This is a genomic window from Calothrix sp. NIES-2100, from assembly GCF_963875285.1.
In the GTDB taxonomy this organism is placed as follows: Bacteria; Cyanobacteriota; Cyanobacteriia; order Cyanobacteriales; family Nostocaceae; genus Aulosira.
The window spans coordinates 6145903-6203573 of the sequence record NZ_CAWNLA010000001.1 but is presented as its reverse complement, the minus strand read 5'-3'; the positions used below and the strand labels follow the sequence as shown (position 1 = coordinate 6203573).

Annotated in this window: 41 protein-coding genes, 1 tRNA gene and 1 CRISPR repeat array (1 of these 43 running past the window's edge); of the genes, 21 read left to right on the top strand and 21 right to left on the bottom strand. The window is 41.6% G+C overall.

The features are described from left to right. Nucleotides 1-743: 743 nt before the first annotated feature. Entirely contained in the window at nt 744-3917 is a 3174-nt protein-coding gene (locus AACU32_RS25155; RefSeq protein ID WP_339378263.1) for a calcium-binding protein, read from the top strand. Nucleotides 3918-4158: 241 nt separating this feature from the next. Further along, nucleotides 4159-4527 carry a calcium-binding protein gene (locus AACU32_RS25150; protein ID WP_096603914.1) on the top strand — a complete coding sequence of 123 codons (369 nt, stop codon included), beginning with the start codon at nt 4159-4161 and terminating at the stop codon, nt 4525-4527. A gap of 51 nt (nt 4528-4578) precedes the next feature. On the opposite strand, the gene AACU32_RS25145 is transcribed toward AACU32_RS25150, so the two are convergent. Together AACU32_RS25145 and AACU32_RS25140 are read right to left on the bottom strand one after the other, a co-directional pair. Continuing rightward, complete coding sequence (locus tag AACU32_RS25145; protein WP_096603913.1) at nt 4579-5787, bottom strand: 4-hydroxy-3-methylbut-2-enyl diphosphate reductase; 1209 nt, start codon at nt 5785-5787, stop codon at nt 4579-4581. Between the two features lie 145 nt (nt 5788-5932). Then, nucleotides 5933-6769, bottom strand: a complete 837-nt coding sequence (locus AACU32_RS25140; protein WP_096603912.1) for a GDSL-type esterase/lipase family protein — start codon at nt 6767-6769, stop codon at nt 5933-5935. 589 nt (nt 6770-7358) lie between these two features. On the opposite strand from AACU32_RS25140, the gene AACU32_RS25135 reads away from it, so the two are divergent. The 5 genes from AACU32_RS25135 (at nt 7359) to AACU32_RS25115 (ending at nt 14106) form a co-directional block, all read left to right on the top strand. Continuing rightward, entirely contained in the window at nt 7359-8003 is a 645-nt protein-coding gene (locus AACU32_RS25135; protein WP_096603911.1) for a DUF4178 domain-containing protein, read from the top strand. Nucleotides 8004-8010: 7 nt separating this feature from the next. Continuing rightward, complete coding sequence (locus tag AACU32_RS25130; RefSeq protein ID WP_096603910.1) at nt 8011-9468, top strand: spermine synthase; 1458 nt, start codon at nt 8011-8013, stop codon at nt 9466-9468. Nucleotides 9469-9806: 338 nt separating this feature from the next. Continuing rightward, nucleotides 9807-10862, top strand: coding sequence for a lipid II:glycine glycyltransferase FemX (locus tag AACU32_RS25125; RefSeq protein ID WP_096603909.1), 1056 nt, complete (start codon nt 9807-9809; stop codon nt 10860-10862). Further along, entirely contained in the window at nt 10859-11728 is an 870-nt protein-coding gene (locus AACU32_RS25120; RefSeq protein ID WP_096603908.1) for a DUF350 domain-containing protein, read from the top strand. The genes AACU32_RS25125 and AACU32_RS25120 overlap by 4 nt, the downstream gene beginning before the upstream one ends. Nucleotides 11729-11895: 167 nt before the next feature. Further along, nucleotides 11896-14106, top strand: a complete 2211-nt coding sequence (locus tag AACU32_RS25115) for a CHASE2 domain-containing protein (RefSeq protein WP_096603907.1) — start codon at nt 11896-11898, stop codon at nt 14104-14106. Between the two features lie 12 nt (nt 14107-14118). Here the strand turns inward: AACU32_RS25115 and AACU32_RS25110 are convergent, their stop codons facing one another. From AACU32_RS25110 to AACU32_RS25080, 7 genes are all read right to left on the bottom strand, one after another. Beyond that, on the bottom strand, nt 14119-14583 hold the full coding sequence (locus AACU32_RS25110) for a hypothetical protein (RefSeq protein WP_096603906.1): 465 nt from the start codon (nt 14581-14583) through the stop codon (nt 14119-14121). Next, a complete protein-coding gene (locus tag AACU32_RS25105; protein ID WP_096603905.1) occupies nt 14580-14759 on the bottom strand; it encodes a hypothetical protein in 180 nt (59 codons plus the stop codon). Before AACU32_RS25105 ends, AACU32_RS25110 begins: the two co-directional genes overlap by 4 nt. A 94-nt stretch (nt 14760-14853) precedes the next feature. Further along, entirely contained in the window at nt 14854-14997 is a 144-nt protein-coding gene (locus AACU32_RS25100; protein WP_339378262.1) for a hypothetical protein, read from the bottom strand. A 306-nt stretch (nt 14998-15303) separates the two neighbouring features. Further along, the gene (locus AACU32_RS25095; protein ID WP_096603904.1) at nt 15304-16617 is read right to left on the bottom strand and encodes a TldD/PmbA family protein; all 1314 of its coding nucleotides are present in this window, start codon (nt 16615-16617) and stop codon (nt 15304-15306) included. Nucleotides 16618-16994: 377 nt separating this feature from the next. After that, complete coding sequence (locus tag AACU32_RS25090) at nt 16995-17858, bottom strand: Tab2/Atab2 family RNA-binding protein (RefSeq protein WP_096603903.1); 864 nt, start codon at nt 17856-17858, stop codon at nt 16995-16997. Nucleotides 17859-17997: 139 nt separating this feature from the next. Then, the gene (locus tag AACU32_RS25085; protein WP_339378261.1) at nt 17998-19149 is read right to left on the bottom strand and encodes an alkaline phosphatase family protein; all 1152 of its coding nucleotides are present in this window, start codon (nt 19147-19149) and stop codon (nt 17998-18000) included. Nucleotides 19150-19337: 188 nt separating this feature from the next. Next, a CRISPR array of direct repeats spans nt 19338-20258; the repeat unit is 37 nt; unit sequence GTTTCAATCCCTGATAGGGATTTTAGTTAATTGCAAT. Nucleotides 20259-20391: 133 nt separating this feature from the next. Beyond that, complete coding sequence (locus AACU32_RS25080; protein ID WP_096597853.1) at nt 20392-21903, bottom strand: reverse transcriptase domain-containing protein; 1512 nt, start codon at nt 21901-21903, stop codon at nt 20392-20394. A 1027-nt stretch (nt 21904-22930) separates the two neighbouring features. On the opposite strand from AACU32_RS25080, the gene AACU32_RS25075 reads away from it, so the two are divergent. After that, nucleotides 22931-23089, top strand: coding sequence for a hypothetical protein (locus AACU32_RS25075; protein ID WP_339378260.1), 159 nt, complete (start codon nt 22931-22933; stop codon nt 23087-23089). A 967-nt stretch (nt 23090-24056) separates the two neighbouring features. On the opposite strand, the gene AACU32_RS25070 is transcribed toward AACU32_RS25075, so the two are convergent. Together AACU32_RS25070 and AACU32_RS25065 are read right to left on the bottom strand one after the other, a co-directional pair. Then, nucleotides 24057-27458, bottom strand: coding sequence for an NB-ARC domain-containing protein (locus AACU32_RS25070; RefSeq protein ID WP_096603902.1), 3402 nt, complete (start codon nt 27456-27458; stop codon nt 24057-24059). Between the two features lie 37 nt (nt 27459-27495). Further along, nucleotides 27496-27636 (bottom strand): hypothetical protein, encoded by a 141-nt coding sequence (locus AACU32_RS25065; RefSeq protein ID WP_339378259.1) that lies wholly within the window; start codon nt 27634-27636, stop codon nt 27496-27498. 68 nt (nt 27637-27704) lie between these two features. Here AACU32_RS25065 and AACU32_RS25060 point away from each other — a divergent pair, with 68 nt between their 5' ends. From AACU32_RS25060 to AACU32_RS25005, 12 genes are all read left to right on the top strand, one after another. Continuing rightward, entirely contained in the window at nt 27705-27962 is a 258-nt protein-coding gene (locus AACU32_RS25060; protein WP_339378258.1) for a hypothetical protein, read from the top strand. 94 nt (nt 27963-28056) lie between these two features. Next, nucleotides 28057-30180 (top strand): RecQ family ATP-dependent DNA helicase, encoded by a 2124-nt coding sequence (locus AACU32_RS25055; protein WP_096603900.1) that lies wholly within the window; start codon nt 28057-28059, stop codon nt 30178-30180. A 6-nt stretch (nt 30181-30186) separates the two neighbouring features. Continuing rightward, nucleotides 30187-31416 carry a DNA-processing protein DprA gene (locus tag AACU32_RS25050; protein ID WP_096603899.1) on the top strand — a complete coding sequence of 410 codons (1230 nt, stop codon included), beginning with the start codon at nt 30187-30189 and terminating at the stop codon, nt 31414-31416. A 468-nt stretch (nt 31417-31884) separates the two neighbouring features. Then, nucleotides 31885-33927: an SUMF1/EgtB/PvdO family nonheme iron enzyme gene (locus tag AACU32_RS25045; RefSeq protein ID WP_096608166.1), complete on the top strand. Its 2043-nt coding sequence runs from the start codon at nt 31885-31887 to the stop codon at nt 33925-33927. A 3-nt stretch (nt 33928-33930) separates the two neighbouring features. Continuing rightward, on the top strand, nt 33931-34419 hold the full coding sequence (locus AACU32_RS25040) for a hypothetical protein (protein ID WP_339378257.1): 489 nt from the start codon (nt 33931-33933) through the stop codon (nt 34417-34419). Between the two features lie 133 nt (nt 34420-34552). Further along, a complete protein-coding gene (locus tag AACU32_RS25035; RefSeq protein WP_339378256.1) occupies nt 34553-34723 on the top strand; it encodes a hypothetical protein in 171 nt (56 codons plus the stop codon). 13 nt (nt 34724-34736) lie between these two features. Next, on the top strand, nt 34737-35402 hold the full coding sequence (locus tag AACU32_RS25030) for a hypothetical protein (RefSeq protein WP_096603897.1): 666 nt from the start codon (nt 34737-34739) through the stop codon (nt 35400-35402). 5 nt (nt 35403-35407) lie between these two features. Next, nucleotides 35408-36739: a four-carbon acid sugar kinase family protein gene (locus AACU32_RS25025; protein ID WP_096603896.1), complete on the top strand. Its 1332-nt coding sequence runs from the start codon at nt 35408-35410 to the stop codon at nt 36737-36739. A gap of 266 nt (nt 36740-37005) precedes the next feature. Then, nucleotides 37006-38148 (top strand): septum site-determining protein MinC, encoded by a 1143-nt coding sequence (gene minC, locus AACU32_RS25020; protein WP_096603894.1) that lies wholly within the window; start codon nt 37006-37008, stop codon nt 38146-38148. Between the two features lie 270 nt (nt 38149-38418). Next, nucleotides 38419-39225: a septum site-determining protein MinD gene (gene minD / locus AACU32_RS25015; RefSeq protein ID WP_096603893.1), complete on the top strand. Its 807-nt coding sequence runs from the start codon at nt 38419-38421 to the stop codon at nt 39223-39225. 32 nt (nt 39226-39257) lie between these two features. Continuing rightward, nucleotides 39258-39560 carry a cell division topological specificity factor MinE gene (minE, locus tag AACU32_RS25010; protein WP_096603892.1) on the top strand — a complete coding sequence of 101 codons (303 nt, stop codon included), beginning with the start codon at nt 39258-39260 and terminating at the stop codon, nt 39558-39560. Nucleotides 39561-40023: 463 nt separating this feature from the next. After that, complete coding sequence (locus tag AACU32_RS25005; protein WP_096603891.1) at nt 40024-44025, top strand: ATP-binding protein; 4002 nt, start codon at nt 40024-40026, stop codon at nt 44023-44025. 234 nt (nt 44026-44259) lie between these two features. Here AACU32_RS25005 and AACU32_RS25000 read toward each other — a convergent pair whose 3' ends face one another. Next, nucleotides 44260-45549, bottom strand: coding sequence for a hypothetical protein (locus AACU32_RS25000; RefSeq protein WP_096603890.1), 1290 nt, complete (start codon nt 45547-45549; stop codon nt 44260-44262). A gap of 200 nt (nt 45550-45749) precedes the next feature. Here AACU32_RS25000 and AACU32_RS24995 point away from each other — a divergent pair, with 200 nt between their 5' ends. After that, a complete protein-coding gene (locus AACU32_RS24995) occupies nt 45750-46229 on the top strand; it encodes a hypothetical protein (protein WP_096608165.1) in 480 nt (159 codons plus the stop codon). A 125-nt stretch (nt 46230-46354) separates the two neighbouring features. Here AACU32_RS24995 and AACU32_RS24990 read toward each other — a convergent pair whose 3' ends face one another. From AACU32_RS24990 to AACU32_RS24950, 9 genes are all read right to left on the bottom strand, one after another. After that, complete coding sequence (locus AACU32_RS24990; RefSeq protein WP_096603889.1) at nt 46355-48568, bottom strand: GumC family protein; 2214 nt, start codon at nt 48566-48568, stop codon at nt 46355-46357. An 835-nt stretch (nt 48569-49403) separates the two neighbouring features. Then, a tRNA-Gln gene (locus AACU32_RS24985) sits at nt 49404-49475 on the bottom strand. A gap of 256 nt (nt 49476-49731) precedes the next feature. Continuing rightward, a complete protein-coding gene (locus tag AACU32_RS24980; RefSeq protein WP_339378255.1) occupies nt 49732-51093 on the bottom strand; it encodes a hypothetical protein in 1362 nt (453 codons plus the stop codon). Nucleotides 51094-51297: 204 nt separating this feature from the next. Then, nucleotides 51298-52467, bottom strand: a complete 1170-nt coding sequence (locus AACU32_RS24975; RefSeq protein WP_096603887.1) for a glycosyltransferase family 4 protein — start codon at nt 52465-52467, stop codon at nt 51298-51300. Nucleotides 52468-52477: 10 nt separating this feature from the next. Continuing rightward, complete coding sequence (locus tag AACU32_RS24970; RefSeq protein ID WP_096603886.1) at nt 52478-53752, bottom strand: glycosyltransferase family 4 protein; 1275 nt, start codon at nt 53750-53752, stop codon at nt 52478-52480. A 31-nt stretch (nt 53753-53783) separates the two neighbouring features. Beyond that, on the bottom strand, nt 53784-55103 hold the full coding sequence (locus tag AACU32_RS24965; protein WP_339378254.1) for a glycosyltransferase: 1320 nt from the start codon (nt 55101-55103) through the stop codon (nt 53784-53786). Next, nucleotides 55036-56190, bottom strand: coding sequence for a glycosyltransferase family 4 protein (locus tag AACU32_RS24960; RefSeq protein WP_096603884.1), 1155 nt, complete (start codon nt 56188-56190; stop codon nt 55036-55038). Before AACU32_RS24960 ends, AACU32_RS24965 begins: the two co-directional genes overlap by 68 nt. A 389-nt stretch (nt 56191-56579) precedes the next feature. Next, the gene (locus AACU32_RS24955; protein ID WP_339378253.1) at nt 56580-57329 is read right to left on the bottom strand and encodes a class I SAM-dependent methyltransferase; all 750 of its coding nucleotides are present in this window, start codon (nt 57327-57329) and stop codon (nt 56580-56582) included. Nucleotides 57330-57472: 143 nt separating this feature from the next. Further along, nucleotides 57473-57671, bottom strand: the 3' portion of a protein-coding gene (locus AACU32_RS24950; RefSeq protein ID WP_096603882.1) for a glycosyltransferase family 2 protein. It continues 764 nt past the right edge of the window; the window shows 199 of its 963 coding nt (coding positions 765-963); the start codon falls outside the window, past its right edge; the stop codon is at nt 57473-57475.

Below are 57671 nucleotides of genomic sequence, written 5' to 3'. Positions count from 1 at the left end.
TCAAGAGAGTGGGTTGAAAATACTGTAAATTTATTGATGGTAGTACAAACTTAAAGCAGCGCCGGAGATAGGTTTACCGACTAGCCTGCGACTGCTATATCATTTTCAAAGACGTTTTATAATTAAATTTTTTGAACAAGCTATAAAATCAGACAAATTTTTCTTTTGTACTGATACAAACTAACTTTTGCAACCATATAACTATTTTTTGAGATTTTATGGCAAGGAATTTATATTAATTCATTGGCCAATTGCCGGGATTTTAAAGATTGGATAAAGTTCGTAAGTGTTTGGATAATTTATGGTAAAAAAATACTCAGTTTATAAATTAATTTTGAGGCTAAGACCAGCCAAAAATTATTTGTAAGTAATTGTGTAGCTAATGAAAGGTGCAATGAAAATACTGGCAAGGATTATCCTTTGTCATTGGTAAGGTTGCAAGCATGTTTGCGGTTTGTAACATAATTTGATGCATCGCCGACTTAGTTATGAGGTGAGCGATCGCTCTATCAGCCCATGCGCAAACTCTAAAATTGTTGCTTTGCATATAGGTAATTACTCATGGACAAATCGGAATTACTCAATCCCACACAGACTTACCATAAAAACACAATGCTACTTAAATCTGTAATAAATATTAACGAAAAGTTTAAAACTAAACTTTCCGCGCTTTGTGCAATTTAAATTCTGTATTCAGCACAGAGTTTTCAACTGGATAATTCATTCATAAATAGAATAAAACAATGGCAACAATTAAAGGTACTGCTGCTGATGACATCCTCAATGGAACTACTAGCAGCGATCGCATTTATGGTTATGAAGGTAATGACATCCTCAACGGGGATACAGGAAACGATCTGCTAGATGGTGGACAAGGCAACGACACCATGTCCGGGGCTGCTGGTAATGATACCCTCAAAGGATTTGCAGGGACAGACTCATTACAAGGAGGATTAGGTAACGACAAACTCTACGGCGGTGATGATGATGACTACCTGGACGACAATCAAGGTAACAACAGCCTCTACGGAGAACGCGGTAATGATTGGCTAATTGTATCATCTTCATCTCAAAGTAATCTTTTAGACGGTGGATCAGGTAGTGACTATTTAGAAGCTGATAATTCCAGCGGCAATAATACCCTTAAGGGGGGATCTGGGGATGATCGATTCTATATCAAAAATTCCTCAGGAAATAATATCCTCAATGGCGATGCGGGAAATGACATCTTTATTATTGATGGCTCTAGCGGCAAAAATACCCTGAATGGCGGAGTTGGGGATGATAGTTTTTATGCTGATGCAGTTAAGGGAGCTAATAAGTTTTCTGGGGGGGATGGTAATGACTCGTTCTTTTTATCCGCAGGTAATACAGCCTCTTTAGTTACTCAGACAGTAGATGGGGGTGCTGGTAACGATGTGTTGTCTGTTAATTACTATGATGCTAACAGTAGCATCACCATGAGTTTAGATGCAAGCACAACTAGTGGCTCAATTACTGCTGGTACAAACAAAATTAACTTCCAGAATATCGAAAGGTTTGATATCAGGGGTACGGCCTACAATGAAAATATTCAAGGCGGCAATGGTGATGATACCCTTGATCCTGGCTTTGGTGGCAATGATACGGTTAACGGTGGTGCGGGTAAAGATGTTTTGTCCGTTAATTACTATCTTGCTAAAGCTGGCATAACCATGAGTTTAAATGCCACGACTACTAGTGGCACAATTATCGCAGGTACAAGCAAAATTAGCTTTAAGAATATCGAAAGCTTTAATATTAGCGGTACAACCTACGATGACAATATTCAAGGAGGCAATGGTAATGATGTCCTGAGTGGAGGCGATGGTGGCAATGACACTTTCAAAGGACTCGCTGGGGCAGACACATTGTATGGTGGGGTAGGTAATGACAAAATCTACGGCGGCGATGGTAATGACTTCATCTCTGACGTTCAAGGTCTGAACAGCCTGTACGGAGAAGGCGGCAATGACCTCCTAAGTATTTACTATGCAAACACAAGTAATTATTTAGACGGTGGTTCGGGAAAAGACAACATATATGCTGATGATTCCACGGGGAATAATACCCTTAAGGGGGGATCTGGGGATGATAACTTAAATATTTCCGGTTCCTCAGGCAATAACAACCTCAGTGGTGATGGGGGAAATGACTACTTATCTGCTGGTAGTTCCAGCGGTAATAATACCCTAAACGGGGGGTCTGGGGATGATCGGTTGTCGATCGCATATTCCTCAGGTAATAACACCGTCAGTGGTAATGCGGGAAATGACATCTTTGATATTTTTGGCTCTAGTGGCAAAAATACTCTCTCTGGTGGGGCTGGGAATGATACATTTTATCATAGCTATGACTTCTCGGGTATAGCGGCTAGTGGGGCTAATAAGTTTTCCGGGGGGGATGGTAATGACTCCTTCTTTTTAGGCGCTGCTAATACAGCTTCCTTAGTAACTCAGACTGTAGACGGTGGTACTCTTAACGATTACTTGGATGTTGATTACGCTGATGCTAATGGTGGCATCACCATGACTTTGGATGCAACCACCACTAATGGCTCAATTACAGCGGGTACTAATAAGATTAGCTTCCAAAATATCGAAAGGTTGAATATTAAAGGTACAAGCCAAGATGAAAAGATTCAAGGAGGCAATGGCGACGATACCTTATCCGGGGGCAGAGGCAATGATACGATTAGCGGTGGCGCAGGTAAGGATGAGTTATCCTTTAGCGCTGGTGGTAGTAGTGGCATAACCATGACATTGGATACTACCACTACTAATGGCACAATTACGGCGGGCACAAACAAAGTTAGTTTCCAAAGTATCGAAAGATTTAATATTCAAGGTACAAGCTACGATGACAATATTTTAGGAGGCAATGGCAACGATACCTTCTCTAGCGGTGTTGGCAATGATACGATTAAGGGCGGTGCAGGTAACGATGAATTGTTTGTGTTGAACAATAATGCTAAAAGTGGCATCACCATGACATTGGATGCTACCACTACTAATGGCTCAATTACATCGGGTACTGACAAGATTACTTTCTTTAGTATCGAAAAGTTTTTTATCATTGGTACACGTTCCAGCGATTATCTTCAAGGCGGCAATGGTGACGATACACTAGCTGCTGGCTATGGTGGCAATGATACAATTAATGGCGGTGCAGGTAACGATTTGTTGTCCGCGAGTTACGATGAAAATGGCGGTTCATTCAACAACCGTCCGCTAGTCATGAGCTTCTCAGATGAAACCAAGACTAATGGCTCGATTATTGGTGATGAAACGATTAGTTTCTCAAGTATTGAAAGATTTTTTGTCAATGGTTCAGCCTACAGCGATTATCTTCAAGGAGGCGATGGCGACGACACCCTATATTCTGGCGATGGTGGTGGCGATACCTTGAATGGTGGTGGTGGTAATGACTTCTTGGCGCAATATAGCGAGGATGAACTTACCACAATTATCAATGGTGGCGATGGAGATGATACCCTGTATGGGGGCTATGGGAATGATATTATCACTGGTGGCAATGGCAATGATTATCTCTCTGGCAATATAAATAATGATACTTTTGTCTTCAATAATTACAATGAGGGGATTGATACCATTACTGCTTTTGAAACAACAGATGAAGCTTCTGATTTAATTCAGGTATCTGCTGCTGGTTTTGGTGGTGGGTTATCAGTCGGCGTACTCTCATCAAGTCAATTTACCATTGGTGCGGCGGCTAATAATAGCAATCAGCGATTTATCTACAACGATATTACAGGTGCTTTGTACTTTGACTCTGATGGAAGTGGAACTGGATTTGCTCAAGTACAATTTGCACAATTAGTGAATCCATATTTTGGCGATCGCACAATCAGCGCTGCGAATTTTCTAGTTGTTGCTTAATAGCGATCGCGCAATTACTCAATTAGGGGTTAAGCAATACTTAAACCCCTAATCATCTCTGTATGGCTATACATACATCGTTGATAGCCTGAGCCGTTGATAGCCTGAGCGATGTTGTTAGTGAGCGCTTTTTATATATGAGGAGAGCGATCGCTTGATCATCGTACTTTGTAGCATAGGAATTGTGCCCTAAGTACACAATTTTCTCGTGAAGAATTAAATAGTTAAAAGGAATAAAACAATGGCAACTATTAAAGGTACAGTAGCTGACGACATCCTCAATGGCACTACTAGCACCGATCGCCTTTACGGTTATGAGGGTAATGACATTCTCAATGCTGGTACAGGGAACGATAGCCTTGATGGTGGTAGTGGCAACGATATTATGTCTGGTGGTTCTGGTAATGATACATACATTGTTGATAGCGCTGATGATGTTGTTAGTGAAGATAATGGTGCAGGCGGCGATGCAGGTGGCAAAGATACAGTTAAGTCTGCGGTTGACTGGACATTGGGCAATTATATTGAAAGGTTGACTCTAACTGAGACGGCAGTTCGGGGGACGGGAAACTGTTGTTGTTTAATTACCGACATAGATGTAGGGGTTTAGCATTGCTAAACCCCCGATAATTCATCTGGTTAGGTGTAATGATTGCAAAATTTACAGCGCCAAAACTGTAGCTTTCAAAGCAAAAATTCTTTCAATGACATCTTCTACTACTTTATCGGGAGTAGAAGCGCCGGAAGTAATGCCTACAGCTATTTTACCATCAGGTAACCAGTTATCTGTGGTAACTATATCTCCGGTTAATTGTCGATGTTCAATTAACTTTTCTGATTTCAGGCGCTCAACAGAATCGATGTGATAAGAAGGAATTCCCCGTTCAAAAGCTATCTGTTGCAATTGGGTGGTATTTGATGAATTAAATCCGCCAATTACTATCATCAAGTCTAGGTTTTGTTCCACTAATTCCAACATTGCATCTTGGCGTTCTTGGGTAGCGTCACAAATAGTGTTGAAGCTTTGGAAATGTGCATTGATTTCGGTGGGGCCATATTTCTGCATCATTGTTCGCTCTAACAGCTTACCAATTTGTTCGGTTTCGCCTTTGAGCATGGTGGTTTGATTAGCAATTCCCACTCTTTCTAAATCTGTATCTGGGTCAAAGCCAGGTGAACAAGCTTTAGCAAATTTTTGCAGAAATTCTTCGCGATCGCCACCATTTAAAATATAGTTGCTGACATATTCTGCTTCCCGCATATTTAACACAATTAAATATTTGCCAGCAAAGGAACTAGTGGCAACTGTTTCTTCGTGCTTATACTTACCGTGGATAATTGAGGTATAATCGACTTTTTTGTGCTTTTCTACAGTATTCCAAACTTTCGATACCCAAGGACAAGTTGTATCAACAATTTTGCAGCCTTTGTCATGGAGAATTTGCATTTCTTGAACGCTGGCACCAAAGGCTGGTAAGATAACCACATCTTCATTCCCAACTACAGAAAAATCTTTTTGACCTGCAACCATCGGAATAAATTGTACTTCCATCTCCTGCATCCGTTGATTCACTGAGGGATTGTGTATAATCTCGTTGGTAATCCAGATGCGATCGCTTGGGAAGTGTTGACGGGTTTCATAAGCCATTGCTACTGCACGTTCTACACCCCAGCAGAAACCAAAGGCTTGGGCTAAATAAATTGTCACATCTCCTTGTTCCAGGGTGTAGTTGCGATCGCGAATTTGCTGAATCAAGTTACTTTGATATTCTGACTGTAACTGGGTAGCTACTTCTGCTTGATGACCAAAACCTTTGCGATTATAGTTTTCCGATTGTTGCAGGCTACGTTTAAAAGCTTTTGTATCCATTGGATTTTTCTAGTAAGTTCACCATTTCTCATTTTCTCTCTTCGAGACGCTAATGATGTGAGAATTTAGCAGATGAGGGGGATGAGATGGATGAAAGGACAAGGGGGACAAGGGAGATGTCACTACCTCATCTCCCCCATCTTCTTCATCTTCCCACTTTCGCCTGATGGTGTTCTAATGCTTGCTGAGTAGAAATCTGCAAAGCAGTACGCCAGACTAGATAGCCTTGGGGACTCAGATGTAAGCCATCGGTGGTGAATTCGCGGTGAAGATTACCTTGTTGATTGGTAAACAAGGTATATAAATCGAGATATTTAGCACCTTGGTTTGTGGCTATAGTTTGCAATTTCTGATTTAGCTGCTGAATACGATTGTTCTTAATCTTCAACAGTTCCTCTCGTCCTTCCCAAGTTGATTCTTCTGCGCCATGTGGCAAAATTGACTGGACAAATATTTGCGATCGCGGATGTACCTTTCGCAAGTAACGGATAATTTGTCTTTGATTCTCTAAAATTGTTTCATCGCTTAAGCCTCGAAGTAAGTCATTGATTCCCACCATGAGGTAAATCACCTCTGGCTGTGTACGGTCAAATAAATGCAATCTATTCAAAATTCCTTCGCTAGTTTCACCAGAAATTGCCTGATTTAGCCAATTTCTGTCTTCAGGTAACAACTCTGGAGGAAACCACAGACTTAAAGAATCTCCCACTAGTATGCTCAGATGCTGAGGAGGTTTTTCCACAGTCGCCTTGGCTTCTTTTTTGAGAATGTCTACCCATTGTTGGTAATTTAGCTGGTGACGGGGGCCTAACTCCGGTTTATCAGTCTGGGTGTCACTGACTGTTACCGCAGTTGTCTCATCAACATTATTGGTGAATCTCTGCTGTTGCCAAATTAGCAGTATAACCGCCAACATCAGCAGGCCATTGGTTACTAACGAGAAAAATCCCCAGATCGGAAATGTTTTTGCAGAAATGGACACGGCTAGCAAAATTTACCAAATTATAAAATCACATGTTTAGCTCATCCCCCGACTGAAGTCTACATTGTACACACAAGTGATTTAATCACTCTAAATCCCGTTTTGTTGCACCATCCGAGATTTTCGCTGTGTTAGGACTAATTTCCATAACGCACCTTCCCAAATGAAAGCCGAATCGGGTTTTTTGCAGTTTGTGTCCAGGGTAGCGATTCAAGTACGGAGAACTTGAAGCTACTCAGGTAGATCGCAGCAGTGATTTCCCTGTAGTGCCTGGTATCATAACTCAGAGTAATTAAACTGCGTACATTTAAGTAAAATTTGTCAACAGTCAACCGTCATTTGTCTCCCTCATCTCTCTAGGGCTTGTTTTCTGTCGTCGCTGTCACCATTGAAGTGTGCGGCTACATGTACCTAGTCCCTAGCCCCTAATCCCTATCAATGATGAAATATGTACAAAAGAAAAACTATGTTAATACTCTGCCCTCAAAGCTAGTGGTGCAATATTATAAAAATAATTTCGTCAAGAGTGTTTTACTTTACTTCCTGCTTGCTAATTCTTTAATTTTATTTAACTTATATTTCAATTTGTATGGCGACTATTGTTACTCAAACACAACTTCAAGAGTTACGTCCAGGCGATCGCGTGAAATATCATGGTGTCGATTGGAACATAGAAGACTACAGTACATATCAAGATCCCCAAGGGTATTTAACTGATGAGTGGTTGTTGAGTTCCAAAGGTGGTTCTCAATATTACTTATTGAGAGAATTTGATCCAGATAAAACGCCTGTATCTGTAACTTGGTATCTTGCCAATCCATTAGAAAATCCTCGCTTAATCCTCCCAGATTCACAAGAAAATATCGTACCTAGGCTATGGGACGAAATGCAATCCCACGCCGAACCATACCCAGAATTAACGCTTTTTTATAAGTCTTATTATTTCGAGTCTCAAACTGAAGGTAATTTTCAGTCAGAGGGACAAATGAAATCTCGGATTACTTGGGATTACTGGGATCAAGAACATCAAATGAATTTAGCGATTGAAGCTCTTGAATACCATCAAATAGATATTTATTCTACTAAAGTTGTGCGTCCTGATGAATTTTCCGATATTCAACAATCAGTAGGACAAAATCAGAACGGTTGGATGAGTAATATAGGCTATTTTGTGCAGGTAGCAATGGCATTAGTGCTATTATTTGTAGGAATTATTATGATGATATTTGGATAAATAGCCAATGCCTAATTCATTATTTATTGAACAGCATGATGACGGTATTGCCTTTTATATAAATGGAGATTTGCAGTTTGATACTGCTGATGAGGCAATATATCATGAATATTTGGTAATTCCGGCAATAACTTTAACAAGTCTCAGATTTCCCCAAACACCTTTACGTGTGCTGATTTGTGGTGGTGGTGATGGTTTAGCAGTAAGGGATGTATTACGATTTACGCAAATTCAAAAAATTGATTTAGTTGATTATAATCCCGAAGTTTTAGAACTAGCTACAACTGTATTTAAACCTTATAATTTGGGCAGTTTAGAGGCAGATAAGGTAACTGTATATCATCAAGAAGCCTTTGAATTTGTTTCGCAATTACCAAATAATTACTATCATGTGATTATTTGTGATTTTACCTATCCCCATTCCTCAGAGGATACAAGGATATACAGTCGGGAATGGTTTCAACAATTGAATCGTGTTTTGATACCTGCTGGAGTAATTTGCACTAATGGTGTTTCTCCAGAAAAAAGAACAATGGGTTTTTGGTGTTTATATCAAACACTGCTAGCAGCAGAGTTGACAGTAAAGCCTTTACACCTAACTATCCCTTCATTTTTTGAGCATGGTTATGGTAGTTGGGGCTTCTTTTTAGCCTCACCTCAAGTAATTAGGCGAGATGAAATAGAAATAGTTGATTTACCAGAAAATTTACATTTTCTTACTCATAGCGAGCTACTCCAAGCCTTTGTATTTGAGAGTGAGATCGCCGAATCTCGTCATGAGGTAATGATTCACACTTTAGAAAGTCCGCAATTATTTTATTATCTGCTAAATTCCCTATCTAATCAAGAAAATTTGAACTTAGAATCTAACGCTAGCATTAATTTTTTAGATATTGCAGAACTGGGGACAGCCCAAATCGGAGCAGGTGATTTTCTCGATTTAGAATCAGTAGCAAAGTTTTGGATAGAAAATATTTACGCTGATTCACCAGCCCAGGAAAATTTACCGGATATAAATCGATATTTACCTGTGCGTCATCGCTACCATAGCCAAAATATGACATCATCATGGCTAGCAAATATCAAAGAATTATTGGCAGAAATTGATATTAAAAAGTTATTGAATAGTCTGTTAGCAAGGGCGCAGGATTTACCACCACAAATTGCCAGCGAATTACAAAAATTAGCCGATAAAGTTAATGCTAATGAGCATCTAGCCAAGCTACCCCCGCAAACTTTAGAATTTATTGCTTTACTATCGGTAACGCTATTAATGGCAAATTTAGTCGCACCAGATTCGGTATTTGCTAAAGGTTTTTCTTCTAGTGGTAGAAGTAGTAGCACTAGTGGAGATTATTATACCAGCGATGGAGGAAGCTTTGATAAGAAAATTACAGGCTTTATATTGACTACCATAGGCGGAATTTGGTTAAGTACTTTATTCTCACGCCCAAGAGATGATTAAAGAAGGCAGTGGGCACACTTCTCCTGTCGGAGACGCTACGCGAACGACTTCGCTCAGTGAGCAGATAGCAGAAGGAGGAATTGAAGTTTATATTCTTAAGATTTATATTTGATTTTTAAAATATAGATAACCTTTTCAAGGTGAATTTAAAAATCGTTGTTTTACTCTCGGCGTTCTCGGCGTTCTCTGCGGTTCAAAAGCAATTTATCTAACCTTATTAGGAACAGAGAACAATCTAGGTTAGAGGTTAGAGAAAAATTGAGTGCGGGAGAATTTTTATCATCCTGTAAAAAGCTATTAATAGCCATATTCAACTTCATTTGAGAATAATATAATTCATGAAAATAAATAATGCTAACAAAAATAAATTAGCAAAAGAAGAATTAAAATTAACGATTAGGGAATTAAATAAAGCAGAGTATGATGACTGGGATAAGCTGGTGAAAAATTTGCCCTACAGTTGCTTTATGCAAACTTCTACTTGGGCAGATTTTAAAGAAATAGAGGGTTATAAAAGCTTTCGCTATGGCTTATTTGTTAATAATACGCTATTAGGAGGATGTATATATTATTTATATCCCCATGCTCAGAAAGCTAACTTACTAATTGCTCCGGGTGCGCCAATTTTACCAGATATTTTACAAGCAAAAAGCTTAGAATTTTTATTAAATAAAGCTGAAGAATTAGCGCAGAAATTAGGAGCGATCGCACTGCGAATTGAACCACTATGGCCTGTAAAACCTGATTACCTAAAAAACTTTGTCCGCGCACCTGCTGATTTACTACCAGCGGAAACTTTATTAATAGATTTACGCCCGGAAATCAGCCAAATATTAGCAGCGATGAAGCCGAAGGGACGCTACAATATCCGACTGAGTCAACGCTATGGTGTCACAACCGAATTCAGCCGTAATTCTCAAACAATACCGTTATTTTATAACTTGTTTTGGGAAACTGTACAGCGTCAGCGGTTTTTTGGCGAACCCTATGGCTTTTTTATCAATCTTTGCCAAACTTTATTTGCATCTAATATGGCAGAAATTGGTTTAGCTTATTGGCAAGGTGAGATATTAGCAGCAATTTTAGTTGTATATTGCGGTAATGTAGCTACATATTTATATGGTGGACGTAGTTTAGCCCATCCAAAAGTTATGGCAAACTACAGCTTACACTGGGAAGCAATGCAAAGAGCAAAATTGCGGGGTTGTCAATTCTATGATTTCTATGGCTTTACCCACGATGCAAATCATAGTTATGCTAAATTTTCGCAATTTAAAAGTCAGTTTGGTGGTACACATATAACTACTATAGGCGCTCACGATTACTTTTTTTATGACCAGTTGGCTGATACCCTAATTAGCTTATTCCAAAATCTGGCAGGTGGTAACAGATGAACGAGAAAATTATCAATTCATTCACTCAATTAGGAGTTATTTTACTAGAGCTAGTAGTCGGTTTTGGCTTATTTTGGCTGGGACAGTTAGCTTATCAAAAGCTGTTTCGGCGGCGAATAGAATTGAATTTAGAACTATTTGTGAAAGATAACCCGGCTGTAGCTATTGCTTTAGTAGGTTACTATTTTGGTATGATAATTGCTTTAGGCGGTGTTCTCGGTCAAAGTGCAGTTAGTTGGCAAGATAAAGCACTGAATTTAATGTCTTACGGTGCAACAGTAATTTTATTAATGTTGGTGGGTGCATGGGTAGGTGATAGATTCATTTTGCGTCACTTTAATTGTGAACGAGAAATTATTCAAGACCGTAACGTTGGTGCTGCTAGTGTAGAAGCAGGAAACCATATCGCTAATGGATTGATTTTAAGTGCAGCTTTAGCAGGCGAAAGCGGTGGCTGGTTAGTAGCATTGGTATGTTGGTTAATTGGTTTGATATTACTAGTAATAGTAAGTTTCGCCTATCCGCGAATCACTAAATATAATGTGTTTGCAGAAATAGAAAAGCGCAATAACCCCGCTGCGGGTGTAGCTTTAGCTGGGTTACTCATTGCTACAGGAAATATTGTCAGAGTCGCTTTTTCAGCTGAATTTGAAAACTGGATTGTCAGTTTCACCCAGTATGGTTTGTTACTCTTATTCTCATTAGGTTCACTGGTAGCAATTCGTTGGTTAGCTGATTTAATTTTAGTACCGGGAGTGAAAATTTCTGATGAAATCGTCAATCAGGAAATTCCTAATCTTGGGGCTGGTTTAATTGAAGCTTTTTCCTATATAGCAGCTTCGTTTTTGATTGCTTGGTGCTTATGAATTATCTAGTCAGGGCTTAAGTACTTGATTTTCAAGCATTTTAGTGGTTACTAGGAAATGTGACTATAAATTGCTACATTAAATAAAGCTTGGGTTAATCCAAAGCCTGAAATAGTTATATTTCAGATCCTAAACATCTACCAAATTTAGGCTAGTGCCGCAATCCCGTGATTAGTGGAATATTAGAAAAACTCCGACATGCGTTTACAAAAAATCATAACGATCGCGAGACTTCGTCTACAGAGAAATGGCTGCAAATTCTTCTCGTCAGCAGTGTAGGGGTGACAGCTTTAGTCTGGGGAGTTCGCGAACTGAAATGGTTAGAGTCTTGGGAATTAAAAGTTTACGATCAAATGCTGCGATCGCGTCCTGTACAAAGTCCCGATCGCCGCATTCTGCTGGTGACAATTACTGAAAACGATCTGGAGCGTGAGCAGTGGCCGTTATCAGATAATACAATCAATCAGCTACTAAAAAAAATACAGTCTTATCAACCCCGTGTCATTGGTTTAAATATTTACCGACCAACACAACTAAATTTAGCTGATGGGATTGGAAATCGCAATCATATTATCGCTACTTGTTTATTAAGTAGCATGGGGAGAGCAGAAATTTCACCACCGCCCAATTTCCCTATAGATAATGTCGGCTATAACGATTTAATTCCTGATAGCGAGAACGATCAAATTATCCGGCGGAGTTTGTTATTTGCACAACATCAAGATAAAAAATGTAAAACGCGATTTTCATTTGCAGCCTTAACAGCCATCAGTTACTTAGAAAAATCTGGGGTTGAATTAGATTTTCCCGATAAAAACCATTTTTCTCTGGGTAAAACTATTTTCCCAATTTTAACACCTAATTATGGCAGCTACACAAATTTAGATGCTAAAGGCTACCAATTACTGTTAAATTACCGTCACCCAGCGCACTTTGCCCAGGAGGTTAGTTTAACAGCAGTTCTGACTAATCAAGTCAATCCCGAGCTATTCAAAGACCGTTTGGTAATTATTGGTACTACTGCTGCTAGTGTTCATCCGGGGTTGTATACGCCTTACAGTGCGGCAACAGAACAACCCGCTAGAATGTCTACAGTATATATTCATGCCCAAATAGCTAGCCAAATTATCAGTACTGTATTGGATGCTAGATCCCTGATTTGGGATTGGCCTGACTGGGCTGAATTCCTGTGGATCTGGGCTTGGGGATTGATGGGTGGTACTTTGGCTTGGCGATCGCGACATCCTTTGCTATTGGCGATCGCAGGTGGTACAACTTTAATAGTTTTGGTGGGTATCTGCTTTGGTTTGTTTCTCCTTTCTGGATGGGTTCCTTTGATTCCATCAGCCCTGACTTTGCTGATTACTGGTATGAGTGTTAGGGCTTACATTACTTATCAAACTCAGCAGCAAACTCAGTTAATTATTCAGCAAGTTGAACAACAAAAAGAGGTAATTGAACAGTTAGATATTCTCTTAAAAGAAACTCAAGTAGATTCTACAAGAATTCACGACGAACATCATCATTTTCCCAAAATTGTCACACCAGAAAAAACCACAGGTGATTTCCTCTTGAGTGGACGCTACCAAATTTCTAAAATTCTTGGTTCTGGTGGTTTTGGTTGTACTTATTTAGCAAATGATACTCAACGTCCTGGTAATCCTACTTGTGTAGTTAAACAGTTAATGCCAGCACGGCGGGATACAAAATTTTTGCAAGTTGCGAGAAGATTATTTAATACAGAAGCCGAAATTTTAGAAGCTTTGGGTAAACATCAGCAAATACCGGAATTACTCGCTTACTTTGAGGATAATCAAGAATTTTATTTAGTAGAACAGTATATTCCTGGGCATACTTTAAGTGAAGAGTTACCACCTGTAACGGGATTACAAAAAGAAAAGGTGGTAATTAATATGCTCAAAGAAGTGTTAGAGGTTTTAGAATTTGTGCATGAGCATCGCGTAATTCATCGAGATATTAAACCGACTAATATTATTCGTTCTGCTGAAGATAATCGCTTAGTCTTGATTGACTTTGGTGCAGTTAAATTAATGCAACCGCCAAATAGTGAAGAAACAGAATTAGCAACAGTAGCTATTGGAACGCGGGGTTATGCACCACCAGAACAATTTGCGGGACATCCGCGTTTGTGTAGTGATATTTACGCTTTGGGGATGATTGGAATTCAAGCGCTGACAGGGATACAACCGCAAGAAATTCACCCAGATCAAGAAACAGGTAATGCGATTTGGCGTTCTCACGCGCAAGTTAGCGAAGAGTTGGCAGCGATTTTAGATAAGATGGTGCGTTACCATTTTAGCGATCGCTATCAATCTGCCAGTGCTGTACTACAAGATTTAGAATCTATGTCCAAGTAATTGTTTCAATTTTTAATCAACATAATCTGTTGTAATTTCCAGCTTTTCTGTATTATTGGAAGTTATGGGACGGTGACCATCAATATCAAGGGTATCTTTAACCTCATAGTTACTCTTAGCTATTGGACGTTGACCATCAATTTCCAGAGTATCCTTAACCTCTAAATCGCTTGGATCAACTGGACGCAAGCCGTCTACAGCTAGCATTTCCCGATCCTGAAAATCACTCTTAGCAATCGGACGCTGACCATCTATGTCTATTGTTTGATCTGATTGAATATCGCTTTTGGCAATTGGACGTTGACCATCAATATCGATAGTATACTCAATTTCTAAATCACTAGGGTCAACTGGACGCTGACCATCTATTTTAATGACACGCGTCATTTGCTTCGGTTCGTTAGATGATGTCAGAGAAACAATGTTCGCTTCAGTAGATGTTGTATTTTGCTCTGAATTATTATCTGTATTATTCATGTCTGTGCTTCTTCTGCTTGCTTGTTGCTATTTGTTCGCTCACCGAATAAGATACTTAGGTAGAGCCAGAAAATCTTCTGCCATAGCAGAGAATTTTTCTCTAACTTGAGAGCGATTTGCAAAATACTCTCTGATAATCCACTATGCTGTAGGATTCCTATTTGATTTTTGAACATATACGTAGGGTGGGCAATGCCCACCGTATACAGGTTTGGTGGGCATTACCCACCCTACAGATACTGAGATTTTTTCAATAATCAAACCAAATTGCTATATTTCATCTTTTTTCCAGTCCCGAAGTTTCAATCCCGCTTCCTCGGTAATCGCCACAGCTGCGGGAAATTCCTCCGGACGTACATCAATTCTGGTATCTCCAGTAATATCATGTTCGCTTGATCGCTTATCAAACGTCATTGCCAGCGAAACGAAGCAATCGCAAGGGCTGGGATTGCTTCTCTTTGCTACGCAACGCTACCGCGAACGAGACGCTAAGCGAACGCTCCGCTCGCAATGACAAGTATTTATCCGAACATGATATAACTTCCGGTAAATCAAGCCTTAACCCCAGCCGAATCTTTTCATCTGTGCGACGTTCTTTGAAGGAATTCCTTAAAAAAAGATTATCTCTTTCTTTGCGTCTACCCTGCGGGAAAAACTCCGTCGAATGCGTCTTTGCATGAGCTTGGGAATCCCCATTCGACAGGAGCGGTGGGGAGGATGTCAATTATTTCTACTGGTAATTGAGAGTCCCTCTACTATCAGAGAAGGAGTGTAACAAGAACCATTCCAATCAGCATCGCCTCCAAGGGTTACTAGTTGTTTGAGGGCTGAGTAAATATTTCCCGCAACCATCGTATCTTTAATACGTCCAATTACTTGACCCTTTTGCACCCGGTAGCCTAAGTCAATATTGATCGAAAAGTCACCAGAAATCCCACCACCTCCACCCAGCATTTGATCCACAATTAAGCCATCATCCATTTGCTGAATCAAATTTTGTAGTGATGCAGAACTGGGCTGAATTAAAAAATTAAATAAACCCGGTGAGGGATAGCTACCCAAACTGGGGCGAAAACCATTACCTGTGGTGCCAATACCTAGTTGGCGTCCGGTAGTGCGATCGCAATAGAAATGTTGTAGAATTCCATTCTGGACAAATACTAAAGAATTGGTAGGGGAACCTTCATCATCAAAAGGACAACTGTAAGGCCCTGCGTCTGGATCTTGGTAAAGGGTGAGGCTTGGCGCAAGAACGGGTTTACCCAAGCGATCGCCCCACGGGGAGGCTTTTTCTAGTACCCGTTTGCCATTTAACGCTGCTTGCACTGTACCCCAAAGCATATCCGCCGCTTTTGAGGTAAACAACACGGGAAGCCGACCGCTAGGGGATGAGACGTTTTCTCTCGCCCAAATTAACCTTTGTAGAATTTGATACGCCAATTTCTCTGGATCGAGTTCGTCTCGTTGGGTTTGACCATCAGAAACGCTTAAAAAATCGTCGCCTCGCACCCATTCTGCTGACATATAGCAGCTAAGAGTTGTATCTGTGTAGTGACAATCTAGACCTGCTGTATTGACAAGTCTAGTATTTTCCACATCACATTCCCAGTCGCTATTGCAAAGTACATCTGGATATGTATCACGAACAAGGGCGATCGCTTCTTTGCCCCAGTTTACCAAAACCTCGATGGGCACAGTTTTGCCCAAATCTGGGTAGGATGTCCCAGAGTTACCCACCAATTCAACCGATTCTGGTTGATTGAGTTGACTCAAGGCGAGGGAGCGTTCCACCATCGCTTGCGGTTCCACAGAACCATAAGCTACAGTCAGTCCAGGACGGCCGTTACGCCACAGCCGCAGTACTGTACCTTCAGATTGGCTTGTTTCGAGTTGCTTGAGGCGGTTAGCCTCAAAAAATATTGGTCGAGAAAGCGATCGCGACTGATACACCTCAGCGGCTTCTGCTCCAGACTTAATGGCTAGATCCAGCAGATGTTCTGCTAGCGTATCTTGTGACAAATTTTCCGAACCCATGACCCTTGGTAAATTGTGGATTGTGGATTTTGAATCGCAGATGAACGCAGCTCATTATCCCAAATCATCGACTCTATCAACCCTTGCTCTTTTGGGTGATTTATGAGTAATGAGTCAACAGAAGCATGAAGTATGAAGTATGAAGTATGAAATTACCGAGCCTACAAGGAGATGGGGCTTGAACCAGGAAAAACTTGAGCCTTCAGCTTGCTTTAGGGTTAACGCCTAAAGAAGTTGAAGTGTTGATTTTTTGCCCACTTACCAGGCTTGTACCAATTCTTTCTTCATTCTTTATCCTTAATCCTTTCTTCTGTCAAGACTATCATTACCCTTAGCGTTGATCCTCATGGTGATTCCCCCAATACTCTGCCATTAATTTACGGCAAATTGACCTCTTGCAACAGCCAAAATCCGGCAAAAGATTCTGCTTGAGGATCGGATTGTACACCGATAAAATGCACTCCATTAGCCTCTCGCTTGGCGGTTTCAAAACCTTTGGCTTCTGCTAAAGTTTGCGGGTTTTTGATATTTGCCAAAATCCAGCTTTCGGTCACACCAGTTTCTAACAGTAATCTTGAACCAACACTTGTGTCAAATTTTAAGTAAGCTAGATCTAAACCAGACATCCAACCTGCAATTGGTAAGGCTCTGGGTGAGAATATCAAAACACCAGGAATGCGAGTTTCCGGTGATACTTGCGCCAAGTCTAGAGGAAAAGCTTCGCCAAAACCAATTTCCCATTCTGGCATATCCATGAGTTCTGAAGCTTGTAAAGAGACAAATACCCATGTCTTACCTTCTAAAGCATCTGGTAATCTTTGAGGTAAAGGATTTTCCAAGCGTACGGAAGGACTCGTTACTGCTTGATACCCTGGTTCATGAGGATACACCTCCTCCATTCTTTGTTTTAGCCATTGGTTGAGTATCAAAGTGTGGCGGCTTGGTTGGGCTGGAATTCCCACATCCTCACAGGCTTTAGTAATCATATTGTTCATTTGGCGGCGGAAAAAGCGGATTTTGATTGGCGCTTCTGGTGCTTGGTCAATGGCTTCTTGTAAAGTAGTCCGCAACCAACCTGAATTTACCTGAGTACTGGAACAATATTTAGCATAGCGAAACAGAGAATCTGTTTTGCTGCGGACATCCAAGGGACTTTCGCAAACTAATACTTCCCAAACTTTTTTTTGATTTTCGTCCAGAATCGGACGGGAGTAAAAATCGAGTTCCCAAATACTGCCCATGTTTTACAGTAAAAATCTGGCTGTTATTGTGTTTCTGATATTCTGATCATACGAGTGATGGGGCAGCAATGGGCATGAATCATTGAAGAGGAGAGGGAGACGCGGGAAACCCTTTCCCCCGCCTTCACTTTGCTACACTTTATTTTTTGCCAAACAGATTTGTCATCGGCTGGACTCCTTTAGCTGTATCACCCGCAGCGTTGAGGTATTCATAAATTCCCAAAGCGTCTTCGGTAGTTCGTAACAGGGAATAATGATTATATGATGTTTTATCTACTACACCTCTAGCTCCGTGGTTGGTAATCACAATCGTGGCGATATGACCACCGCCAAAGTTAGCTGGACTTTTGGGGTCAAAACCGCAGCAACCTTGTGTCTCTTTTTTGTTATGTGGGTTGCTGTCTTCATCCCAAGTAATGACGATCGCATTATTACCTGAACTAGCCCAAACTTTAGATGTGGTAATTTGTTTGACAACTTGACCAATCATGGTATCACCAGTTTTTATCAGTTGTTCCTGTCCGGGACATTCTGCTAAACCATGCATTTCATGGCATTGATTAAAGATGATGTGGCTATAGTTAGGCACATTCCCAGTTTGTAAATCTTTGGTGAGTTGGTCAATACCAACAATCTTGTTGAGTAGATTCGGATCGTCTTGTACTTTTTTAAAGCTGATGAAGCCGTTATGTTTTGCAGCATACAACGCCCTAGTCACGCTAGGTGCAAAAACTGCTTTAGAACCTGGGCTAGGAATGTCCTCAAAATAACCTTTCCATGTTAGACCCTTGTGTTCTAGTTGATCCATTAGGCTTTTAGCGGTAATGGTGTGGTTAACGTAGTCAGGACGTTGAGAATAGCTACAAAACTTATCTTTACTTCCTACTTGGCAATAAAAAGCATCATCATCATGGATACCAAACGTGCTACCACCAAGCATTGCTATATAGTTAGCTTCGCTAGGATGGACTTCGCCATAAAAGTTACTAGCCAAACCATAGGTTTTTGCTAGTTGATTAATTATAGGTGCATTGGAACTGCCAATAATTTGGCTATAAGATTTATTTTCTTCGACAATGACAAAAATATGCTCGTATCTAGGAATTGCTTTGTCTTGTGGTGTTGGGACTGAGGTCAGGGATGCTGTGTTTTGTGCAACGATGGGTTGGCCTGGGTTTTCCGTCTGCTGAGAGTTTTTTGGCTTAGAGGTGCAAGCGATCGCACTTAAGCTAAAACTTAATATACTCAGAGCAAAAATTATCTTTTGTGGCTTTTGGTTTATTTTTATCACGATTTTTGCTGAAAATTTGCGATTTCAACAGGATAGGCATATCTCTGAGAATAAACGAAAAACCGCGATCGCTCTTTGTCGCCTTTGTGTCATCCCTTTGTCAAATTAATTTAACCAAGTGCGATCGCTCTGGGCATACTGTATTTGACTAGGATAACGGTAAGGTAGCTTTTTGCGTTTTGCATGATGTTTCAATCCCTAATAGGGATTTTAGTTAATTGCAATTCTATTGATTCATTAAAATTGTGGTTTTTAGAAGATAGTTTCAATCCCTAATAGGGATTTTAGTTAATTGCAATAAAAAAGTTGTACTAATTTCCGCACTTTGGCAATCGGTTTCAATCCCTAATAGGGATTTTAGTTAATTGCAATTTTAAATGACAATCCTGACCTTCAGAAATACCATGAGTTTCAATCCCTGATAGGGATTTTAGTTAATTGCAATATGTATGGTTGAATAACAAACTTTATGTAGTCATATGTTTCAATCCCTGATAGGGATTTTAGTTAATTGCAATAACATCGAAGCAATCAGAATAGTTAAAGAATTAGTTTCAATCCCTGATAGGGATTTTAGTTAATTGCAATTAGTCACAACTCGCGGAGTAAATAATCCAGATGCGTTTCAATCCCTGATAGGGATTTTAGTTAATTGCAATATTGTTGCCATTAGCTCACCTTCGGAACCTTCGTATGTTTCAATCCCTGATAGGAATTTTAGTTAATTGCAATCTGAAGTTTGCCAAGTCGATCCAAACCTTTTCTGGCGTTTCAATCCCTGATAGGGATTTTAGTTAATTGCAATTTTGGCGAGTGTTGGCAGTACCTAGAATCTCTACAGAAGGTTTCAATCCCTGATAGGGATTTTAGTTAATTGCAATATCCAAGCCAAGATTGAGTAGTATTCATCTTAGCGTTTCAATCCCTGATAGGGATTTTAGTTAATTGCAATTCTTGGGACATCGAGGCTGAAAATACTTGACAAAAACAGTGTTTCAATCCCTGATAGGGATTTTAGTTAATTGCAATTGTGAGTACCGGCTTTGAAGATTTCGATTTCCTTAGTCATGGGGTTTCAATCCCTGATAGGGATTTTAGTTAATTGCAATTCGTATTGAGTCCACACAGCCTTACTAATTTTTTTAGCCCCGGTTGGGTCGATGGGGGGTATTATCCCCCGCACCTCCCATTTCAATCTGGACGTGCGCCTTTCGGTGCATCCAGCTTTCGACAAATCTGAGGCTATTTGCCTTTGCGATAGTGAACTAAATCGTGGCAAGATTCATGTATAGCCAAAAGGTTTTTAGGATGACAATTGTCATGGTTACCATCAATGTGATGGAGGTGAATTCTTTCAGCATCTACAAAACTTAAGCCACAAAATCCACATTTGTGGTGTTGAGAAATCAAAGCTTTGGATGTCGCACCATCATAGAATTTGGATTGACGTTGACTCCAATAAATCAGGTTGCCGTTGAAGGGAGAATAATCTCCTTTGACATTGACGAAATCATTTTCCGAGTAGGGGACTGGAGGAAATGCCTTTTTGACTAGGGTTTCGGCTTGGTAACGGTTCATTTTAGGTTGTTGGTTGAACACTTTAAATGTTCGGTGATTAATGAACCAGAGCGAAAACTGAGAACCAGACATTTTGCAGTAACGATGATAATTTCGCCAACCCCGAATAATTGGGGCTAATTTATCGGCTTTGATGGCTGCACCATCATGCGAGTTATTGATAATGGTTTTGACTTTAGCTTGAAAAGTTTTGAAGTTCTCCATTGCCGGAGTACATCTAAACTTGCCATTGTTCTGGACTTGAAAATGCCAGCCTAAAAAGTCAAAGCCTGTTGTCGCTCTAACTAATCTTGTCTTTGAGGCTTTTACATTTAGTCCGCGAATGTGCAAAAAGGCGCTGACTTTATCAAGTATTTGTGAAGCATTTTCATTCGGCTTGAGGATAAATACCATATCATCCGCATATCTGACGGATTTATGGATATTTTCGATGCCGTCTAATGCGATGTTGGCAAGAAGTGGGCTGCATACTCCTCCCTGTGGTGTACCAGAATCAGGGAATTCGGGATTTGTACCGATTTTCAGACTTCTCCACAGCCCTTGTTTGACGCTTTGCGGCGCGATTACCACAGACATCAAGAAGTTATGGTTGATGCGGTCGAAACATTTTTCAATATCGAGTTCTAGGATTCGTTTTTCCTTTCCATTCGCATGAGAGTTCAAGTTTTGGAAAATCAACTTTTGACAATCATGTGCCGAACGTCCTGGTCTAAATCCATAGCTTCTGGCATTAAATAATGCTTCGTGTGCTGGTTCTATCGCGTATTTGAGCAAGCATTGCCATACTCTGTCCCGAATCGTGGGTACTTTTAAGATTCTTTGAGTACCGTCTTTCTTTGGTATGGGAATTTCTCTGAGTTTTTGGGGTTTCCAATTATGAATATTTACCTTGATGTATTCATCGAGTTCAATTCTTTCAAAGAAAGTTAAGGACTTTTTTCCATCGACACCAGCGGTCTTCTTCCCAACATTTAATTGTGTGACTTGACGAATCGCTAATAATCTTGCACTCCGGGAACGGAGTATCAGCTTTTGGAGACTTTTGACAAGTTTTTGGTCATTGGCTCGCATCGCTTTATATAATCGACATTGTAGGCGAAAAAGGTTTTTGCGGAGTTTCTTCCACGGTAACGATTTCCACAGTTCACTGTAGTTTATTTCTACGTGTCTAACCATACTCTACGCCGCTAATTATACTCTGATTGCCTCGAACCAATTACGGTTCGTCCTACCTAATGTGGAGGTTTACTTATCTCGTCTTACCTACTAGAGTTTCGACCTTTCTCTAGACTCCATCATTATTTTTCCTCGTTCCAATTCTGGATTTTTTGATGATTTAGGACAGACCAGTTCGCCAATGTTCTTCTCATAGGAATACGGCTAACGAAACAATATTGCCGCGAGAATAAAAACATCAAGTCGGTATGTTTTTTTTCAGATTACCGCTTGGGATTATGACGCTTTTTTAGGTCTTGTTTATCCTTGTCATCTCCCCATTAACACCAGTGTGCCATATCTGCTTTTAGCTCTGATTGTGTCCTGTTTCCAGCTTCACTCTCTAGAATTCCGAGTCTAGTCGGTGTGGACAGGTTGGGAGTCACTGTTTCCTTTCCAGGGTAGGATTCTATACCTACATCCGAGAATTAGTTATGAGATTTTCCAGGTTTCATCCGGATTTTTCTCACCTAGAGCTATATACTTGGTAGTATTTTTTACTCTAGAACGAGTCGCACTGTTTCAATCCCTGATAGGGATTTTAGTTAATTGCAATTTTCTGAGTACTTTAAATATCTTGAAATTCAACGTTTCAATCCCTGATAGGGATTTTAGTTAATTGCAATTAGCCTAGCCGTTGTGCACACTCAAATCGTCTGTGTTTCAATCCCTGATAGGGATTTTAGTTAATTGCAATTTAAATTCAGACCATGAGGACAATTGGTCAATAATTGCGTTTCAATCCCTGATAGGGATTTTAGTTAATTGCAATGGCTCGGAGTTGAAAGCGTTGATATATTTGGTTTTCAAGGTGCAGTTGCGTCAATCTCCAACTAAAGTAGCTTTTCAGTCCTTGAGTTGTCAAGAGGTATCTTGGGTAAAAAAGCTCAAAAGCTTGTGTAGCAAGGGTTAGAGAGTTTGCGTCAACCTCATCATAGGTGTAAGAGGGTTCAAAACCACTAGGGGTAAGCTTTTGGGGCGTAAAATTTTGCTTCATTTTTTAAACACCTACTGGTTGGCGCAAAACTCAAGCAAAGAAGACTGTGGTGCGGATTGGGATTTTGCGGGCGATATGTTCAATTTTAGTTTGGCAGCAGGTAGTTTAAACAGATGCGATCGCCTTCATCCTGTATCTAAGCTTGGTTAATGAGGTTCTGAGCTTGGTTAATGAGGTTCTGAGCTTGGTTAATGAGGCTCTGAGCTTGGTTAATGAGGTTCTGAGCTTGGTTAATGAGGCTCTGAGCTTGGTTAATGAGGTTCTGAGCTTGGTTAATGAGGTTCTGAGCTTGGTTAATGAAGTCTCTGAGCTTGGTTAATGAGGTTCTGAGCTTGATTAATGAGGCTCTGAGCTTGGTTAATGAGGTTCTGAGCTTGGTTAATGAGGCTTTGAGCTTGGTTAATGAGGCTCTGAGCTTGGTTAATGAGGCTCTGAGCTTGGTTAATGAGGCTTTGAGCTTGATTAATGAGTTCTTACAAAAAATAAATTACCCATATTCGGTAGTGCGAGCATCTTGCTCGCTGATGTTCAAAAGTTTCCTTTACGCTCGCACTACAAATTTATACCAATTTGAAGCCAGAATGCGACAGATTGTAGGGGCACGGCACTGCCGTGCCCTCTAGAATATAATGATGTGTCGCAAACATTATTTGAATTAGACATCTCCAGAAACTAGGTTTTCATCTAGACAGGGGAAGGGTTTCAGATTCTTTTTCAAAGATGTCTATTGGTATTATTGGGTATTTATAGCAGTTTTCACGTAGTTGAACCACACTCTCAGGGCACAGCACTGCTCATTGGTGTCAACTTAAGCCCAGATGCATACAGCGTAAGTCTTTGGGGTTCTCTCTCTTTACACCATAAACTTTCGATCCCCCCTAACCCCCCTTAAAAAAGGGGGGAAAAGAATCAAAGTCCCCCTTTTTAAGGGGGATTTAGGGGGATCGAATATCTTGAGCAACAAAGCTTTTCACGTTAAGTTGACACCAATGCGCAGTGTTCCCTACGGCAATTGTGGTCTATTTACAGGAAGATGCTGTAAAAAATTGGATGTCCCTAATGATCTAAGCTTGATTAACGAGTTAGGACTTATATCATGTCCGGGTAATTAGTTATTCTAACTCTCCACCGCGCCCAATGCTTTCAACGTAGCTATCTGCGCAGCAGTTAAACCTGTAATTCCGGTGATGTTCATCCCTTCATAAGGTCTTTCCACTTGCAAAGTCTTGATACATTCACCGGTTTTGACGTTCCATAATTTTATTGTGCCATCGCCGCTGCCACTGGCTAAAATTTGTCCATCGGGATGAAATGCCACTGACCAAACTCGATTAATATGTGCTTGTAATATATAGATGCATTTGCCGTCATTAACTGACCATAGTCTCACTGTTTGGTCGTCACCGCCACTGGCTAAGGTTTGTCCATCGGGACTAAATGTGACTGACCAAATCCAGTTACTATGTCCTTGGAGAATTGAGAGACATCTACCATCTTTAATTGACCACAGTCTAATTGTTTGGTCGTTACTACCACTAGCTAAGATTTGACCGTCGGGGCTGAATGCTACTGGCCCGACTTGGCCTGTGTGTCCTTGTAAAATTTTCAGGTATTTGCGATCGCTCATTGACCACAATCTTACTGTTTGATCGTTACCTGCACTAGCTAAAATTTGTCCATCGGGACTGAATGCTACTGACCATACTTGGTTATTATTTTCTTGTAAAACGTGCAGACATTTACCTGTGTTGACTGACCATAATCTAATTGTGCTGTCATGACTACCACTAGCTAATATTTGACTATCGGGACTAAATGCTAGCGATCGCACTTTATGAGTATGTTCGTCTAAAATATGTAGGCATTTACCATCTTTAACTGACCATAGTCTAATTGTGCGGTCATGGCTGCAACTCGCTAAAATTTCCCCATTAGGGCTGAATGCTACTGACCTGACTTGCTTGGTATGTGCTTCTAAGGTTTTGCGACATTGATTATTGGCAATTGACCACAGTCTAACTTTTTGGTCGAAACCACCACTAGCTAAGGTTTGACCATCGGGGCTAAATGCTACTGACTCGACACCGTTAATGTAGCCTTGAAAAACTTTCAGACATTGACCATCACTCACTGACCACAACCGCACTGTTTGGTCATAACCTGCACTAGCTAAAATTTTACCATCAGGGTTAAATGCTACTGCCCAAACGCGATCGCTATGTCCTTGGAGAATTTGGTAACATTGTCCATCACTGACTGACCATAACCTGACTGTTTGGTCGTAACTACTACTAACTACAGTTTGATTATCAGGACTAAACCGCACTGCTAAAACGCGATCGCTATGTCCCTGAAGAACTTGCAAGCATTGACCATCTCTAATTGACCATAGCCTGACTGTAGTATCATAACTGCCACTAACCAACATTTCACCATCAGGGCTAAATGCGACTGACCGCAGTTTATCTGTATGTCCCGGAAAAACTTGCAAGCATTGACCATCATTAACTGACCATAGTCGCAGTGTTTGGTCGTAACTACCACTAACTACAGTTTGACTATCAGGACTAAAGGCGACTGACCAAATTTCATTAGTGTGTCCCTCGAGAACTTGCAAGCATTGTCCGGTATTCGCTGACCAGATTCTCAGGGTTTGGTCGTAACTGCCACTAACTAAAAGTTGACCATCGGGACTATATGCTACTGACTCTACGCGATCGCTATGTCCTTGTAAAGTTTGCAGGCATTTACCGTCATTAACTGACCATAATTTAATAGTTTTGTCAACACTTGCACTGACTAAAATTTGACCATCCGGGCTAAAAGCGATGGAGCGCACAAAACCTGTATGACCTTTAAAAGTTAAAATCGGTTGACCATCATCTATTTGCCAAAGCCGAATTTCCCCATTCGCATCGCCTGTAGCTAAAATTTCACCATCGGGACTAAAAGCGACGGCGAAAATAGTTGCGAGAATATCCGTAAAAACTGAGCGCGATAAAGCCGCATTGACTAATGTTACCTGCTGTAAATTCACTCCCTTGAGGTAAGCTTGCCAAAGGGTGAGATGGGAAAAGTCATAATTGCTTAAATCTGTTTCCAGATAGCAAAGTAAATTTAAAATATTCCCGCCGATATACCCTGGTTGCTGGGTAGATTTTGACTGTAAGCTGGCGAGAATTTGCTGTAACTGAGTTTCAACTTTTTTCTGGCTTCCCAGTAAATTCAATAACCTTTGGGACAGGGGTTTAATAATCAGGCGGATTTGGGCTTCCCGGATATAATCTTTAGCAGTCGCCTTCATTAAAGCATAGCGATTGCCGAGAGTAATTTCCCCTGTGATGATATTTTCACAGACTTCGGCAATTAAGCGATCGCTCAAATATTCCATCACCACAGGCTGGAGAGTAAACAGAGCATTACTTTTTTCGATTAGCGACCTTCTAACTAATGATTGTAACGCCTCCACCAAATTTGACTGTGATGACAGGGTAACAATATCCTCTCGCAATTGCCCAATTCCCACAGGTTCCCGATTAATTGCTAACCAGTACATCACCTCTGTTTCTAAATCGGAAAGTCGATGAAATTGCTGGTCTAAAAGTTGGCGAATACCCCCAAACACTATGGTATTCTGGGACAAAAAAGCAGTAATACTACTATCAAATAGTTCTTTAATCGTCGTCGAAATTATTTTTAATGCTAAGGGATGACCTTTATAAAATTCAATCAGCTTTACTTGTTCTGTTTGTGTCCCAGAAAGTCCTTGAGTATGAAAAATTTCTTCGCCATCGACTGCTTTTAACCCAGTCAATTGTAAAACCCGCACCGGCAGAGTTTCACCCTCCGATGTGGCAATTTCTGGCGGTTTCTCGCGACTGGTGAGGATTAAACAACTTTGATGATTTGTCGCCCCAATACGTCGAATCAGTTCCCCATAAACTTCATATCCTTCTCGATAAGCCAAAGCACCCGATTGAAACACCGACTCAGCATTATCTAATATTAATAAACAGCGTGATGAGCGCAGATACTCAATCAGTAAAGAAATTCTCTCCCCCACATCCTCAGGTAAATCAGTTTGCTGCTGCAAAGAGAGAAACTTAATCAAATCTGCCAGAATATCTTGTATTGGTGGCGCATTTCGCAAACTGCGCCAAATCACAAAATCAAACTCCCCTTGAATTTTTTGTCCCAGCTTAATAGATAGAGAAGTTTTCCCGATTCCCCCCATCCCCAAAATCGCCACCACACGACAGCTATCTTGTAAAACCCAGCTTTCTAACAGAGTAAGTTCTTCAGTGCGTCCATAAAAAACCGACACATCCACAGCTTCCCCCCAATCAACCCGATGTCCAGTCTGAGATTTTAGCTGTGGAGTAGGCTGTGAAGTACTTACCAATTCAGTTGCTTGGTGCTTTTCACGGCGTTTGTCGATATAGTCCAGAACTTGCACCGTGCTAGCAATAAAACCAATTAAGCCGACAATAAAGCCGATAGTAGCGGAGATAGGGTCCATGCAGACAATGCCCTACTGAAGATATGCTCTGATCAATTTAGCATTTTTGGCAATTAGCAGTATGTTCTGCCCAATTTCCCCACCACCACACAGTTATGGCTGATTCTATTTCCCAAGACTGATGAAAAAGTGCGATCGCCGTTAGAGGATGTTTTAAAAGTCCTCTTATGCGTAGCAAAAAATTATAGATCCCCCTAAATCCCCCTTCTTAAGGGCAGGGCTGTTTCATTCCCTAAAAGATGTAAAATGACAAGCGTCGAGGGGATGAAAATAATGGGTGCTTGTCTGATTGAACAACTACGGCAAGTAAAAGATTTTCGAGTCAAAGATGTCATTTTTGATGAAGACCATTCGACCATACGTATGGGTAATGCTCCTGGGAATTTGTCAGTGATGCGAACGATCGCTCTCAACATCCGCCGCCGAAATGGTTATTTCTCCATCACCCAAGCCCAAAGATTTATTTCTCATGATATTGACAAACTCTTATCCCTTGTGGGATGAAACAGCCCTGCCTTAATAAGGGGGTTGGGGGATCTGAGTGCATAAGTTCTGATTAAATTGGTGTTAAAACAGAAATGCTAAGTACTGAGTATATATGACAACCGAACTTCAGTCAAAGGCGTTACTGCTGTTGCGTCAAGCTTTGGATAACTCAACCGCTGACTTTCGCCCTGGACAATGGGAAGCGATCGCAGAGTTAATCGAAAAGCGATCGCGTTTACTTGTTGTTCAACGTACTGGTTGGGGTAAAAGTCTAGTTTATTTTTTAGCAACTCGCTTGTTACGCGATGGCTGCGCCAACGTCTTCGACGAACGCGGTGCTGGTTGTACACTGTTAATTTCTCCACTCCTAGCTTTGATGCGAAACCAAATTGCAGCAGCCCAACGCATCGGTATCAAAGCCGCTACAATTAACTCCAGCAATACAGATGAGTGGGAAGTTGTCAAAACTCAGTTGCTAATAGGTGAAGTAGATATTCTGCTAATTTCTCCTGAAAGATTAGCTAATGAAGAATTTCGCGAAAAAATTCTTTTACCTATATCTCAACGTATCGGTTTATTTGTTGTTGATGAAGCCCATTGTATTTCCGATTGGGGACATGATTTCCGCCCTGATTATCGGCGGATTGTGAGAATTTTACAAGCACTACCACAAAATATCCCCGTGCTGGCGACAACAGCTACAGCTAATAATCGAGTAGTTAATGATATTAACGCTCAATTAGGTTCAAATATAAGTATTTCTAGAGGAAATTTAATTAGACAAAGTTTGCGTTTACAAAATCTTTCTCTACCTAGTCCAGCAGCAAGAATGGCATGGTTAGCAGAACAGATACCCAATTTACCAGGAAGTGGGATTATTTATACATTAACTGTTAGAGATGCTGAACGAGTCGCTAACTGGTTAAAAATTCAAAATATTAACGCCAAAGCATATCATAGTAATTTAGAAAGTGATGTGCGGATAATATTAGAAGACGAACTATTGCAAAATGAAATTAAAGCATTAGTGGCAACTACAGCTTTAGGGATGGGCTTTGATAAACCAGATTTAGGCTTTGTCGTTCATTACCAAAGACCTGGTTCTGTTGTCCACTATTATCAGCAAGTAGGTAGAGCAGGTAGAGCGGTTGACATAGCCTACGGAATTCTTCTCAGTGGTAATGAAGATGATGAAATTACTAACTATTTTATCAATACTGCTTTTCCTCCAGAAATACATACGCAAAAAGTTTTAACTGTACTCAACGAAGCTGTAGATGGTTTGTCTGTTCCTCAGATAGAACAAAAACTCAATCTTTCGCGAGGACAAATTGATAAAGTTTTAAAATTGCTTTCCTTGGAATCTCCTGCACCCGTAACCAAGCAAAGTTCAAAATGGTATGCGACTCCCATAAATTATCAACCTGATACTCAAAAAATTGCCCAACTAACACAAATTCGTCGCCAAGAACAAGCACGAATGTGGGAATATATGCAAAGTCCACAATGTTTAATGACTTTTTTGGCAACAGAATTAGACGATCCTCATCCCACTGCTTGTGGAAAATGTGCTGTGTGCATAGGTAAACCTTTATTACCAGTAAATTGCTCAATTGAACTTGTCAATCAAGCAATTGTATATTTACGTCGTAGCGACCAAATTATTGAACCCCGGAAAATGTGGATTTCCCAATCATTACCAATTTATGGGTTTTCGGGAAAAATTAAAGATAATCTCAAAGCCGAAGCAGGTAGAGCATTATCTCTATGGAATGATGCAGGTTGGGGAGAATTAGTCAAGGAAGGTAAATATATAAATAATCATTTTGATGATGCATTAGTGCAAGGCGTTTATGACATGATTCAACGTTGGCAACCCCAATCATTTCCTACTTGGGTAACTTGTGTTCCCTCATTGAATCGTCCAGAACTTGTACCGAATTTCGCTCAACGCTTGGCGACAAAATTAAACTTACCGTTTATACCTATTGTCCGCAAAATTCGCGAAACTCAGTTACAAAAAAATATGAGTAATAGTTATCAACAAGCTCATAATTTGAATGGGGCTTTTGCGGTTGACCCTTGGTCAGGAATCAGCGGTTCTGTATTCTTAATTGATGATATGGTAGATTCCCGTTGGACTTTTACTGTAATTGCAGCACTGTTGCGTAGTGCTGGCTGTGGGATGGTTTTTCCCGTAGCATTAGCACTTAATTCATTAGGTCAAGGGGATTAAAATATCATGTTAAATCATGTCCTACCAGCAGATACTCAAGCAATTTTGCTGTTGTGCGCCAGTTTTGGGCAAAATCGACAAATTGAACCATTACCCCTGACTCTGAGTGAGTATAACTCTTTAGCAGACTGGTTAAAAGAAAACCAGATGCGTCCCGCAGACTTACTACAAGCAACAGCAAAAGAACAGTTACAAAAAATTACTATTAATAAGCTTAACCCGAATCGGCTTCTTGCTTTACTAGAACGGGGTGGAATGCTGAGTTTAGCAGTGGAGAAATGGACAAATTTAGGATTATGGGTGTTGGGACGAAGTGACGCAAATTATCCCAAGCGTTTGAAGCAGATATTGAAACATTCTGCACCAGCAATTCTTTATGGAGTTGGGAATATTGAACTTTTATCTCTGGGGGGACTAGCAATTCTCGGTTCTCGTGATATCGATGAAGAGATAGTTAGCTATACTCAAAGAATTGGACAAACCTGTGCTGCACAAGCAATTCAGGTAGTCTCAGGTGGAGCGCGGGGAGTAGATCAAGCAGCGATGTTAGGGGTGTTGGATGCTGGGGGAACATCTATCGGTGTGCTAGCTGATAGTTTAACTAAAGCAGCAGTTAACAGCAAATATCGTTCCAGCATTAAAGAAGGTAGACTTACTTTAGTTTCTAGTTACGATCCCGATGCTGGTTTTAACGCTGGTAATGCAATGGGGCGTAACAAGTATATTTATGCTTTAGCAGATTATGCGCTGATAGTGAGTTCCGCTTTTGGTAAAGGTGGTACTTGGGCTGGTGCGGTGGAAGCACTTTCACGAATGAAAGAGATTCCGGTTTTTGTGCGATCGCCCCTTGGGCGCAGCGCTTCGCTATCGCATCCTCAGATCTCAGAAGGTAACCAGCAACTATACAATCAAGGTGCAAAACTCTTTCCCGCTGAACTTGGGAATAATTCATTGCGGGAACTTTTGACAACAGCTATACAAACTGAGGAAGATAAAACATCACCACAAACCACCCCAAATCCTTCAACAGAAATCTACGATGCTGTTTTACCTTTGATTCTCAATCATTTACAGCAACCCAAGGATGCAAAATCTCTGGCTGAATCTTTAGATGTCAGACTCTCACAAATGCAAGATTGGTTAAATAGAGCTGTAATCGAGGGGAAAGTGCGGAAAATTAACAAGCCAGTAGTTTATATAGCCAATCAAGGCGCAACGCAACTTTCCTTGTTATGAATTTGGGCTTTGATGAACTTTTCTTTGCGCCTACCCTGCGGGAACGACTCCGTCGAATGCGCTTTTGCGTGAGACTGCTAAAAGCCGCTTCCTTAATGGCAAGCGCTTTTTGATTTAATTTAATTTTAAATACTTCTTCCTTATCGATTTTATTCTAGCAAATTTAGAATTAACAGTCAATAGTCCACATCCCATAAATTCCTGTTAAAGTCGTTGACTGTTGACGGTTGACTGTCTGTAGGGGCGGGTTCACAAATATCTTCGATTGTTAACGGGAATCTCGGTTAACCCGCCCCTACAACAATAGCAAGGGAATATTTTTTTACTGGGAAATCCCTTGTCACTCGATGCGATCGCACTTAAAGTATCGCTGGAGTTCTTCATACTTCAGCCTTGATTTGACTTGCTCGATTCCATCATTGACAATTACACTAAAATGCATCAGGTTTCTGGGGGTTGGCAGTCATCTTGAACACACTGGCTGGACGCTACGAAATCATTCGGCAATTGGGCGGCGGTGGTTTTGCTGTAACATTTTTGGCTAGGGATATTTTGCAACCTAGCAAACCATTATGTGTAGTCAAAAAACTGCGTCCTAACCAATCCCATCCCCGGGTTGTGGAATTTTTTGAAAAAGAAGCGGCTATTCTCGAAAAACTGGGTCAACATCCCCAAATTCCCCACTTACTCGCACATTTTAGCGAAAACGAAATTCTTTATATAGTTCAAGATTTTATCGAAGGACAAGACCTGAGTCAAGAAATCATTCCCGGTAAGCGGTTGAGTGAGGATTATGCAACCAAGTTGTTGCAAGATGTTCTCGAAGTTTTGTCTTTTATCCATAGTAGAGGAGTGATTCACCGCGACATTAAGCCGCAAAATATCATGCGCCGACATGAAGATGGTCAGATTTTCCTGATTGATTTTGGCGCGGTGAAAGAACTTGGCTCTTTGATGGTAAATTCTCAAGGCGAAGTATATTCCAGCGTTGTCATCGGTACTTCCGGCTATATGGCTTCGGAGCAAAAAAATGGTAAACCTTGTTTGGGTAGTGATGTCTATGCTTTGGGGATGACAGTAATTCAAGCTTTGACTGGTGTTTCACCCTCTAACTTGCACGAAGACCCATTGACAGGTGAAATCATCTGGCGAAATCACGCACAGGTGAATGACCATCTGGCTGAGGTGTTAACTCAAATGGTGCGCCGTCATTTTAGTTTACGCTATTCCCAAGCAGCTGAGGCACTGCAAGCTTTAAAAGTCCCGCCAACTATTCTTCTTAATCCCTCTCCTGAGCAAGTATACCTTCAAGAAGCGAGAAATCGCGCCCAACAAGGTCAGGGGACTTTGTCGGTTTTTGCTTTGAAAATATTGGAATCTAAGCGCATTGATTTGGGTTTATCTGAGGATGAAGCTAGGGAAATTCACGAACAAGTTCTCCAACCCTATCGCGAGTATCAGCAGAAATTACAGGAGTATGAACAAGTATTAATTGATGCAGTTAAGCAACATTATCCCTTTAATGAGACGACGCAAAAAGATTTGCGGGATTATCAGCGACATTTAGGATTACGAGATGGGGATATCGCAGCGATAGAAGCACGGGTAGTTCCCCAGAAACCACAGTATGGGAAAGTGGAAATTCAAACTGAGCTGTTTGAGTTTGAGTTTGCTACCTTAACTATCAAATCTGAATTATTAGAGACGAGAAAAACCTGGGAAATTAACCTCATTCGCGGACGCTCCAAGTTTTTCACAGAAACCTTGGGTAATAATGGCATAGTTTTAGAAATGGTTGCAATTCCCGGTGGAGAATTCCTGATGGGTTCCGCAAGAGATGAACCAGAACGTTATAACTCAGAAAGTCCACAACATCCAGTCACGATTAAACCCTTTTTCATGGGAAAATATCTCGTGACTCAGAACCAATGGAAAGCTGTTGCTGCTCTTGAAAAGGTAAATATTCAATTAAATCCCGAAGCATCTCATTTTAAAGGTGCTAATCGACCTGTGGAACAAGTTTCCTGGGATGAAGCAGTGGAATTTTGTGCGCGACTTACTCAAGTAACAGGAAAACCCTATCGCTTACCAACTGAGGCAGAATGGGAATACGCCTGTCGTGCGGGAACAACTACTCCGTTTTATTTTGGCGAAACAATTACAACAGATTTAGCTAATTACAACGGTAATTACGCTTACGCTTCGGGGACAAAGGGTAAATATCGGGGACAAACAACGGATGTCGGTAAATTTCCCGCCAACCCCTTTGGTTTATTTGATATGCATGGTAATACATGGGAATGGTGCCAAGATAACTGGCACAAAAATTATAACGGAGCGCCAGCAGATGGAAGTGTCTGGCTGAGTGATAATCATAACCGCTTGGTGCGTGGTGGTTCATGGAATATGAACCCCTGGAATTGTCGGTCAGCAGTCCGCAACTGTAACGCGCGAGAAAATAAGTATATCAATGTTGGTTTTCGGGTGGTGTTGGGTTATTTGAGCAATTAGTTGATGCGATGTCTACGACAAGCCGCTTTGCGTCTACGCATTGTGAGTCGATACAATGGCATTGTTAGTGGATGCGATCGCATTGTGAGTCGATACAATGGCATTGTTAGTGGATGCGATCGCATTGTGAGTCGATACAATAGCATTGTCACTGGATGCGATCGCATTGTGAGTCGATACAATGACATTGTCACTGGATGCGATCGCATTGTGAGTCGATACAATGACATTGTCACTGGATGCGATCGCATTGTGAGTCGATACAATGGCATTGTCACTGGATGCGATCGCATTGTGAGTCGATACAATGGCATTGTCACTGGATGCGATCGCATTGTGAGTCGATACAATGACATTGTCACTGGATGCGATCGCATTGTGAGTCGATACAATGGCATTGTGAGTCGATGCGAGCGCATTGTGAGTCGATACAATGGCATTGTCACTGGATGCGATCGCATTGTCACTCGATACAATGGCATTGTGAGGTGAATTCTTGGAATACATTAAGCATAGCCGTTGGTTTCGACTACTTCGACTTCGCTCAGTACAAGTCCGCTCAACCAACTGAGTGATCGAGAGTTGAGCGAAGTCGTCGAAACTCTTCGAGAAATCACCTGAGTCGATGCGATGTCTACGACAAGCCACTCCGCTTCTACGCATTGTCACTCAATACAGCTTAATCGGTGGTGAAAGTAGCACCGTCAAGGATGGGGAAACCCCGCCCCTACGAATAAACAATCGTCGCCTCAACGCTAAACCGACTACAATATATACGCAACTCGCGCTTCCTTAAGGAGTATCCAGCAGTGCAGCCGGATTTATTAGGTTTGGAAATTAGCAAAGGAGAATTGAGACGCTTAACTGGATTCGATCCAGAAGACGTTTTCCGACCTTCTATTATGGCAGACCGCGAGAAGCGATTAGGGTTTTTGATGAATGAGGGGTTGGTGGCGCTGGCACTCACACCGATTATTGTGGGTGGGATTTACGCTTTTATTATTCTGCCACTTATTGGTTCTTCAATTAAAATAGGCATCATTTTACTAATTCTAGTGCCAATTTCTGTAGTCATTGGGCGATCGCTCTGGCGTAAGTTCACTTGTCCCCAAGGGTTGACTATCCTTTTAGATGAAGTCGATAAATATCATTCTGTCATCCGCGCTATCGATATTAACGACCAATTAGCCACATCTGGCAATAGTCAAAGCAGCATCAACGATCGCGAAAAAGTCATCTCCGCATTACAACTGATTCGCGAAGATTTAGTTCGCGCTTTGAAAACCGAACGAATTTTACGTGATAATAAAAAATTGCTTGGCTCAAATCAAGAGTTATTTGTCAATAATTTAGCCAATCTCCAAGCCTTGCAACTTAACAGTCAAGCTGGAGAATACGCGCAGTTTATCAATCAATCATTGCAGATTGCCTTGGATGTGCAAGCAGAAATCAGCAAACTACAGTCGCCGCGTTGACTCCAATGACCAAAAAACCGAAAATTATTGTCCTGGATGACGATCCAACAGGTTCCCAAACAGTCCACAGCTGTTTGCTGCTGATGCATTGGGATGTGGAGACTTTACGCATCGGTTTGCAAGATGATTCACCAATTTTCTTTATTCTCACAAATACGCGATCGCTGCCACCAGAGTCAGCTGCATCTGTAACGAAAGAAGTCTGTCAAAATCTCAAAATTGCTTTAAATGCTGAAGGGATTACAGACTTTCTCGTAGTTAGCCGTTCGGATTCCACTTTACGGGGACATTATCCCATAGAAACAGATGCGATCGCCAAAGAACTCGGTCCCTTTGATGCCCATTTTCTCGTCCCAGCATTTTTTGAAGGGGGACGCATCACCATCGATAGCATCCATTATTTAGTTGTTGAAGGTAAACCTAAGCCAGTGCATGAAACTGAGTTCGCCCGTGATTCAGTCTTCAGCTACCATCACAGTTACTTACCCAAATATGTAGAAGAAAAAACCCAAGGACAAATTACTGCTGAGTCTGTCGAAAGATTCTTGCTAGCTGATATCCGTGCAGGTAGTTTGGAACGGTTGCTACAACTTCATGGTAATCAGTGCGTTGTCGTCGATGGTGAAACTCAAGCTGACTTAAACACCTTTGCAGTTAATATTTTAACAGCCGCCAGTCAGGGGAAACGCTTTTTATTCCGCAGTGCTGCCAGTATCTTAACAGCTTTAGCCAACTTACCCCCCCAAGCGATCGCCGCCGAAAATATGGCAGAATATGTACGTGGTGGTAAACCAGGAGCAGTGATTGTCGGTTCCCATGTCAAAAAGACGACTCAACAGCTAGAAGCACTGTTGCAAGCAGCGGGAACGGAGGGAATTGAAGTCAACGTGGCGCGATTACTTGATGATCCAGCTAATCAATCTGCTAAACTGCTAACCGAGATCACAGAAAGTATCAAGGCGGTACACGACGCTGGCAAAACACCAGTAGTTTACACCAGCCGTCAAGAACTTATATTTGAGGATGTGAATACAAGGTTAGAGTTTGGCACAAGAGTTTCCAGTTTATTAATGGATATTGTCCGGGGTTTACCATCTGATATAGGATTCTTAATCAGCAAAGGCGGTATTACCTCTAACGATGTCTTAAGTACTGGACTAGCCTTAACTTCAGCCCGGTTACTTGGTCAAATTTTAGCTGGTTGTTCGATGGTGCTAACACCCGCTGATCATCCCCAGTTTCCTAATTTGCCAGTCGTATTATTTCCTGGTAATGTTGGCGATGCTGATGCTTTAGCAACAAGTTATCGCAGATTGACTAAAAAGGATGCAGTGTAAAGGATGAAAAAATGGCTACATACTTCTGGTTTTTGGAGTGATTCATGCCCTCATCCCCCAACCCCTTCTCCCAAAATAGGAGAAGGGGAGAAAATTTCCAAGTCCCTCTCCCAAACTTGGGAGAGGGATTTAGGGTGAGGGCTATTGTAATTTCATACTTCATACTTCATACTTCATACTTCATCTGATATACTCACCACTCAGTAGTTTCTTGGGTGACAAACGATTAAGCAAAAACTTGTTCTTTCTCTTTTGGCGGGTGCTGTATGACTTCTGATTCTGCCGATTTAGAGTCCAATTCTGCAATACCTGATGCAGATGCAAAATCTAACGTTTCTCCTAGCGAGTCCAATTCTATTCTCCCTGACGCCGAGCTAAATTCTGTTATTCAGTATTTAAAGACAAATTCTGCGCCAGTAAATTCAGATAACCCTGACTCCGAGAACAATTCTGTGACTACTGATGGGGAATCAAATTCAGACAACCCGGAAGGGGAGAAAAACTCTGTAACTACTGATGGGGTAGCAAAGTCAGAGAATCCTGACTCCGAGACAAGTTCTGTTTCTGATGATGCGATCGCCAAATCCGAAAATCCTCCCGCAGAGAAATCTGATTTAGACTCAATTACTAGCCTTTCTGATTTAAATAACCTAGAGTTAGCATCACCAGAAAAGAAAGTCAAAAATAATATACAAGTCCAATGGAAAACAGAGGAGGGACGACTATTATTAATTTTACCCGCAGAAGCCCAAGTACCCGCCACAGAATTTAGCTGGTATGAAATTTGGCAACAGATGCGCCAACGTCTGCAAGCCGAACGCTTCCGGGTAGCAAATACACCAGTATATCTGATGGCAAAAGACCGCTTGTTAGATAGCAGACAACTGCAAGAACTAGCTGAGGTCTTAAATGAAGTCCAACTCCAGCTAAAATCCGTGGCTACTAGTCGCCGTCAAACTGCGATCGCCGCTGTCTCCTCTGGCTATTCTGTAGAACAACTACAGCCAGAAACTTCCTTGAGTTCGGAAATCAAAGCTACTCCCACCCCCTTAGCAGATGCACTTTACCTAGAAATGACGGTACGCTCTGGTGTAGAAATCCGTCATCCCGGCAGTGTCATTATTTTAGGAGATATAAATCCAGGTGGTATTGTAGTGGCAGATGGAGATATTTTAGTTTGGGGTAGATTACGGGGAGTTGCCCATGCTGGTGCTAGTGGCAATCGTGAGTGTCTGATTATGTCCCTGCAAATGGAACCTACCCAACTGCGCATCGCCGATGCTGTAGCTAGGGCACCGGAAAAATCGCCTACGCATTTTTCACCAGAAGTAGCACATATTACACCTGAAGGCATTCGCATAGCTAGGGCTATTGATTTTACTCGCAGCCAAATGAAGTATGAAGGATGAAGGATCAAGTATGAAGTATGAAATTATCCTAACACTACGTGAATTCAACAGACCTCACCCACCCAACCTCCCTCTCCTACAAGGAGAGGGAGGAGCAAGAAAAATTCAGTGTTTTACATTTCTCTCCTTTTAGGAGAGGGGCTGGGGGTGAGGTCAAGATTACAATTTCTTTCATCCTACCCTTCTGTTAGGGCTTCGCCCTACATCCTGCATCCTTCATCCTTTAGTAATTACTATATTTTCTAAACCCTAATTGAGCGTGTTTCGATCATGACTCGCATTATTGTCGTTACCTCCGGTAAAGGAGGCGTTGGAAAAACCACAGTTTCAGCAAATCTGGGGATGGCGATCGCCAAAATTGGTCGTCAAGTAGCCTTAGTTGATGCGGATTTTGGTCTGAGAAACTTGGACTTGCTACTTGGGCTAGAAAACCGCATCGTTTATACAGCGGTGGAAGTTCTAGCTAGAGAGTGTCGCTTAGAACAAGCTTTAGTCAAAGATAAGCGACAAACTAATCTAGTGCTGTTACCCGCCGCCCAAAATCGTACCAAAGAATCAGTCACCCCCGACCAAATGAAGTTATTGGTGAACGCACTGGCGCAAAAGTACCAGTACGTAATCATTGATAGCCCTGCGGGTATTGAAATGGGATTCAAAAATGCGATCGCACCCGCAAAAGAAGCCCTGATTGTCACCACCCCAGAAATATCTGCCGTCCGTGATGCTGACCGTGTAGTCGGGTTATTAGAAGCACAAGGGATTAAGCGAATTCATCTAATAATCAACCGGATCAGACCCGCAATGGTGCGAGCCAATGATATGATGTCTGTTCAAGATGTTCAGGAACTTCTTGCCATCCCCCTGATTGGAGTCATCCCAGACGACGAGCGTGTAATTGTCTCTACCAATCGCGGCGAGCCTTTGGTACTATCGGATACCCCCTCTTTAGCTGCTACGGCCTTTGAGAACATTGCACGGAGATTAGAAGGGGAATCTGTCGAATTTCTTGAACTCGACTCACCCCAAGACAACATCTTTACTCGTCTAAGAAAGTTGTTGTGGACTAAGATTGTTTAACTAATTTTCCCGTCTCCGCAGACCTATTTGCAATGATTCTCGAACTTCTAGAAAGACTTTTTTCTCGTACACCAGATACCAGTCGCATTCACGTTAAACGTCGCCTGCAATTGGTGATTGCTCACGATCGTGCCGACATCGATCCCCAGAAGTTGGAAAAAATGCGACAAGAAATCCTCGAGATTGTCTGTCGCTATGTAGAAGTTGATACAGATAACTTGGAGTTTTCCCTAGAAAGCAACCAACGAACTACAGCTTTGATTGCCAACTTACCCATTCGTAGAGTTAAAGAAGATACAGAAGAACTAGTAGAAAGCAGCGAAACTACTCTGTAGTTTTTTATTAAGTATTATTCTATTTTATGGCTATTAGCTAATTACTAATGGCTAGTACTTTTGTTTGCAAGTCAAAATTTAAACAGCGAAATATTTGCACCCAATTAATGGGAATATTTGCTGAGGATACTAGAGATCCCAAAGTTGGGAATTGCATAACCCCCACCCAGATCAGAGCTATATAGCAATAAGCCATCAAAAAGTGGTGGGATTGCGGTTAAGTTATCCCAAAATTTAGCCTCATTCACCAAAAATTATGAAAGCCTGACTCCTCAAGCCTTTTAAGGTTTATCGACTTTCACCGCGTATATTAATTTAAGAATTAATAATTAAATTTGAACTGGAAAATTTAAAAGTAACTTATAATTTACCTTTATTTGATAGTTTTTGAAATGGCGCAGTTTCTTAATTAAAAATTACGAATTAGTAATTCTTTAAGGCATTTTTGATAGCAGGAAAATTTATGATGGGTAATCAGGAAGCAGCCTCTATGGACTGGCTCATCGGTGGTGGAGAGATGGGCAAGCTGATTCGCTCAATGGATTGGTCGAAGACACCACTAGGGGCGATCGCTTCTTGGCCTCAAAGCTTACGCACAACTGTCAGCCTTTGCCTTGCTTCTAATTTCCCTATCTCTATTTCCTGGGGGCCGAACTATATCCAGATTTACAATGACGGCTACTGGCCCATCTGTGGCAAGAAACATCCCCACTCTATGGGGCAAGATTTCCGAGAATGTTGGGCTTCAGCATGGCCAGCCATTGGCGAAGCATTTAACCGTGCTTGTGAAGGGGAGGCTTCCTACCTGGAAAATCAGCAGATTTTTCTTGATCGCAACGGTTATATGGAGGAGACATTTTTTACGTTTTCCTTTAGTCCGATCCGCGACGAAACAGGTGGTGTCGGTGGACTGTTCCATCCTGTGATCGAGTTAACTCAGCAAACTCTGGCGGAACGGCGACTTGAGGTATTACGGGATTTATCTGACCAAACGACGGATACTAAAACTGTGTCCGCAGCGATCGCCGCAGTAGCCCAGACGCTAGCTCAGCACGATCTCGACTTGCCTTTTGTGCTGATCTATTTGGTTGATTCTGATGCCAAGCAGGCGCGGCTGGTAGAAAGTGTCGGTTTATCAAAAGATACGATCGCCAGCCCAACGTTAGTAAATTTAGATGCTGCGTCGCTAACGATGTGGCCGTTGGCGGATGTAGTGCGATCGCCGCATTCGCTACAGGTTGATGGCTTGCAGGAGCGGTGGGGTAAATTGTCTTGCGGCCCCTACCCGGAGTCGCCGCAAACTGCATTGGTGTTACCGATTCGCTTGCCAGGTGCAGAACACCCAATGGTATTGCTGGTGGCTGGAGTCAGCTCCCGGCGACCGCTCGATCAGCCTTACCGCCAATTCTACAAGATGCTGGGCGATGCAGTTACCAACAGCTTATCAAAAGCCCGTGCTTATGAAGCCGAAAGCAAGCGGGCAGAAGCACTGGCAGAGATTGATCGCGCTAAAACCGTTTTCTTCAGCAATGTCTCCCATGAGTTTCGCACACCGCTAACCTTGATGCTGGCTCCACTAGAGGATGCGCTAAGTGATACAGAGGCTCCCTTACCTCCTAGCCAACGCGATCGCATGGAAATTGTACAGCGTAACGGCTTAAGATTGCTCAAACTGGTCAATACTCTACTAGATTTCTCGCGCATTGAAGCCGGACGCATTCAAGCAGTTTATCAGCCAACGGATTTATCAAAATGGACAGCCGAACTTGCCAGCACCTTTCGCTCCTTGATTGAACGTGCTGGGTTGTCTTTGGTTGTGGAATGCGCTCCATTATCGGCTCCAGTCTACGTTGATCGGGAAATGTGGGAAAAAATTGTCTTCAATTTGTTATCTAATGCATTTAAGTTTACATTTGCTGGTCAGATTACAGTTCGCTTGCAGGATGTTGCCGATCGTATTGAATTGACTGTTGCGGATACAGGTATTGGTATTCCCCCCAACGAAATCCCTCATTTATTTGAAAGGTTTCACCGAGTCAAAGAAGCACAGGGTCGCAGTTTTGAAGGTTCAGGCATTGGCCTGTCCTTGGTGCAGGAGTTAGTGAAATTGCATGGTGGTACTGTTCATATCACCAGCCAATTAGGTCAAGGTAGTTGCTTTCGGGTCGTCATCCCTACTGGATTTGCCCATTTACCCAGTGAGCACATTGGTATTTCGCGCACCTTAGCATCTACAGCAATGGGAGCATCTCCTTATATTGAAGAAGCTTGGCGTTGGCTACCAATAGGAAGAGATGGAGAAGAAATCTTATCTTTTGCCCCCTCCGCTTCCTCTGCTTCCTCTGCTTCCTCTGCTTCCTCTGCCCCCTCTACTCCCTCTGCCCGTATCCTGCTGGTTGATGATAATGCTGATATGCGTGACTATGCCAAGCGCTTGCTGGAGCAACGCTATCAAGTCCAAGCCGTTGCTGATGGCATAGAAGCGATCGCTGCTGTTAGTCAACATATTCCTGATTTGGTGTTGACAGATGTGATGATGCCGCGCTTAGATGGCTTTGGGCTACTGCGGGAACTGCGATCTAACCCCCAGACGCGAGAACTGCCGATCATTCTACTTTCTGCCCGTGCAGGGGAAGAATCGCGCATTGAAGGATTGGCAGCAGGAGCGGATGATTACCTGATTAAGCCCTTCTCAACACGGGAACTACTGATACGGGTGGAAGCGGCTTTGAAGCTGGCACAAATTCGCCAAGAAGCTGCTATACAGGAACAAAAATTGCGTCTGGCTGCTGAAACAGCTAAGCAGGAGGCTGAGGTAGTTCAAGCAAGGTATCGCGCCATTATTGAAGACCAAACCGAGCTGATTTGCCGATTTCTACCAGATACCACCATTGTTTATGTCAATGAAGCCTACTGCCGCTTTTTTGGACTAAAGCAAGCACAGGTTATCGGAAGTAGCTATCAGCCAATTGTTTTTGCGGAAGACCAGGAACAGGTAAATCAGCTTGTTCATTCCATGAGTCTGAGTAACCCCATCGTCACCATTGAGAACCGGGTTGTTACCCAGAGAGGAATCCGGTGGACGCAGTGGAGTAATCGTGCTTTATTCGATCAGCAGGGACGCTTAATTGAGTATCAGTCAGTTGGGCGAGATATTACCGATCGCAAGCAAGCAGAAGTCAAACTCCAACAAGCCTACGAGGAACTCAGCCGCGCCAATGTCGAACTTGTTCGCGCTACCCGCCTCAAAGATGAGTTCCTCGCCAACATGAGCCACGAACTCCGCACTCCCCTTAATGCTATTTTGGGAATGTCAGAAGTATTACAAGAAGAGGTCTTAGGCATATTAAATGAGCGCCAAAAACTTTCAATATCAACTATTGAGAGCAGTGGTCAGCATTTGCTGTCATTGATTAATGACATCCTCGAAGTCGCAAAAATCGAAGCAGGCAAACTTGAACTAAAAATCCAGTCTGTTTTAGTCAACCAGATCTGCCAATCCAGTTTGTCCTTAGTTAGGCAACAGGCAATTCAAAAAAATATTCAATTGCATACAGATATCTCAACAACTGCTGAAGAAATAGAAGTTGATGAGCGAAGAATGCGGCAGGTACTAATTAATCTGCTCAATAATGCCATCAAATTTACCCCAGTGGGTGGTTCAGTAACATTAAAAGTTAGGGTAGAGCGATCGCCTCAAGATGCAGAGGGGAATGCTTTTTCATTTCAGCCAGCGATCGCTTTTTCTGTAATTGATACTGGGATCGGTATCGCACCAGAGGATATGGATAAACTCTTCCAACCTTTTGTCCAAATTGATAGTAGCCTTAATCGTCAGTATTCTGGGACAGGGTTAGGGTTAACTTTAGTCAAGCAGATCGCACAACTGCATGATGGTTGTGTGACGGTTAAGAGTGAAGTCGGCAAAGGTAGCTGCTTTACCGTTCGCTTACCTTACTCAGAAGCTTCTCTACTTAGCCAGATTTCCACTAGTTCGCTCCAGAGCGATCGCCAGAAGCTGACTGAAGAGTTTTCTCCAGTTCAGCCTGTGGTAACCGCTCCGCCCCCAAAGCGCCCTCTAATCCTATTGGCAGAAGACAATGAGGCGAATATTGAAACCTGCGCTACCTATCTCCATACGCAAGACTATCGATTAATCCTGGCAAAAAATGGACAAGCAGCAATAGATCTCGCCATTACTCACAATCCTGACTTGATTCTCATGGATATTCAGATGCCAGGAATAGATGGCTTAGAAGCAATCCGCCTGATTCGCGCCAATCCATCATTAGCCTCGGTTACCATCATTGCTCTCACGGCGTTAGCCATGCCTCAAGACCGAGAAAAATGTCTCGCAGCTGGGGCTGATGAATATCTGCCCAAACCCGTGAAACTGAAACATCTGGGTACTGTGATTCGGCAGTTGTTGACTCACGAAAAGAGTATAGGCGAGACAAAAAATTAAAAATTCAATATTTAAGAACTCTAGCTGGAATGAGTGCTGAATGCTTAGTGCTGTAACGCTCCCACTAAAAATGAGTTTCCGCCCTTAAGGGCGGGGTCTTAATGGGTATTTAAAAAATTGGATGTCCCTTAATCGGTCTATGAATGATTACGAAATTTTCGCATAATTATGATGGGGAGACTGGGCAATACGCCCAGCCATTTTTGTTACCTTACTTGTTTTAATTAGAATTGCTTAAGACTGATCTAATCGCTTTTGCCATTCAGCGTCAATCTGTGCAGAACGCTCAAATTCCTGTTCCAGTAAGTCAGTGTCACTAGAGTAGACTATATCTTCTTTACCGATCACGTTTTCCGAGGCAAACTGACGGGCGTAGTCAATTTTATGTTGTAAACTGGCATCGGCATCTGTTAATAGCCTAGCCCGAGACAGGCGATCGCGGTTACGTGCCACAATTTTTTTATTACGCCATTGAATCCAAAAATAACGCAGTAACGGTACACCTAAAAAACCGATGCCATAAGCTAACAATAGCCAATAAATCCCTTGGACAAAAGCTACCAATCCACCTAATTGGGCTGCGACTGTACCATCTCTTAACAAACTTCCTAATACTAAAGCACCAACAAAATTAAGTGCGCCTAAGCCAGCACTGAGCATATTTTGTCCAGAACTAGCCGCACTAAAACGCCACAGCGATTCTTCTAAATATACAGGTATTGACTGACGCTGCTGTTTGCTGGCTTGCACCTGCAATTCTGGGAAGTAATAGACAATTTGTCCTTCCGGACTTACCTCTGGTTGTCCATTAAATCTTAAAAGCACAGGTAACATATAATCTTCATACTCTTGTTGATATTTCTCACCAATATCATCCAAATAAGGTACTATTTGTTCGGCTACAACTGCGCCACGATGATTACGAATGACAGCAGCAATTTCCTGCCAACGACGTTCTTCTAACTTGGCATTTGGATTACCATCACCAAACAAAAACGAAAAGACTGCTTCAAAGAAATTCAGATTACTTGTTTGGTTTCTGGTGCGTCGCCGTTGCTGGTATTCAGTTTGATAATTGGGGCTAAAATACCAAAATAAATCTGGGAAGAAAAAGAAGCCACCACCCCCGGAATTACTGCTTCTATTGTCGCTGTCACGATCTGAGTTAATAGCAGTAATGATAATGATGATGGTAACCGTAATTAAGGCGATGGAAGCAATTAAAAAAATCCCAAAGGAAATGCGAATTAGGTAAAATAAAATACCCCAAATTTTTTGCCACCATTCCTGAAGCCGTAATTGCAAATACTTGTTACGTAAAATATTCCGGAAATTTCGCGGAAATAGGTAAACAATATCACCTGATCCTGCTACCTGCATATGTCCGCCAGCATCAGATGCTAAAGCTAATAACCCTTGTCCCGCCTCTGCGATATTTAATCCGGCTTGGGTGGCGACATCACCAACAGTGACGCGATAACCCAGCTGTTCCACAGCTTGCATAATGCTGGGATTGGGAGCCATTGCTCTCCCCTCCTGTTAACTTTTTTTACTCTATTTCTCAAGTATAAAGTTTTATTTTGAGTGGCTGGGTTGGGCGATTAACAAATAAAAATTAATTTCTGTTTTCAATGGTTAGAAATTTTTAAGTTTTTGTTGCCACTCTATCCATGATAAAATTATTTCCTCAGGCTTGGTTAAACAGCAATTTATCTGCCCGCAATATGGTTCAGTATACTATCCCTCAAAGCCCAGAAATTATCCTCACTGTTTCTGGCAAAGATTCAGCCAAAGCCCGTGAGAAAGCAATGGATCAGCTGATGGAACTGATGGATGCAGGTAAGCTACCGACAGAACTTGAAGAAGGATTTGGCCCACAACAACTAATTGAAGTTAAAGAATCAACCACAGAGATTGCTAGTGGTGAAGATGCGATCGCTCAAGCTGTCCAAGTTCTCAGCAACCTCGCCACACTTAAGCTCAAAGTTCAGGAATCACGTACTGAAGCCTTAGAAATTCGCCAGACGGTTGATATTCTGTTTTCCGATGATTCAGTCACCGAAGAAGAAATTTCTCGCCTCAAAGAAGGTTTTAAAGTGCTGAAGAATTTTGCCCAAGCGAATCTACGTTACCAAGAGGCGCGAACTAAAGCTGAACAAGCACGCAAAATTCTTGATCAAGCATTAAAATCACCCGAACAATAAATTGGTACAATAACGCTACTATTTTTTCCTTGGTAAGGATTTAAGCATTTTTTACAGCACTTACCGTGTAATTTTAACGGGTTTAGCATTGCTAAACCCGTTAAAATTATTACCCGTTCTCACATTTAACGTCGTTGAGTTTTGCTGAGAGCAGATGCCATTCCTTGAGAGCTACTATCAGTTGCTAATGTATCTACAGATACCTTTTCCGTGCTGATGTTCTGTCTGTAATACTGTTGATAGTACTGATAAGAAACAGGTGCAGCATCTTTAGACTTATTAGCAATCAACCCTAGCAAAGGAGTTCCAGAAATCTGAATCTGTTCTAATGCTTGCTGTAGTGCAGTGCGCTTGAGCTTACCTAAACCAGCAACCAGCACTAATCCATCAGTATTAGCCGCTAATAAGTGAGCGTCTGCAAATCCCAACAGTGGAGGTGTGTCATAAATCACCAAATCATAGCTGACTTGTAATTCCTCCATCAAGTTATGCATTTTTTGAGATGCAAGTAACCTCACCGAATCAGGCGGAATCGGTCCAGCCGGCATGACAAACATATTGTCCTCTAACGGCGATGGCTCAATGACATTGTGCCAATCCAGATCTTGGGAAATCACATCAGTCAAGCCCTGAATATTCATCAGTCCAACTCGATTGTGTAAGCTGGGAGCTCGCAGATTAGCATCTACAAGTAATACTCGTTGTCCCATTGCTGCTGCGGCTTGTGCTAGCTGTGTAGCAATTGTCGATTTGCCATCTCCCTGTCCAGCTGAACTAATTACTAAAGAGCGAATTGGTGTATCAGAACCTAAGAGCAAAATATTGGTGTACAGAGAGCGAAAAACTTCAAAGAACGAGGCTCCATCTGAATGTTGTACCCCTCTGGAGAGATTGTCTTTGGTTGCCACTTCTAGTTCTTTTCTTAAAGGCACTATTCCCAGTAAAGGTAGTCTGGTAGACTCTTTGAGTTCTTGAGAAGAGTAGAAGATATTGCTGAGTTTATCGACAACTAAAGCTGTTCCTACACCCAATAACAAACCCAACAGACCGCCCAATGCTAAGTTTCGCTTAGCACTGTCTGTGATCGCCAGAGGTTCATTAACTTTCGTTAGTTTCGGATCGAGTAACACCCAAGGTTGTTGCTTTTGGGCTTTCTCAATTTGCAACGATTGTTGTTTAGTAGTAAATTGTGTCAGAGCAGCGTTAGCAATTTGTAATTCTCTCTGGATGTTGTCGTATTGACGGCTAATACTGGCTAAGTTTCTAATTTCACCATAAACAGTGTTGATTTTTTCATCTAGTGAGCGATCGCGGGCTGAAAGTTCTTGAATGCGGCTTTGATAATCTTTTTGTACCCGCGCTTCTTCTTGCGCCAATAATGGTAGTAAAGACTCTTTCTTTTGCTGTAGAGTCACCATTGCTGGGTTTGCATCTGTAAATACAGTTGACTGTTGTTTAACCGCTATATCTGCTGCTTGGATCTGGTCTAAAATCTTTTGGTAGCGAGCGTTTTCACTCAGCAAAGAATTACCTGCTCTTTCCCCAGGTGCTTGCGCTAATTCTCTTTGTAATTCCTCATAACTGGCTACCATTTGTTCTAGCTGGACTCGATTCTCTATTCGCTGTTGTCTCAAAGTCGATAGTTGATTTGATAACTCTTGAGCCTTCTGTCCTGGTTCAATCAACCTATTATCCCGCCGCAGATTTTCCAATTTCTTTTGCCACTGTTCCAGACTGTCCGCTAGTGGCTTTTTTCGGTTCTCAACAAACTGAATCGCTTGTTCAACATCTGATTGCCGTTCCTGCAAGCTATATTGCAGATAAGCTTCAGATAGCAGCTTTAATACATCACTAACTAACTTTTGATCTGAATTGGTATATTGAATGTTTAAGATATTTGGCTTAGGAGATGTAATCGCTAAGTAGTAAACAAGATAGTCATAGGTCAGATCTGGGTATTGAGCCTGAAGTTTTTCAATGATCGGATTGAGAACTTTAGGACTTTGTAAAACTGCGATCGTTGTCTGAATTTCTTTGGTAGACTCAGGAGGCGCTACACCTTCTTGGCTATTTATTGTTTGGGGAACATTTGCAGTCACCTTATCCTCACCCGTTACCGGCTTGGTGAGAATATCAAACGTGCCTTGATATACTGGGGGATCTGTTTCCGCCTTGAGGACTGCTGCTGTTGCTACTAAGGCTGTGGTTCCACCAATTAACAATAGTCTGCGGCGTAGAACCGCCCCGACTTGACCCAGGTTTAGTCCACCTTCTTCATCATTTAATTGGGTAAAGTTGGCTTGTGACAACGGGTGAGGATACTTTTCTGACTTCAGCATAGCATTTGTCAAATAAACTACTTATATTCCTTATACAGGTGAATTCTTCGATTCAATCAATCTTTGGTATAGGTAGTTAGATTGCTCCGAAGTTGGGTTGTTTGTCTCTGCACCCTAGTAAATCAATAAATTTACTGAATCATCATTTAAGATTAACAATCTGGATTATATTGTCAATAAACTAGTTGTACAGCCTTTGAGCTTGGGCTACACCCTCGAAAATGCACGCCCGAATTAAATAAACTCATTATAACTACAGTAGCATCACGTAAGAAGGATTGGTGAAATTATTTAAATTATGAGTCAAATTTATGAAAAAATTTAGAACTAAGTTATGGAAAACATGAACTCCGAGCCGTATATAAAATCTTTTCAGTTGCAGGAAATCTTCTAAGTATAACTACATAACCGCTCAAAGCCGCCAGCAGCAGCTTGTTCTATTTAATAAGCACTCTGATTTTTCTCTCAAGGCTAGATTTAAAAATTAAAATATAAATTTTAAGTATATTTTTTTACTAAAATTATTTTTATACTAAAAAATTATACTGATGGGAGAATCTTTGATTACACCCTTCAATAACAGGGGTTTAGATTCTCAGGGGTAGAGCCAACTGGCTGTGTAATATCATGTCAGGTTAAACACTGGTGATGGCGATCGCCATGACATATACCAAGTTATTGAGCAGCTAATGAAGGCTATGCTTCCAGCAGCAATACATACGGCAAAATTCAAAAGACAATCAAGCTTGAGACTTGGTTTTGAATCAGAGGCTGCTCATCACAGAACATTTACATCGGCTGTATTGAGCCGCTACGAACTTTTATTGATAACAAACTGGGGCGCTAGGATTCGAACCTAGGGATGGCGGGACCAAAACCCGCTGCCTTACCACTTGGCTACGCCCCAAAGATTTCACTCTAGATAATATAGCAGTGATCCCTAGGGTAATGTCAAGTACTTTGAGAATCGATTCGGAGAAATTTAGATAATAGTTAGCCAAATGGCGATCGCCTTACCCCAGGACAGAATCATTGGCTCTGATTCCTAGTAGTTCGCCAAGGAAGGCGTGGTAAAGGTTTTTGCCCCTTTCCCCTTCGCCTCGCCTCTTTGCCCAGTCCAAACCCATCTGGCGTTGACTTAGCACAGTAGTAAGATGTTTTGCTCATCGGAATTTTGCATTTGTAAGTCGCTGTTCTTGCCATCGCAGACCAATCAACGTGGCTATTGAGAGCATATAACCTGGTTCTTCCATCAAAGTAAAGATAAAACCGTTAACCATTACCGTCAGCATCATCAACTTGGAAAAGTCATCCAGACAGATCCGTCGCCAGACAATCGACGCTAGATATAAGTAAGCTGCTAAGCCGAGAAAACCTGAATCTCCCCAGATTGCTACCCAGCCAAACAAAGGAGAGAAAAAACTGGAGTCTAGATATTGACCACGCCATACAGCCCAAACTGCTTGAGAGCATGGATGAATAGTAGCACCTAGTGGTCCGAGTAAATTCCAATAGTCTTCTAACATCCAACCACCCAATCGCCCAACGGTATGACCAGGCCCAAGACCAAGATACCAATTGAGTGATGATTTAAAATAAGAGGGAATAATCCGAAAAGCTGCTGTTTTCAGGATGGTTGCATCTCCTTCAGGACCATAAATTTCTGGTCTGATCCAGGTATTAAAAGCTCTAAAAGCTGGGAGATTTTGTACACACCAAAACAGGATGTAGCCAAGGATGATGGCAGCAATTATATATTGCAAGGTTAATTTGATATCTTTGACATTAATTAAAATTAAGCAACCCCAGGCTATTAAATATACAAGTAGTACCTGTTTGGCATCAGCAAATAGAAGTACCAAAAAAGCAGCAAAAACAAAGGCAGAGCGAATCAAAATTGACACACTTTTCGCCGTAAAAAAATAATATAAACTGAAAGACATGGCGACCATAGCAGAGACAACATGTCCACCTCCTGTAATATAGAAGACTCCTTGGATGTTATCTTCCATAGTCATGCCATTTCTGCGAAGTAATCCAACTTCTAAAAGAATTTTTTGGGACAAAGCTAAGAAAATATGAATAATGACAAAACTCAATATCCAGCGTTTAAATTTATTCAGTCCTTCTAATGAAAAGGGGATACAAATAATCCCTATCAGCAGGATAAATGGCTCAGCCAGTAGCATAAAATCTAGCAATACATTAATCAAACCTGCGCTATTCAAAAGCGCACTTGATGTCATAACTGCCAGCAGCAGAACTAGAGCAAATATGAGCGTCCAAGTAAGTAATATTTGTTTTCTATTTTTAACTCGCGTTTTTGTGATGACAATGACACCGACTATAGGCACTACTATGAAATGAAGAAAGTTAATCGGCGAAGGTACACCAACAGTATTAAGAATTCGTGGGAAGAAGGCGGTGGCAAAGGCGATCAATATCAAAAATGTATTTTTGATATATCCCTGCGGAGATTTATAAACTGCTGTCTCTGCATTCATGGAACTAGGGGCATTGGGCATTGGGCATGGGGGAGGCAGTGCGTTGGACGGGTTTCCCGGCTTGAAGCAACTGCCGTCATTGGGCATGGGGTATGGGAAGAGAGATTTTATGGTGATTAGCTAACTTGTAAGTAGCCGTCACGATCTGCGTATCCTAGGACGGATAAAAAAGCTTTCTTCACATCTACACTCTGCCTTTTTCCAGTCATACTAATATTAACTATCTTAAACAGAGACAGCCTGCGCTTGAACATAAATCTCCATGATTCGGTTGTAGTTCTTCTCGGCAGTGTACTTAGTTTCAAATTCGGTTCTTGCTTCCTGTCGCATCTGAGACAGCTTAGAGGGATTAGCTAGAAGCCATTCTACCTGGGCTGTTAAATCATCAGCGTCACCAGGGCGAAAATGCAGCCCAGTTCGACCAGAATCTACTAACTCTGCGATCGCACCAATATTGGCAGCAATTACCGGAGTTCCCTTGGCAAAGGCTTCAACTGCCACACGGCCAAAGGTTTCATACCATTTAGAAGGAAAAACTACAAATGTAGCTTCCCCCATCAAGTCATATACTTCTGACATTGGTCTGCGTCCTAAGCATTCAACTTGGGGAATTCGTTCCGTGGCGGCGATCATTTCTGCTAATAAAGGCCCGTCACCAACAATCTTCAGTGGGATTTTTCCCGCTAATTTTTCCCAAGCCGCAAGTAGCGTATCTAACCCTTTTTCTTCCGAAAGTCTGCCCACAAAAAGGGCATAACCACCACTTCCTTCACCAATACCGGGATCGGGATGGACAAAATTTGGTTTAACTACAATCTTCTCGGCTGGTAAACCACCTTGAATCATTTTTTGCCGTGCAAACTCAGTCAAGGTAATATAAATGTCTACCATTTTGTTCCAAGTGTTCATTGCCCGATGCACAGTCAACATACTAGCTACACTTGCAGAGGCCAGCCGATTATCTCGATAGCAAGCATGAACGATCCCAGGATAGGGAATAAAATTGCCTAAACAGTCTTCACATACTTTTCCATCACGAAAAAACAGCCCATTTGGACACAAAAGGCGGTAATTCCGCAAACTTTGGACTACAGGTACTTTTTGTTCCTTGGCTGCATAATATACAGCAGGAGAAATTAAGGGAAAGAAATTTTGGATGTGGACGAGGTTGTATTGAGAATTTTGCAGCCGTTGTTTGACTAGTTGATAAGCTTCTGTTGACCAGATTGTGCGCAACGCCATCTGCGCTGGATTTAAAGATTTAACACGAGTATTATTTTCTTCATATAGATCAACTTGATGCCCATTTTCTTGCAAAATCCGCCGTTCTAATTCCTGGGATTCATCCTCTCCACCACGAATCAGATATTTGTTGTGTACGCTGAGAATTTGCATGATATGTATTTTATCTGTAAACTTCCTGAGTTAATTTTTCTGTAAGGATGGTTTCGTAAAGTTTAATTAAATGCCGAGCTTTATTTTCCCAGGAAAAATTTTCTTTCACCCGTTTTTGTCCGGCTTGACCCAGACGCGATCGCAGTTCTGAATCTTTAGCTAAACAACTCATGGCATCAGCTAAACTTTTGACTGTTTGTTCAGGATTTTGAGCTAATATTTTCACACCAGCCTCTTGAGTAACCTGAACCGCTGGGCCGCCTAAATCTAAACAAATCACTGGACGACCCGCCGCCATTGCTTCTAAACAAACCCATCCCCCAGAGTCATGTAGGCTAGGATGAAGCAATACATGGCACTCACTGAGTTTACTTAAAGTTTCATCCCGAGATAGCCTTCCCCAAAATTTGACTCGCTGGCTAACATTTAGTTCCGCCGCTAAGGCTTGCAATCTATCTTTCTCCGGCCCTTCTCCCAAAATCCAATACTCAGCATCCTCTGGTAAATCTGCTTTAGCAAAGGCCCTGATTCCTAAGTGCAATCCTTTCCAATGCAGTAGTCTAGCCATACTAATAAACCGCACTGGCGAATTTTGCGGCTGAGGACACTGGGCTAGATGTTCTATCTCTGTTAGTGATATACCTGATTCGGAAAATACTTCGAGATTCACTGCTTGCATTTGCTGTAACCGCTTGGCTGTGTCTTCAGTTGTCGCCCTCACTAAAATACTCCGCCGTGCAGTCAAGCGCGTAAAGGGATCGATTTCACCAATTCTGTGGGCTAAACTGCGCAAAATTTCATAAACTTTCCCGCGCCAACTGAAATCTGCCCAAAAGGCTTTTGGTGCTGCTTCTCCCCCTCCCACTGGCCCCCAAATAAAAGGTATTGGCAATAGCGAAAGAAAGCTGGGAGTTGAGTACCTCACATAAGTTACATGATGTACAATATCAAAATCGATTTCACTATGTGCCTGTCTCGCTTTAAAGTATGCACTCAGTTGCCACCAGTAGTAGTGAGGTAATTGACCAGCTTTCCACCAACAAGCCCAGCGTGGTGGTTCACAGTAAATAAATTGCAGATTCGGGATCGGATTTTGTGCTAATTCGGCGGCGATCGCAGAGCGATTATTCTCCCGCGTTAGTACCCATACTTGGTGATATTTGGCTAATTCTACAACAGTGTTCCAACCAACTCCTGGTTCAGAACCCATATTTGGCATACAAGCATAGGCAGAAATCAGAATTTTTAACGGCTCAATACTAGATTTTTTGCTAATTTTATCCATAAAATTTTTGTTTTGTGATATAATGTATGATCTAAATAAATCGAGTTAAAGTTTTTTGGCTGGCACTTTCTTCATCTACAACAGCCTGATAGATATTTTCTAAAACCTGAATTTGTTGATGCAAATCAAATTGCTTCACGATTCTGTTGTGGGCGTTAAAACTAAAGCGTTGCCAAAGGTTGCTATCTTGGAATAGTTGCAAAATATAATCGGCAAGCTCTTGAGAATTACCTTCTTTTGCCAGCAAGCCCGTCTCGTTGTGCGCCACTGCTTCGGGAATTCCACCATGAGCAAAGCTAACTACTGGTAAACCCACAGCTTGAGCTTCTGCAAACACAATTCCGAATCCTTCACAATCGCCTGATGCTGCTTGGACACTGGGAACGCAAAAAACTTTAGCTCGATTCATCCAATTTCGCACAACCTCTGGTGGCTGGATACCAAGAAATTGGTAATTTTTTAGTGATGACTTCGCTGCATTCTCCACAGTCCCACGCAACGGCCCATCGCCAATTACTACCAATTTTACTTCTGGCATGGCTGCTTGCACCTTTGCCATTGCCTCGATTAAATATTGACAACCCTTTTTTTCCACTAAGCGACCAACAAACAGCACTACTGGTTCACGGACAATGCTGGGGTCTGGTTGAAATATCTTGGTATCTACGCCAATGTAGTGTACTAATATCCTGTCTGCGGGAAAACCCTGTTGAATTAGTCGGTTTTTCAAAAAATTTGATACAGCAATAAACAATTTTGTCTCTTGCTTGAGTGCTTCTCGGCGACGGAGATAAATGCGCGTAGTGATCGAATCTTTGCGAGCATATTCATCGGTCATGGTAGCATCTAGACCATGAAAAGTGACCATCAGTGGTAATTTTAGCGATCGCGCTAAGGGTAAAGCTAAAGTTCCACACACGCCAAAATGAGCGTGTATCAGCTTGGGGTTTAATTGCTGGAGTTGTTGGGAAAGCTGGGGTGCGTAACCTGAGTATTTAAATATGAGTTCTTTTGCAGAACCCAAGATTCCACCTTGGTTGATTGCTAAAGTCCGTTCTGGTGGTAATGGTAATCCCTTGATTAACCGCGCCCCAACATAGTAAGGAGTAAATAACTGTAAACCTTCTCCCTGGGATCGAATGAAGGTTTCCGATTTGGGGAGAAGGCGACCATTAAATATCACCAGGTTGGGGTTAGGCGTGGGAGATATTGCTGTGATTGACATGTGTTGAATGCGATCGCCGCATTTGCTGATTTGATTATGGTTAATAGCTGTGCAGGTATTAGGAAGAAACGACAGTGCGATCGCCCCAAGTAAACTCAGCCACTTGCGCCAGAAAGTTACCGGCAACTGTGGGTGTGAAATTGGCGATCGCTTGCTGGGATTTTTCGCCCATTACCTGACTCAAGTTGGGGTTATTGATAAATTGGCGCATAATTTCGGCTAACTTTTCCGGTTGTTCTGGGTCGAACACATAGCCGTTTTCGCCATCAACGATCAGCTCATAGGCTCCCGCTTTATTAGAGCAGAGGACTGGCTTATTCATGATCATTGCTTCTTGCACTACCACCCCCCAAGTATCTTCTAAAGTTGGTAGCACAAAAACATCAGCCTTGCGAAAGTATGCACCCAAGCGCCCATACTCAACACGCCCCGCCCAGTGAATGCGTTCTTCTATACCATGACTTTTACTAAATGCTTGCAGTTCTTCCCGTTGTGGCCCATCCCCGACTAAAAGCAGAGTGTAGTTGTCCAATCCTTGTTTGTGCAAAACCGCGCAAGCTTGCAGTAAATAATGTAACCCTTTCCTAGGAACGATATGACCGATGAACAGAAACACTGGCTTTTTGAGATCTAGTTGCGCTACCTCAACTACTTCGCTTTGCTCCATTAAGGTAATAGAGTGGGGGACTTCGTATGGTTTGGCAAAAACACGCTCTGGTTTTGCTCCCAGAACCTCTATCAGATACTCTCTCCCCGCTTGAGAGTTGGTGATGCAAGCATCTGCTAACCAGGTCATGATTCTGCGCACTAGTAACCGCGCTGGGGAATTACGATAATCTACACTAGGCGAACTTCCCTCATAAGCTATAACAACGCGCCAATTCCCCCAAAATTTAAATAATATTGCCAGCACTGTCCAAAACCCAAAAGAATTGGCAAAGACAATATTAGGTTTAAACTCTAATAATTCATTGATAATCCTCCAAGGTAAAATTTTGATTTTCTGACTATATATAGGACTATAATCAGATTTTTTGGAATTATGAGTTTGGACTAATTTAACTTTAATATGATTGTCAAATCCTTGGGCATGTCCTGGCCAATATGTTGCAAATACTGTGGTTTCTGGAAATACTTCTGTCAACTTACTTAAGGAAGGTTGCCAGTAAAAAAAGCTAGTAGGCAGCAGCCAAGCAATACGTAATTTATTCATAATTTAAAACTAAGTTTTGTGGCATTTTACAAGTTCAGATGTATTACATAAAGTAATATCGTTTCTGAATGAAGATCCGCTTAATTAGCCCACGGAGGTGGACTTTGTTTGTGTAGCCCCACCCTTCTAGGGTGAGGGCGAATATAGCGCAACATCACATAGAATTGGTATAAAGGTCATCCCAAATTTGCAAAAACCTCCCGAGGCTAGAAGTCTGTGGAGGCAGACTTTGGATGTATAACAATAACTTTTGAGAATATTGCTGCAAAATTGGGATTTTCCTATCGCCTCAATAGATTTCCAGGAATTCTTGGGTTCAGTATACTTACCTCTAAACATAAGATCAGCTTCCGTGAACTGCTATAGAGACTAGCTTTATTCTGCAATCTTTAATGATTGGCTACGGAAACCGATTGTCTAGTTTCACTTGATTTAGGGGTATCATCAGGCAATTTTCTCCCTTCCACAATGACAGCATCAACAGTACGACTAGGCTGTTCAATAATATCTACATCATCAATCTCGCTTTCTAAACCTTTTTTACTAGCTACTTTAAAGCCAATTTCAGACATTATCCGTAATAATGCACTCGTGTCATACATACACTTATGCGGAAAGCGAATAAATGGTGCTAATTTACTTTTCAGCGCTCCATCTCGAGAAGATTCATAGCTGACATTCAACTCATGGAGAAATTCTTCAGCAGGTATTTCACCTTGGATATACTTATCAACAATTGTTTTTAAATCGGGAACAACAATGCGAATAATACCATTTGGTTTCAACACTCGATGGCATTCCTTTAAGAAATGATTCCCTTGCCTTTTGCTTAAATGCTCTAAGGTATGAGAACTATAAAGCACATCAACTGAATTATCATTCCAAGGAAATTTTTGCCTCAAGTCATGAATAACAATTTGATCAGGCCAGTCAAGATTGACTATTTTAAAAATTTTATTAATTGTCGAAAATACTGGGAGCTTTGCTAACTTAGCGCCCATTGCATAGTCTACATTTGTCCAACTAGTTGGAGTGTGGGAGCCACAACCAAGATTGAGTTTTAGCATTTTCTGTCTTCCTTTTCCTCGAAAAAATTGATTACTTAAAATTAGAATTCTAGACAATTCTAGAATTAGCACCCAACTTTGCTGCAATTAGCATCTTAACTATTTGTTTTACTCTGCTTTATCCACATATTTGGTGAATCTCCGAAATAAACTCAAAATTTTTTATTGAACTATCCTCTACTGATTCACTTATTTACAGTCATTTTAACTGAAAATTACCCAGCTAAGATGAGCGAGTGTAAATAGTAATATGTAGCTCGCAAATAAATATGCAGTTTTTCGCTAAGAGAAATAGAAGCTAGGTAGTTCTCAATAACTTTCAGATTTTCACTATCATTATTACCAGCTTTCCAGTTAAACATTTTGCCTACAGCTAACATTGTATTAGCAAACTTTCTCAAGTTGGGAAATTCT

Bases quoted from the DNA above. Each gene is read 5' to 3' on its own strand.
- AACU32_RS25155 (WP_339378263.1), top strand. From the start codon at position 744: ATGGCAACAATTAAAGGTACTGCTGCTGATGACATCCTCAATGGAACT.
- AACU32_RS25150 (WP_096603914.1), top strand. From the start codon at position 4,159: ATGGCAACTATTAAAGGTACAGTAGCTGACGACATCCTCAATGGCACT.
- AACU32_RS25145 (WP_096603913.1), bottom strand. From the start codon at position 5,787: ATGGATACAAAAGCTTTTAAACGTAGCCTGCAACAATCGGAAAACTAT.
- AACU32_RS25135 (WP_096603911.1), top strand. From the start codon at position 7,359: ATGGCGACTATTGTTACTCAAACACAACTTCAAGAGTTACGTCCAGGC.
- AACU32_RS25130 (WP_096603910.1), top strand. From the start codon at position 8,011: ATGCCTAATTCATTATTTATTGAACAGCATGATGACGGTATTGCCTTT.
- AACU32_RS25125 (WP_096603909.1), top strand. From the start codon at position 9,807: ATGAAAATAAATAATGCTAACAAAAATAAATTAGCAAAAGAAGAATTA.
- AACU32_RS25120 (WP_096603908.1), top strand. From the start codon at position 10,859: ATGAACGAGAAAATTATCAATTCATTCACTCAATTAGGAGTTATTTTA.
- AACU32_RS25110 (WP_096603906.1), bottom strand. From the start codon at position 14,583: ATGAATAATACAGATAATAATTCAGAGCAAAATACAACATCTACTGAA.
- AACU32_RS25105 (WP_096603905.1), bottom strand. From the start codon at position 14,759: ATGTTCAAAAATCAAATAGGAATCCTACAGCATAGTGGATTATCAGAG.
- AACU32_RS25100 (WP_339378262.1), bottom strand. From the start codon at position 14,997: ATGACGTTTGATAAGCGATCAAGCGAACATGATATTACTGGAGATACC.
- AACU32_RS25095 (WP_096603904.1), bottom strand. From the start codon at position 16,617: ATGGGTTCGGAAAATTTGTCACAAGATACGCTAGCAGAACATCTGCTG.
- AACU32_RS25090 (WP_096603903.1), bottom strand. From the start codon at position 17,858: ATGGGCAGTATTTGGGAACTCGATTTTTACTCCCGTCCGATTCTGGAC.
- AACU32_RS25080 (WP_096597853.1), bottom strand. From the start codon at position 21,903: ATGGTTAGACACGTAGAAATAAACTACAGTGAACTGTGGAAATCGTTA.
- AACU32_RS25070 (WP_096603902.1), bottom strand. From the start codon at position 27,458: ATGGACCCTATCTCCGCTACTATCGGCTTTATTGTCGGCTTAATTGGT.
- AACU32_RS25060 (WP_339378258.1), top strand. From the start codon at position 27,705: ATGACAAGCGTCGAGGGGATGAAAATAATGGGTGCTTGTCTGATTGAA.
- AACU32_RS25055 (WP_096603900.1), top strand. From the start codon at position 28,057: ATGACAACCGAACTTCAGTCAAAGGCGTTACTGCTGTTGCGTCAAGCT.
- AACU32_RS25050 (WP_096603899.1), top strand. From the start codon at position 30,187: ATGTTAAATCATGTCCTACCAGCAGATACTCAAGCAATTTTGCTGTTG.
- AACU32_RS25040 (WP_339378257.1), top strand. From the start codon at position 33,931: ATGCGATGTCTACGACAAGCCGCTTTGCGTCTACGCATTGTGAGTCGA.
- AACU32_RS25035 (WP_339378256.1), top strand. From the start codon at position 34,553: ATGCGATGTCTACGACAAGCCACTCCGCTTCTACGCATTGTCACTCAA.
- AACU32_RS25025 (WP_096603896.1), top strand. From the start codon at position 35,408: ATGACCAAAAAACCGAAAATTATTGTCCTGGATGACGATCCAACAGGT.
- minC (WP_096603894.1), top strand. From the start codon at position 37,006: ATGACTTCTGATTCTGCCGATTTAGAGTCCAATTCTGCAATACCTGAT.
- minD (WP_096603893.1), top strand. From the start codon at position 38,419: ATGACTCGCATTATTGTCGTTACCTCCGGTAAAGGAGGCGTTGGAAAA.
- minE (WP_096603892.1), top strand. From the start codon at position 39,258: ATGATTCTCGAACTTCTAGAAAGACTTTTTTCTCGTACACCAGATACC.
- AACU32_RS25005 (WP_096603891.1), top strand. From the start codon at position 40,024: ATGATGGGTAATCAGGAAGCAGCCTCTATGGACTGGCTCATCGGTGGT.
- AACU32_RS25000 (WP_096603890.1), bottom strand. From the start codon at position 45,549: ATGGCTCCCAATCCCAGCATTATGCAAGCTGTGGAACAGCTGGGTTAT.
- AACU32_RS24995 (WP_096608165.1), top strand. From the start codon at position 45,750: ATGGTTCAGTATACTATCCCTCAAAGCCCAGAAATTATCCTCACTGTT.
- AACU32_RS24990 (WP_096603889.1), bottom strand. From the start codon at position 48,568: ATGCTGAAGTCAGAAAAGTATCCTCACCCGTTGTCACAAGCCAACTTT.
- AACU32_RS24980 (WP_339378255.1), bottom strand. From the start codon at position 51,093: ATGCCCAATGCCCCTAGTTCCATGAATGCAGAGACAGCAGTTTATAAA.
- AACU32_RS24975 (WP_096603887.1), bottom strand. From the start codon at position 52,467: ATGCAAATTCTCAGCGTACACAACAAATATCTGATTCGTGGTGGAGAG.
- AACU32_RS24970 (WP_096603886.1), bottom strand. From the start codon at position 53,752: ATGGATAAAATTAGCAAAAAATCTAGTATTGAGCCGTTAAAAATTCTG.
- AACU32_RS24960 (WP_096603884.1), bottom strand. From the start codon at position 56,190: ATGAATAAATTACGTATTGCTTGGCTGCTGCCTACTAGCTTTTTTTAC.